The sequence below is a fragment of the Klebsiella sp. WP3-W18-ESBL-02 genome (assembly GCF_014168815.1).
Taxonomy (GTDB): domain Bacteria; phylum Pseudomonadota; class Gammaproteobacteria; order Enterobacterales; family Enterobacteriaceae; genus Kluyvera; species Kluyvera ascorbata_B.
Genome location: NZ_AP021972.1, coordinates 3503989 through 3561659, shown reverse-complemented (window position 1 = coordinate 3561659; position 57671 = coordinate 3503989). Strand labels below are relative to the sequence as shown.

At 55.1% G+C, this 57671-nt stretch carries 48 protein-coding genes, 7 tRNA genes and 2 other RNA genes (2 of these 57 only partly in view); 43 read left to right on the top strand and 14 right to left on the bottom strand.

From position 1 onward, the window contains the following. Window positions 1-1311, top strand: partial view of a phosphoglucomutase (alpha-D-glucose-1,6-bisphosphate-dependent) gene (gene pgm, locus H7R56_RS17005; RefSeq protein WP_106924662.1) — the 3' portion only. It extends 330 nt beyond the left edge of the window; 1311 of the gene's 1641 nt are visible here — the last part of the coding sequence; the start codon falls outside the window, past its left edge; it ends in the stop codon at window positions 1309-1311. Between the two features lie 72 nt (window positions 1312-1383). Here pgm and H7R56_RS17000 read toward each other — a convergent pair whose 3' ends face one another. From H7R56_RS17000 to kdpF, 10 genes are all read right to left on the bottom strand, one after another. Beyond that, window positions 1384-1857, bottom strand: a complete 474-nt coding sequence (locus H7R56_RS17000) for a pyridoxamine 5'-phosphate oxidase family protein (protein ID WP_106924661.1) — start codon at window positions 1855-1857, stop codon at window positions 1384-1386. Window positions 1858-1919: 62 nt separating this feature from the next. Next, entirely contained in the window at window positions 1920-3236 is a 1317-nt protein-coding gene (gene potE / locus H7R56_RS16995; protein WP_106924660.1) for a putrescine-ornithine antiporter, read from the bottom strand. Beyond that, complete coding sequence (gene speF / locus H7R56_RS16990; RefSeq protein ID WP_106924659.1) at window positions 3233-5428, bottom strand: ornithine decarboxylase SpeF; 2196 nt, start codon at window positions 5426-5428, stop codon at window positions 3233-3235. The genes potE and speF overlap by 4 nt, the downstream gene beginning before the upstream one ends. 243 nt (window positions 5429-5671) lie before the next feature. Continuing rightward, window positions 5672-5776 carry a leader peptide SpeFL gene (speFL, locus tag H7R56_RS16985; RefSeq protein ID WP_106924658.1) on the bottom strand — a complete coding sequence of 35 codons (105 nt, stop codon included), beginning with the start codon at window positions 5774-5776 and terminating at the stop codon, window positions 5672-5674. 278 nt (window positions 5777-6054) lie between these two features. Further along, window positions 6055-6732 carry a two-component system response regulator KdpE gene (gene kdpE, locus H7R56_RS16980; RefSeq protein WP_106924657.1) on the bottom strand — a complete coding sequence of 226 codons (678 nt, stop codon included), beginning with the start codon at window positions 6730-6732 and terminating at the stop codon, window positions 6055-6057. After that, a complete protein-coding gene (gene kdpD / locus H7R56_RS16975; protein WP_106924805.1) occupies window positions 6729-9416 on the bottom strand; it encodes a two-component system sensor histidine kinase KdpD in 2688 nt (895 codons plus the stop codon). The genes kdpE and kdpD overlap by 4 nt, the downstream gene beginning before the upstream one ends. 2 nt (window positions 9417-9418) lie before the next feature. After that, window positions 9419-9994 (bottom strand): potassium-transporting ATPase subunit KdpC, encoded by a 576-nt coding sequence (kdpC, locus tag H7R56_RS16970; protein WP_106924656.1) that lies wholly within the window; start codon window positions 9992-9994, stop codon window positions 9419-9421. Window positions 9995-10004: 10 nt separating this feature from the next. Beyond that, window positions 10005-12053, bottom strand: coding sequence for a potassium-transporting ATPase subunit KdpB (gene kdpB / locus H7R56_RS16965; protein WP_106924655.1), 2049 nt, complete (start codon window positions 12051-12053; stop codon window positions 10005-10007). Window positions 12054-12073: 20 nt separating this feature from the next. Next, window positions 12074-13753, bottom strand: coding sequence for a potassium-transporting ATPase subunit KdpA (gene kdpA, locus H7R56_RS16960; RefSeq protein ID WP_106924654.1), 1680 nt, complete (start codon window positions 13751-13753; stop codon window positions 12074-12076). Then, a complete protein-coding gene (gene kdpF, locus H7R56_RS16955) occupies window positions 13753-13842 on the bottom strand; it encodes a K(+)-transporting ATPase subunit F (RefSeq protein ID WP_077625464.1) in 90 nt (29 codons plus the stop codon). Before kdpF ends, kdpA begins: the two co-directional genes overlap by 1 nt. A gap of 304 nt (window positions 13843-14146) precedes the next feature. On the opposite strand from kdpF, the gene H7R56_RS16950 reads away from it, so the two are divergent. Beyond that, entirely contained in the window at window positions 14147-14353 is a 207-nt protein-coding gene (locus H7R56_RS16950) for a YbfA family protein (protein ID WP_106924653.1), read from the top strand. Between the two features lie 180 nt (window positions 14354-14533). Beyond that, entirely contained in the window at window positions 14534-15955 is a 1422-nt protein-coding gene (gene phrB, locus H7R56_RS16945; RefSeq protein ID WP_106924652.1) for a deoxyribodipyrimidine photo-lyase, read from the top strand. Between the two features lie 22 nt (window positions 15956-15977). Here the strand turns inward: phrB and dtpD are convergent, their stop codons facing one another. Continuing rightward, complete coding sequence (gene dtpD / locus H7R56_RS16940) at window positions 15978-17459, bottom strand: dipeptide permease DtpD (protein ID WP_106924651.1); 1482 nt, start codon at window positions 17457-17459, stop codon at window positions 15978-15980. Between the two features lie 281 nt (window positions 17460-17740). Here dtpD and H7R56_RS16935 point away from each other — a divergent pair, with 281 nt between their 5' ends. The 5 genes from H7R56_RS16935 to nei all read left to right on the top strand — a co-directional run bounded on the left by H7R56_RS16935 (window position 17741) and on the right by nei (window position 22032). Next, complete coding sequence (locus H7R56_RS16935; RefSeq protein WP_106924650.1) at window positions 17741-18484, top strand: type 2 GTP cyclohydrolase I; 744 nt, start codon at window positions 17741-17743, stop codon at window positions 18482-18484. A gap of 16 nt (window positions 18485-18500) precedes the next feature. Next, entirely contained in the window at window positions 18501-19157 is a 657-nt protein-coding gene (pxpB, locus tag H7R56_RS16930) for a 5-oxoprolinase subunit PxpB (protein WP_106924649.1), read from the top strand. Continuing rightward, on the top strand, window positions 19151-20083 hold the full coding sequence (gene pxpC / locus H7R56_RS16925; protein ID WP_106924648.1) for a 5-oxoprolinase subunit PxpC: 933 nt from the start codon (window positions 19151-19153) through the stop codon (window positions 20081-20083). The genes pxpB and pxpC overlap by 7 nt, the downstream gene beginning before the upstream one ends. A gap of 210 nt (window positions 20084-20293) precedes the next feature. Further along, window positions 20294-21160 carry a DUF1266 domain-containing protein gene (locus tag H7R56_RS16920; RefSeq protein WP_106924647.1) on the top strand — a complete coding sequence of 289 codons (867 nt, stop codon included), beginning with the start codon at window positions 20294-20296 and terminating at the stop codon, window positions 21158-21160. A gap of 80 nt (window positions 21161-21240) precedes the next feature. After that, window positions 21241-22032, top strand: coding sequence for an endonuclease VIII (gene nei / locus H7R56_RS16915; protein ID WP_106924646.1), 792 nt, complete (start codon window positions 21241-21243; stop codon window positions 22030-22032). 138 nt (window positions 22033-22170) lie between these two features. Here the strand turns inward: nei and H7R56_RS16910 are convergent, their stop codons facing one another. After that, entirely contained in the window at window positions 22171-23454 is a 1284-nt protein-coding gene (locus H7R56_RS16910) for a citrate synthase (protein ID WP_106924645.1), read from the bottom strand. A gap of 637 nt (window positions 23455-24091) precedes the next feature. Between H7R56_RS16910 and sdhC the strand changes: the two genes are divergently transcribed. The 8 genes from sdhC (at window position 24092) to sucD (ending at window position 33851) form a co-directional block, all read left to right on the top strand. Then, window positions 24092-24496: a succinate dehydrogenase cytochrome b556 subunit gene (sdhC, locus tag H7R56_RS16905; RefSeq protein ID WP_181357960.1), complete on the top strand. Its 405-nt coding sequence runs from the start codon at window positions 24092-24094 to the stop codon at window positions 24494-24496. Beyond that, window positions 24490-24837, top strand: coding sequence for a succinate dehydrogenase membrane anchor subunit (gene sdhD, locus H7R56_RS16900; RefSeq protein ID WP_035892719.1), 348 nt, complete (start codon window positions 24490-24492; stop codon window positions 24835-24837). The genes sdhC and sdhD overlap by 7 nt, the downstream gene beginning before the upstream one ends. Continuing rightward, the gene (gene sdhA / locus H7R56_RS16895; RefSeq protein ID WP_106924644.1) at window positions 24837-26603 is read left to right on the top strand and encodes a succinate dehydrogenase flavoprotein subunit; all 1767 of its coding nucleotides are present in this window, start codon (window positions 24837-24839) and stop codon (window positions 26601-26603) included. The genes sdhD and sdhA overlap by 1 nt, the downstream gene beginning before the upstream one ends. A 15-nt stretch (window positions 26604-26618) precedes the next feature. After that, the gene (gene sdhB, locus H7R56_RS16890; protein WP_064548333.1) at window positions 26619-27335 is read left to right on the top strand and encodes a succinate dehydrogenase iron-sulfur subunit SdhB; all 717 of its coding nucleotides are present in this window, start codon (window positions 26619-26621) and stop codon (window positions 27333-27335) included. A 298-nt stretch (window positions 27336-27633) separates the two neighbouring features. Further along, complete coding sequence (gene sucA, locus H7R56_RS16885; protein ID WP_106924643.1) at window positions 27634-30435, top strand: 2-oxoglutarate dehydrogenase E1 component; 2802 nt, start codon at window positions 27634-27636, stop codon at window positions 30433-30435. Window positions 30436-30448: 13 nt separating this feature from the next. Then, on the top strand, window positions 30449-31669 hold the full coding sequence (odhB, locus tag H7R56_RS16880; RefSeq protein ID WP_106924642.1) for a 2-oxoglutarate dehydrogenase complex dihydrolipoyllysine-residue succinyltransferase: 1221 nt from the start codon (window positions 30449-30451) through the stop codon (window positions 31667-31669). A 146-nt stretch (window positions 31670-31815) separates the two neighbouring features. Continuing rightward, the gene (gene sucC / locus H7R56_RS16875; protein ID WP_003022927.1) at window positions 31816-32982 is read left to right on the top strand and encodes an ADP-forming succinate--CoA ligase subunit beta; all 1167 of its coding nucleotides are present in this window, start codon (window positions 31816-31818) and stop codon (window positions 32980-32982) included. Beyond that, entirely contained in the window at window positions 32982-33851 is an 870-nt protein-coding gene (gene sucD, locus H7R56_RS16870) for a succinate--CoA ligase subunit alpha (protein ID WP_006809578.1), read from the top strand. The genes sucC and sucD overlap by 1 nt, the downstream gene beginning before the upstream one ends. Before the next feature lie 98 nt (window positions 33852-33949). Here sucD and H7R56_RS16865 read toward each other — a convergent pair whose 3' ends face one another. Then, a complete protein-coding gene (locus H7R56_RS16865; protein ID WP_106924641.1) occupies window positions 33950-34666 on the bottom strand; it encodes a GntR family transcriptional regulator in 717 nt (238 codons plus the stop codon). A 183-nt stretch (window positions 34667-34849) separates the two neighbouring features. Here H7R56_RS16865 and mngA point away from each other — a divergent pair, with 183 nt between their 5' ends. The 24 genes from mngA to pnuC all read left to right on the top strand — a co-directional run bounded on the left by mngA (window position 34850) and on the right by pnuC (window position 52622). Further along, on the top strand, window positions 34850-36766 hold the full coding sequence (mngA, locus tag H7R56_RS16860; RefSeq protein ID WP_106924640.1) for a PTS 2-O-a-mannosyl-D-glycerate transporter subunit IIABC: 1917 nt from the start codon (window positions 34850-34852) through the stop codon (window positions 36764-36766). 24 nt (window positions 36767-36790) lie between these two features. Beyond that, window positions 36791-39424 (top strand): mannosylglycerate hydrolase, encoded by a 2634-nt coding sequence (gene mngB, locus H7R56_RS16855; protein ID WP_106924639.1) that lies wholly within the window; start codon window positions 36791-36793, stop codon window positions 39422-39424. Window positions 39425-40159: 735 nt separating this feature from the next. After that, window positions 40160-41728, top strand: a complete 1569-nt coding sequence (cydA, locus tag H7R56_RS16850) for a cytochrome ubiquinol oxidase subunit I (RefSeq protein ID WP_106924638.1) — start codon at window positions 40160-40162, stop codon at window positions 41726-41728. 15 nt (window positions 41729-41743) lie between these two features. Further along, window positions 41744-42883, top strand: coding sequence for a cytochrome d ubiquinol oxidase subunit II (gene cydB / locus H7R56_RS16845; RefSeq protein WP_182928312.1), 1140 nt, complete (start codon window positions 41744-41746; stop codon window positions 42881-42883). 14 nt (window positions 42884-42897) lie between these two features. Beyond that, on the top strand, window positions 42898-43011 hold the full coding sequence (gene cydX / locus H7R56_RS16840) for a cytochrome bd-I oxidase subunit CydX (RefSeq protein ID WP_006177208.1): 114 nt from the start codon (window positions 42898-42900) through the stop codon (window positions 43009-43011). Continuing rightward, a complete protein-coding gene (gene ybgE / locus H7R56_RS16835; protein WP_106924636.1) occupies window positions 43011-43307 on the top strand; it encodes a cyd operon protein YbgE in 297 nt (98 codons plus the stop codon). The genes cydX and ybgE overlap by 1 nt, the downstream gene beginning before the upstream one ends. A 145-nt stretch (window positions 43308-43452) precedes the next feature. Next, on the top strand, window positions 43453-43857 hold the full coding sequence (gene ybgC / locus H7R56_RS16830) for a tol-pal system-associated acyl-CoA thioesterase (RefSeq protein WP_035892730.1): 405 nt from the start codon (window positions 43453-43455) through the stop codon (window positions 43855-43857). Beyond that, window positions 43854-44555 carry a Tol-Pal system protein TolQ gene (tolQ, locus tag H7R56_RS16825; RefSeq protein ID WP_074398837.1) on the top strand — a complete coding sequence of 234 codons (702 nt, stop codon included), beginning with the start codon at window positions 43854-43856 and terminating at the stop codon, window positions 44553-44555. Before ybgC ends, tolQ begins: the two co-directional genes overlap by 4 nt. A gap of 3 nt (window positions 44556-44558) precedes the next feature. Further along, a complete protein-coding gene (tolR, locus tag H7R56_RS16820; protein ID WP_064548352.1) occupies window positions 44559-44987 on the top strand; it encodes a colicin uptake protein TolR in 429 nt (142 codons plus the stop codon). Between the two features lie 88 nt (window positions 44988-45075). Next, on the top strand, window positions 45076-46368 hold the full coding sequence (tolA, locus tag H7R56_RS16815; protein WP_182928311.1) for a cell envelope integrity protein TolA: 1293 nt from the start codon (window positions 45076-45078) through the stop codon (window positions 46366-46368). A gap of 132 nt (window positions 46369-46500) precedes the next feature. Further along, window positions 46501-47793, top strand: a complete 1293-nt coding sequence (tolB, locus tag H7R56_RS16810) for a Tol-Pal system beta propeller repeat protein TolB (RefSeq protein ID WP_106924634.1) — start codon at window positions 46501-46503, stop codon at window positions 47791-47793. Window positions 47794-47827: 34 nt separating this feature from the next. Further along, complete coding sequence (gene pal / locus H7R56_RS16805; RefSeq protein WP_106924633.1) at window positions 47828-48349, top strand: peptidoglycan-associated lipoprotein Pal; 522 nt, start codon at window positions 47828-47830, stop codon at window positions 48347-48349. 9 nt (window positions 48350-48358) lie between these two features. Next, entirely contained in the window at window positions 48359-49156 is a 798-nt protein-coding gene (gene cpoB / locus H7R56_RS16800; RefSeq protein ID WP_106924632.1) for a cell division protein CpoB, read from the top strand. Between the two features lie 165 nt (window positions 49157-49321). Then, window positions 49322-49397 (top strand) — tRNA-Lys (locus tag H7R56_RS16795). A gap of 137 nt (window positions 49398-49534) precedes the next feature. After that, window positions 49535-49610: transfer RNA gene (locus H7R56_RS16790), tRNA-Val, on the top strand. 2 nt (window positions 49611-49612) lie between these two features. Continuing rightward, window positions 49613-49688 (top strand) — tRNA-Lys (locus tag H7R56_RS16785). A gap of 50 nt (window positions 49689-49738) precedes the next feature. Next, window positions 49739-49814: transfer RNA gene (locus H7R56_RS16780), tRNA-Val, on the top strand. A 3-nt stretch (window positions 49815-49817) separates the two neighbouring features. Further along, window positions 49818-49893: transfer RNA gene (locus H7R56_RS16775), tRNA-Lys, on the top strand. 143 nt (window positions 49894-50036) lie between these two features. Next, window positions 50037-50112: transfer RNA gene (locus H7R56_RS16770), tRNA-Lys, on the top strand. A gap of 30 nt (window positions 50113-50142) precedes the next feature. Continuing rightward, a tRNA-Lys gene (locus tag H7R56_RS16765) sits at window positions 50143-50218 on the top strand. A 31-nt stretch (window positions 50219-50249) separates the two neighbouring features. Further along, window positions 50250-50374, top strand: a non-coding RNA gene (locus H7R56_RS16760) — RtT sRNA. Between the two features lie 31 nt (window positions 50375-50405). Then, a non-coding RNA gene (locus tag H7R56_RS16755) (RtT sRNA) lies at window positions 50406-50530 on the top strand. A 304-nt stretch (window positions 50531-50834) separates the two neighbouring features. Beyond that, window positions 50835-51878, top strand: a complete 1044-nt coding sequence (nadA, locus tag H7R56_RS16750) for a quinolinate synthase NadA (RefSeq protein ID WP_106924631.1) — start codon at window positions 50835-50837, stop codon at window positions 51876-51878. Between the two features lie 24 nt (window positions 51879-51902). After that, window positions 51903-52622: a nicotinamide riboside transporter PnuC gene (pnuC, locus tag H7R56_RS16745; RefSeq protein WP_106924630.1), complete on the top strand. Its 720-nt coding sequence runs from the start codon at window positions 51903-51905 to the stop codon at window positions 52620-52622. On the opposite strand, the gene zitB is transcribed toward pnuC, so the two are convergent. Continuing rightward, complete coding sequence (zitB, locus tag H7R56_RS16740; RefSeq protein WP_106924629.1) at window positions 52619-53563, bottom strand: CDF family zinc transporter ZitB; 945 nt, start codon at window positions 53561-53563, stop codon at window positions 52619-52621. The two genes, pnuC and zitB, sit on opposite strands and share 4 nt — an antisense overlap. Before the next feature lie 332 nt (window positions 53564-53895). Between zitB and aroG the strand changes: the two genes are divergently transcribed. The 3 genes from aroG to H7R56_RS16725 form a co-directional block, all read left to right on the top strand. Continuing rightward, the gene (aroG, locus tag H7R56_RS16735) at window positions 53896-54948 is read left to right on the top strand and encodes a 3-deoxy-7-phosphoheptulonate synthase AroG (protein ID WP_106924628.1); all 1053 of its coding nucleotides are present in this window, start codon (window positions 53896-53898) and stop codon (window positions 54946-54948) included. Between the two features lie 131 nt (window positions 54949-55079). Then, a complete protein-coding gene (locus H7R56_RS16730) occupies window positions 55080-57317 on the top strand; it encodes a restriction endonuclease (protein ID WP_106924627.1) in 2238 nt (745 codons plus the stop codon). Window positions 57318-57395: 78 nt separating this feature from the next. Continuing rightward, window positions 57396-57671, top strand: partial view of a hypothetical protein gene (locus H7R56_RS16725; RefSeq protein WP_146145689.1) — the start only. 984 nt of this gene lie beyond the right edge of the window; 276 of the gene's 1260 nt are visible here — the first part of the coding sequence; it begins with the start codon at window positions 57396-57398; the stop codon falls past the right edge of the window.

Genomic DNA, 57671 nt, shown 5'->3' with positions numbered 1-57671 from the left:
GTGCAGGAAGACAATGGTTTCACGCCGACACCGGCGGTTTCCAACGCTATCCTGGTACACAATAAAAAAGGCGGCCCGCTGGCTGACGGCATTGTGATTACGCCGTCCCACAACCCGCCGGAAGACGGTGGCATCAAGTACAACCCGCCAAACGGTGGTCCGGCTGATACCAACGTCACTAAAGTGGTTGAAGACCGCGCCAATGCGCTGCTCGCCGCCGATCTGGCTGGCGTTAAGCGTATTTCTTATGATGCCGCGCTGGCCTCGGGTCACGTGAAAGAAGTGGATCTGGTGCAGCCGTTTGTTGAAGGGCTGGCGGATATCGTCGATATGGCGGCTATCCAGAAAGCCGGTCTGACGCTGGGCGTCGATCCTCTCGGCGGCTCCGGTATTGAATACTGGAAACGTATCGCGAAGCACTACAACCTGAACCTGACTATCGTCAACGATCACGTTGACCAGACGTTCCGCTTTATGCACCTCGACAAAGACGGCGCTATCCGTATGGACTGTTCCTCCGAGTGTGCGATGGCTGGCCTGCTGGCGCTGCGCGATAAGTTTGATCTGGCGTTCGCCAATGACCCGGACTACGACCGTCACGGTATCGTGACTCCGGCAGGGCTGATGAACCCGAACCACTACCTGGCGGTGGCCATCAACTACCTGTTCCAGCACCGTCCTCAGTGGGGCAAAGAGGTCGCGGTCGGTAAAACGCTGGTCTCTTCCGCTATGATTGACCGCGTGGTGAACGACCTGGGGCGTAAGCTGGTAGAAGTACCAGTGGGCTTCAAATGGTTTGTTGACGGTCTGTTTGACGGTAGCTTCGGCTTTGGCGGTGAAGAGAGCGCGGGCGCGTCTTTCCTGCGTTTCGACGGCACGCCGTGGTCAACCGATAAAGACGGCATCATCATGTGCCTGCTGGCGGCAGAAATTACCGCCGTTACCGGTAAGAATCCGCAGGAGCACTACAACGAGCTGGCCGCACGCTTCGGTGCGCCGAGCTACAACCGTTTGCAGGCTAGCGCAACGTCCGCACAGAAAGCGGCGCTGTCTAAGCTCTCTCCGGAAATGGTAAGCGCCAGCACGCTGGCGGGCGATCCGATCACCGCTCGTCTGACGGCTGCGCCGGGTAACGGTGCGTCAATCGGCGGTCTGAAAGTCATGACTGACAACGGCTGGTTCGCTGCGCGTCCGTCCGGTACGGAAGATGCCTACAAAATTTACTGCGAAAGCTTCCTTGGCGCTGAGCATCGTCAGCAGATCGAGAAAGAAGCGGTTGAAATTGTTAGCGAAGTACTGAAAAACGCCTGATGGCGCTTCGCTTATCTGGCCTACGTCTCCTGTAGGCCTGTACTCTGAGGAGCCGAAAGGCTCCTTTTTTGATCACGCGGTGTGCTGATGGCAGGTTAAGGTCTGGCAATCGAGACGCACGACGCAAACAGCCTTCATCATGTCCTCCCGATAGTCAAAGGATTGCCCCGGCGCCGACTGACGCATGATCGCGTCCAGCCCGCGTATCATCTCTTCACGGTCATGTAAGATAGTCGCCCGGCCGCTGGCGATGATACTGGAATACGCGAAGCTAAAATCACAGGCCTCTGGTGCCGGAATTAACCCGTGATCGCCATCGATTTCAAGGCTGATGTGCGGGTCTTTACGCAGTAAACGCATCTTTTTTCCGGTGCGGGCACCGTGGAAAAAGAACGTCCAGCGTTCGTCCTCATAGGTATAACCAAAGTTGACCGGCACAATATACGGGCTGCGCTCGTCGTTAAGCGCGATGCGGCAAATTTGCTGGCGTTGAATCAGGGGAATGATTTTTTCTGCGGTGCTGATGATGCGTTCGGGATTGCTCATGATGGCTGTCTTATCACAAAGAAGGGGCCGGGCTGCAGGGGGACTACAGCCCGGCCGGATGATTAACCGTGTTTGTTTTTCAATTCAAAGCGCGGTGATACCAGACCATACAGCGTCCAGCCGAGGAAGGTCACGATGGAACCGTACAGCATCGCTTCTTCGCCGGAAGAGAACAGGGCGTAGAAGCTGTACATCGCGCCGATAAACGCCACGATGTTAGCCATACGCGCTTTGCCCGCCGGTACGTTTGCCATCCGCTGGATAATCGCCAGCGCCGCCATCGACAGGATGTACGGAATGATGTTGGTCACCACCGCCAGGTTAACCAGTACGTTAAACTGGTTGTTCAGCGACGGGCTGATGGTCATCAGCGATAGGCCAGACTGAATAATCACAATCACCAGCATGCCTTTCACCGGTGCATCTGCATGGCTGACCTGTGAAAAGACTTTCGGGAAGTAGCCTTCGTCCGCAGAGGATTTGAAGACCTGGGCGATGGTGAACTGCCAGCCGAGCAGCGAACCGCAGCAGGACATCACCATCAGCGCCATGATCACTTTACCGACTTCCGGCGTGAACATCTGCGCAAAGGCCAGGCCAAACGGTGCGGTTGAGTTGGCCAGATCCATGTTTGGCACAATCCCGGCAATCACGTTGGTGGAAATGATGTAAATCACCGCAGCCCCCAGCGTCCCGCCGAGTACGGCGATCGGGACGTTACGTTCCGGGTTTTCAACCACGTCGGCGTTGGCGCAGGCCGATTCCAGACCGAGGAAGGCCCACAGCGTCATGGCGATAGACGAGCCAACGGCGCTAAAGAACGGTACATGATGCGGGTTCCAGGATTCGACATACATGGTCGGGCTGAACCAGAACCAGCCGATGACGCACAGGCCGACAACCGGGATAATCACCCCCCAGACGGTAATGCTGCTGATCTGCCCGGTAATACGTGCACCGCCAAAGTTGGCGACCGTACAGATCCACAGGACACCGATGGTGGCCAGCCCGATTTGCACCGGGCTCAGCGTGGCACCGAAGAGCTCGGTGCCGTAACCCACAGCGGAGATAGCAATCGCCACGTTGGCAATCAGCAGTGAAACCCCGTAGGTATAGTTGGCCATAAAGTTGCCAGACTTACCAAAGGCATACTCGGCGTAGCCGCCCATGCCCCCGGATTTCTTACTGAACATCCCGCACTTAGCGAAGGCCCAGGCCAGCGCCATCGAACCGACGGCGGTGACCAGCCAGGAGATAATGGAGATGGTGCCGACTTCAGCGAGTTTGGTGGGCAGCATAATGATACCGGAGCCCATCATGTTCACCATCGTCAGGATGGTGAGCTGAACAACACCCATCTTATTTTTGGCTGTGCTCATAATTTCTCCCCTTTCAGCAGCGCCGGTTGCGGCTGCTGAGTCTTAATCACGTTGCACCACACTTCTTTGCGGCCATCATGTTCCTGGATATATACCCCTTGCAGTTCTGGCGCGAAGCCCGGCAGCAGGTTGATCCCTTCTTCCAGCGCTTTGAAGTAGCGCAGTACGGAATCACCCCAGATTTCGCCCGGGACAACGCACAGCACGCCAGGAGGATACGGCAGAGCACCTTCTGCGGCGATTTTGCCTTCCGCCATGGACAGCGGCACCAAATCGACTTCGCCACGGATATAAGCGAAGTTGGCTTCCTGCGGGTTCATGCTGACGCGCGGGAAGTGTGATTTACGGAACATCTCTTTCTGCAGCTGTTTCACGTTATGGCGGGCGTACAGGTTATGCATTTCCTGGCACAGTTGGCGCAGGGTGTAGCCTTCGTAACGATCTTTATGCTGCCCGTACAGCGACGGCAGAACGTCTTTCAGCGGCGCATCGGCTTCCAGCAGCGTTTCAAAGCGCACCAACAGCGCAACCAGCTGCTGCAGTTTGGCCATATCTTCGGCCGGTGTCAGCAGGAACAGGATAGAGTTGAGGTCGCATTTTTCCGGCACTACGCCGTGCTCACGCAGGTAGTTCGCCAGAATGGTTGCCGGTACGCCGAAGGTGTCGTATTCGCCGTTGCCGTCAATCCCCGGCGTGGTCAGCAGGAGTTTGCAAGGGTCGACGAAATACTGATGTTCGGCGTAGCCTTCAAAACCATGCCAGCGTTCGCCCGGTACGAAGTGGAAGAAGCGCAGATCGTTAGCAATCTGCTCGGTCGGCCAGGACTGCCACGGTTTGCCGTCAACGTCGTTAGGCACAAACGGGCGAATATGGCGGCAGTTGTCGAGAATCAGCTTACGTGCTTCGATACCGTTCGCGACGCAGTCCATCCACATATTGCGGCCGGCCTGGCCTTCATGCATTTTGGCGTTCACGTCCAGTGCGGCAAACAGCGGGTAGAACGGGCTGGTGGACGCGTGCATCATAAAGGCGTTGTTCAGACGTTTGTGCGGAACATAACGCTGCTGGCCTTTAATATGGCTGTCTTTTTTATGGATCTGCGAGGTCTGGGAGAAACCAGCCTGCTGTTTATGCACCGACTGGGTGACCAGAATACCCGGATCGTTCTCGTTGAGTTCAAGCAGCAGCGGCGAGCAGTCGGCCATCATCGGAATAAACTGTTCGTAGCCTACCCACGCGGAGTCGAACAGGATGTAATCGCACAGGTGACCAATTTTATCAACGACCTGACGTGCGTTGTAAATGGTGCCGTCGTAGGTCCCTAACTGAATGACCGCCAGACGGAACGGGCGCTCGTTGCGCGCGCGGTTCGGTGCAACTTCGGCAACCAGCTCACGCAGGTAGCGTTCTTCGAAGCAGTGGGCATCAATACCGCCGATAAAGCCGTACGGGTTACGTGCGGTTTCCAGATACACCGGCGTTGCACCAGCCTGCAGCAGCGCGCCGTGGTGGTTTGATTTGTGGTTATTACGGTCAAACAGCACCAAATCGCCCGGGGTCAGCAGCGCATTCAGCACCACTTTGTTAGACGAAGAGGTCCCGTTCAGTACGAAGTAGGTTTTATCCGCGTTAAAGACTTTGGCTGCGTGCTGTTGGGCAATGCACGGTGCGCCTTCGTGGATCAGCAGGTCACCCATCGCGACGTCGGCGTTGCACAGGTCAGAGCGGAAAAGCGTTTCACCAAAGTATTCAACGAATTGGTTACCGGCAGGGTGACGGCGGAAGAATTCACCGCCCTGGTGCCCCGGGCAGTCAAATGCGCTGTTGCCCTGTGCTACGTAGTCGACCAGTGCGCTGAAGAACGGCGGGCGCAGATTCACTTCATATTTGTGCGCAGCGGCTTCCAGCTGGCGGCCGTAGAAGTCGTTACGGGTTTCATCGTGCTCAAATACCCCTTGAATACGTGAGAGATATTCAGAAGGAACGATTTGATCTTTATTAATAGCAATGAAGACGGGCAGGTTATAACCCGTGGCATCTATTTCATCGAGTTTACCGCACTCAACGTCTTCAATTGATAATACGGCGGCCGCGACATCAATAAAGTGGGTGTCACAGGTGTTGATAATACTGCGCTGGGTAGTAAAGCAGTCCGGGCATGAACGACTTACGGCAATTTTTAATTCAGACATTTTTCGACTCTTCATTTTAGGTAATAGCAGTCCGTCAATTACTCGAAAGAGAAATTGATATCGCCGGAAAAAAAGCAAGACGATCCCGCTGACAATAAAATCAGGGCGTTGCTTTTTTCAGAATATGGCAAACCCAACCGGTCCGGTGGCCGGAAGAAACAGGTTTGTCAGAGCGAGCGCTGGCAGCAGGCGGTATGCCTGTATTTACAAGGAAATACTGCGAGGCGCCCGAAGTCGGAAGACTTATCGGGCGTTAAAGAAGTGAAAGTCGAAGCTATTACGGTGGGCAAACATCATAATATGTGTTGTCCGCCGGATATGGGGCATTTGTCGGTTATTGTTTTCCATTTCGTATCCCTCCGATGAATATCTTAAGGCGGAGTCATTTTATCTCTGATAAGGCGTAAAACTGTGAGGTTGATCAACAATAGGAGATCATTCATAAAATAATCAATTATTGGTAGGTGGTGTGCCAGGATAAAATGCTGTTTTGTTGAGATGTTGTAAACAACTTGTATTTTATTTATTTAAAGTAGAATTAAGCCACGCCATTTAAATATGCGGGTGGCTTACGTTAATTCTTAATAAAATAAGTATGTGATAGTAGGGTTATTATGAATAATTATTCATAACATAAAACGATAGCCAATACCGGTTTCGGTTAATAAATGCTGAGGGCGCGCGGGATCGATTTCCAACTTCTGGCGAAGGTGCCCCATATAAATGCGCAAATAATGACTATGTTCCACCGCATTCGGCCCCCACACCTGGCTCAGTAGCTGCCGTTGAGTGAGCACTTTTCCAGCATTGTTGAGTAACACCGCCAGCAGGCGGAACTCAATAGGGGTGAGGTGAATTTCTTCACTGCCGCGGGTTATGCGTCGTGAAGCCAGGTCCACGGTGATATCAGAGAAGGTCACTTGTGGATCGTGCGGCTGCGTGCTGGCATGGCGGCGCAGGGCCACGCGCAGTCGTGCCTGAAGCTCGCCGATGCCAAATGGTTTACTCAGATAGTCGTCGGCGCCGGCGTCCAGTGCGGCAATTTTATCGTGTTCTTCGCTGCGTGCGGACAGCACAATAATCGGCACCGGGCTCCACTGGCGAATATCGCGGATAAAATCGAGACCGTCACCGTCGGGCAGGCCAAGGTCAAGGATCACTAAATCCGGCTTACGCGTCGCCGCTTCCAGCAGACCGCGTTGCAGGGTATCGGCATCGAACACGCGCAGGTCTTCTGCTTCCAGCGCGGTGCGCAGAAAACGGCGGATAGCCTGTTCATCTTCAACAATCAGAACGCTGGTCACAGCTCCTCGGGTCCCTCTTCAAGTTCAGGTGGTTTTTCTAGTGGAAGTGTAACACGAAAACAGGCTCCCCCTTCCGGGCGGTTGCTGGCCGACAGCGTGCCGCCGTGGATCTCAACGATTGCCTGGCAAATGGCCAGACCTAGCCCGACGCCGGGAATCGCCGACTCTTTGTTGCCGCGGGCAAATTTGGCGAAAATTAGCTGCTCCTGGCCGAGAGGAATACCCGGCCCGCTGTCCCAGACGTCGAGCAGCAGACGGTTATTCTCAGTGGTGGCGCGAATGCCGATTTGTGCCTCGCTGCCTGCGTACTTCACGGCGTTTTCCAGCAGATTGTTCAGCACCCGCTCGAATAACGGGCCATCGAGGTGGACCAGCATGAGCGGGTCGGGTAGGGCGAGCGCGATCCGGCGGCCGCCGAGCGTGGGCTCTAGCGTGCGCAGCGCGCTGCCGACGACCTCTTCCAGCGTCAGCCATTCCTTATGAAGATTAAACCCGCCGGACTGAATGCGCGCCATATCCAGCAGGTTATTGACCAGCCGCGTGGTGTTCAGCACGTGCTGGCGAATTTCGTTTGCCTGCGGCGCGTAGGGCGAGCCGCTGCTGGCCAGATCGAGCGTCAAAATTTCCGCCTGTCCGAACAGCACGGTTAGCGGCGTGCGCAGATCGTGCGACAGAGCGGCCAGTAGGGAGTTGCGCAGGCTTTCACGTTCGCTGATAAGCCTGGACTGCTCCTCGCTTGCCGTCAGCGCCAGCCGCTCCAGCGCGCTGGCGACCAGCAGGGTGAACGTTTCCAGCAGCCGCTGTTGTTCCGGCACCATTAACTGGCGCAGATTATTGGGTTCCACCACCACCAGCCCGTGGGTTTTATCGGCGCTGCGCAGCGGCAGAATCAGATAAGGTACGCCGGGGAGGGTATCGGTTCCGGCCCCGGCGGGCAGCCCTTTGTCAAAACTCCAGTGGGCAATGGCTTCATCCCACGGCGTCATGCCCTCCTGATGGTTAAGCGCCGCCAGCTTACCGTGCTCATCCGGCAGCAGTACCTGGCTGCGGGCGTGGAACGTCGAGCGGATATACTGCTCGCAGGTCACGGCGATATCGCGGGCATTACGCCCGACCGCCAGCGTTTTGGACATCTCGTAGAGGTGTCGCGTTCGCTGCTCGCGGTAGCGGGCAACGCGTGCCTGGTAACGTACCCCAGCGGTCAGATTACCGATCACCAGCCCCACCGTCAGCATGACCCCGAAGGTCAACAGATACTGTACGTCGGACACGGCCAGGGTGCCGCGCGGCGCCACGAACACTAAGTCAAAGCTCACGACGTTGATGACCGTGGCCAGCACCGAGGGCCAGCGGCCGTAGAACAGGGCCACGATCACCACGCCGAGCAGGTAGAGCATGACGAGGTTGGCGGCTTCAAAGGCCACCAGCCACTGCGCGGCAATAAAGGTAATGGCCGCGCACAGCGCGAGCGCCACCGCGCAGCCGCGAATCTGTACGCGCCATTTATCCCGCCATGGCCGCCGATCGTGCGGGCGATCCGGCAGAGGCAGCGGCGTTTCATCCACGCCGATAACCAGCAGATCCAACTCTGGAGCATGGCGTGAGAGGCGATCGCCGAAGCGTTCGCCGCGCCACCATTGACGCTTTTGTTGGCGACCAATCACAATTTTGCCGAGATTATGCTCGCGGGCGTAGCGAATCACCGCGGCTTCTTCGGAGGGATCGGAGAGCGTAGCGGTTTCAGCTCCCAGCTCCTGCGCCAGGCGCAGCGATTTAAGGATTGCCCGTCGCTGAGGTTCCGGCAAACGGTGCAGCGCAGGGGTCTCGACGTAAACCGCGTGCCAGGCGCTGCCCAGACGAGCAGCCAGGCGGGCAGCGGTACGCACCAGCTTCTCGCTACCGGCATGGTGGCCGATGCACAGCAGAATGGCATCGTGGGTATGCCAGACTTTTTCCTGTCCCTGCGCGTCACGCCAGGCGCGCATTTGATCGTCCACGCGTTCGGCGGTGCGGCGCAGCGCCAGTTCGCGCAGGGCAATCAGGTTCCCTTTACGGAAGAAATTTTCGATGGCCCGCTCGGCCTGGCCGGCAAGATAGACCTTGCCTTCATTCAGCCGCTGGCGCAGATCGTCGGGCGGTAGATCCACCAGCACCACTTCATCTGCGGCGTCAAAGAAGGGATCGGGTACCGTTTCCCGCACCTGAATCCCGGTTACCCCACTGACCACGTCGTTGAGGCTCTCAAGGTGCTGAACATTGACGGTGGTAAACACATCAATTCCGGCGTCCAGCAGTTCATCGATATCCTGCCAGCGTTTAGGGTGACGTGAACCGGGGGCATTGCTGTGGGCCAGCTCATCCATCAGCACCAGCGCCGGGCGACGGGCGAGGGCTGCGTCGAGGTCAAACTCGCTGACGTAGCGGCCGCGATAGGCGGTGCGCTTTGGTGGCAGCATGCTCAGGCCGTTGAGCATCGCGGCGGTTTCTTTACGTCCGTGGGTTTCGACCACGCCCGCCAGCACGTCCAGCCCCTGTGCGCGCAGCCGCTGCGCCTCAGCCAGCATGGCCCAGGTTTTACCGACCCCGGCGCAGGCGCCGAAGAAAATCTTCAGCTTGCCGCGGTGCGCATCGGCGGTTTGTTCCAGCAGGCGATCCGGGTCAGGACGCAGCGGCTCATCGGTCATCATTAATTATCCTTGTGGGCATCCAGCGCCATATTCAGCTCAACAATATTTACCACAGGTTGACCGAGAAAGCCGAGCAGCGGCTTATGGGTTGCGGCCTGAACCTGCTGCATGAGCCACTGCGGCGAAAGGTGGCGCGCTTTGGCAATGCGCGGTACCTGCCATAACGCAGCGGCGGGCGTCAGGTGTGGGTCTAGTCCGCTGGCGGATGCGGTCACCAGTTCAACCGGAACCCGGCTGCTGGCGTCCGGATTGGCAGCACGTAGCGCGGCAATTCGGTCGGTAAACAGCTTATCCAGCGCCGGGTTACTGCCCGCCAGGTTACTACCGCCGGAGGCCATCGGGTTATCCGGCGTATCGGCGGTGGCGGAAGGGCGGCCCTGGAAATAACCAGGATCGGTAAAGGACTGGCCGGTAAGCCGCGAGCCGCGAATATCGGTATGGTCAAAAATCAGCGAGCCGTTAGCCTGAGTATGGAACAACCACTGCCCCAGCGCGGTGGTCACGAGCGGATAAATACCGCCGGTGATAACCGCGAGGAACAGGAAGATAACAACGGCAGGACGCAATGCAGACATGGTTTTTTCCTCACACCAGACCCAGCAGGGTTAACAGTAAATCAATGAGTTTGATGCCGATAAACGGCACTACCAGCCCGCCGGCGCCGTAAATCCACAGGTTGCGGCGTAGCATTGCTGATGCCGACAGCGGGCGGTAGCTCACCCCTTTTAGCGCCAGCGGCAGCAGGAACACGATGATCAGCGCGTTAAAAATGACGGCGCTGAGAATCGCAGAGTCCGGCGAGTGCAGACGCATAATGTTCAGCACTCCCAGCTGCGGCCAACTGGCGGCAAAGGCGGCGGGAATAATGGCGAAGTATTTCGCCACGTCGTTGGCGATACTGAACGTGGTCAGCGAGCCGCGGGTCATCAGCATTTGCTTGCCAATGTGCACCACCTCAATCAATTTGGTCGGGTTAGAGTCCAGGTCGACCATATTGCCCGCCTCTTTGGCCGCCTGAGTCCCGGAATTCATTGCCACCGCAACGTCGGCCTGGGCTAACGCCGGGGCGTCGTTGGTGCCGTCGCCGGTCATTGCCACCATGCGGCCTTCGGACTGGTACTGGCGAATCAATGCCAGCTTGGCTTCCGGCGTGGCTTCAGCAAGGAAGTCGTCAACGCCCGCTTCGGCGGCGATGGCCGCGGCGGTCAGCCGGTTGTCGCCGGTGATCATCACCGTTTTAATGCCCATCTTACGCAGTTGAGCGAAGCGTTCTTTAATACCGCCTTTGACAATATCCTTCAGCGCTATGACCCCAAGCACGCGCGCGCCTTCGGCGACGACCAGCGGCGTGGCACCAAGGCTCGCGACGCTTTCCACTTTCTGTTCGACATCAAGCGGGAAGCGGCCGCCGTTGCTTTCAATATGACGGCGAATAGCATCAACGGAACCTTTGCGAATCATACGGTTGTCGATGTTTATCCCGCTCATCCGGCTCTGTGCGGTAAACGGGACGAAGGTCGCGTGCAGCGCCTGCACGTCGCGTTCGCGCAGGTTGAAGCGCTGTTTTGCCAGCACCACGATGCTGCGTCCTTCCGGGGTTTCATCCGCCAGCGATGACAGCTGAGCGGCATCGGCCAGCGTTTTTTCGTCTACGCCTTGTGCTGGAAGGAACTGCGATGCCTGGCGGTTGCCCAGCGTAATAGTGCCGGTTTTATCCAGCAGCAGCACGTCGACATCGCCCGCCGCTTCCACGGCGCGACCGCTGGTGGCGATAACGTTAGCGCCCAGCATGCGACTCATCCCGGCAACGCCGATAGCCGATAGCAGACCACCAATGGTGGTGGGGATCAGACATACCAACAGCGCGACCAGCACGGTGACGCTTATTGGCGTACCGCTCCAGGCGGAGAACGGCCAGATGGTGGCGGTCGCCAGCAGGAAGACGATAGTCAGCGCCACCAGCAAAATGGTCAGGGCAATTTCGTTCGGCGTCTTACGACGCTGCGCACCTTCCACCATCGCAATCATGCGATCGAGGAACGTCTCCCCCGGGTTGACGCTACAGCGCACCACCAGCCAGTCGGAGAGGATGCGCGTCCCGCCGGTGACCGAGGCGAAGTCGCCGCCGGATTCACGAATAACCGGTGCGGATTCGCCGGTAATGGCGCTTTCGTCTACCGATGCGCCACCCTCGATGACTTCGCCGTCGCAGGGAATAATGTCGCCTGCTTCAACCAGCACCACGTCGCCTTTGCGCAGATCGTCGGCCGGGATGTGATCCATTGCGGCACCGTAGCGAGCCTCACGCAATTTGCGGGCAAAAGCCGTTTTTTTGACCCCTTTCAGGCTGTTGGCCTGCGCCTTACTGCGGCCTTCGGCCATGGCTTCGGCAAAGTTGGCAAACAGTACGGTAAACCACAGCCACAGGGCGATGGCGCTACTAAAGCCCACGTTGCCAGGCAGGGCACCCAGCGCCATGGCGGCGGCCAGCGCGCTGGTCAGCACGCTGCCAATCCAGACGATAAACATGACCGGATTACGCCACTGCACGGTGGGGCTGAGTTTTTTCACGGCGTCGATCAACGCCTGGCGAACCAGAGACGGTTCAAACAGGCCCAGTTGTTTGCGACTCATAACCAATTGCTCCGCATGACTCAAAACAGGGAAAGATGTTCCGCTACCGGGCCAATCGCCAGGGCGGGAATAAAGGTCAGTGCGCCCACCAGCAGCACGGTGCCGATCAGCAGGCCAATAAACAGGGCATCGTGTGTCGCCAGCGTGCCTGGCGTAGCGGGCTGGATTTTTTTATTCACCAGCGAACCGGCAATTGCCAGCACCGGGAGAATCACGCCGAAGCGGCCGACAAACATGCACACCGCCAGCAGGCAGTTCCAGAATGGCGTGTTGGCGCTTAAGCCCGCGAAGGCGCTGCCGTTGTTATTCGCGGCCGACGAAACGGCATACAGCACCTCGCTAAAGCCGTGCGAACCGGGGTTGGCCATGGCGCTACGTCCGGCATCGGTCATCATCGCCAGCGCGGTGCCGAGCAGCACCAGCGTTGGGGTGACCAGAATCGCCAGCGCGGTCATTTTCATCTCCGGTACGTCGATTTTTTTGCCGAGGTATTCGGGGGTGCGACCAATCATCAGCCCGGCGATAAACACCGCCAGCAGGACGAACAGCAGCATGCCGTACAGACCGGAGCCCACGCCGCCGAAGACCACTTCACCAATCTGCATCAGCCACAGCGGGATCATGCCGCCCAGCGCGGTAAAGGAGTCATGCATCGCGTTTACCGCACCGCAGGAGGCTGCGGTTGTCACCACCGCGTACAGGCTGCTGGCAAGGATGCCGAAGCGGCTCTCTTTCCCTTCCATATTGATACTGCTGTCGGCACCGAACGCGAGCAGGTGTGGGTTACCGCGGGTTTCCGCCCACATCACCACCGCCACGCAGACCACGAAAATAATCGTCATCGCCCACAGAATCGCCCGGCCCTGGCGGTTGTCGCCTACCGACTCGCCGAAAGCAAAGCACAGCGCCGCCGGGATCAGGAAGATCGCCAGCATCTGCACGAAGTTGGTCAGCGCCGTCGGGTTTTCAAAGGGGTGTGAAGAGTTAGCGTTAAAGAACCCGCCGCCGTTGGTGCCCAGCATTTTAATGGCCTCCTGTGAGGCGACGGGGCCCATCGGCAGCAGCTGATGCGCACCTTCCAGCGTGGTAAACGGCTGGTAGGGCAGGAAGTTCTGTAACGTGCCTTGCTGAATAAAGAACAGCGCCAACAGCAGTGAAATGGGCAGCAGCAGCCACAGGGTAATACGGGTGATATCGACCCACGCGTTACCCAGCGTACTGACGCTATGGCGGGCAAAAGCGCGCACCAACGCAAACAGCACGGCGATGCCGGTGGCGGCAGAGAGGAAATTCTGTACCGTCAGACCAGCCATCTGGCTGAAATAGCTTAGCGTGGTTTCACCGCTGTACGACTGCCAGTTGGTGTTGCTGACGAAGCTCACGGCGGTGTTCAGCGCCAGGTGCCATGACAGGCCCGGCAGCTGCTGTGGGTTAAGCGGCAGATAGCCTTGCAGCATCAGCATGGCGAACAACGCCGCCAGACCGCAAAGGTTCAGCAGTACGATGGCCATGGCATAGCGTCGCCAGCTCATTTCATGGCCGGAAATGCCGAGGATGCGCCACAGAACGCTTTCCGTCCGGGCCAGACCCGGCAGCGGCGCATTGCCGATCATCGTCGCCAGCATCTTGCCGAGCGGACGAGCGAGAATAAACAGCACCAGCAGGAAGCTGGCAACGAGTAGAAATCCCTGAGCAGCCATCACAGCGCCTCCGCCTTCAAAAGGGCATAAACCAGATACGCCAGTAACAGGAACACCAGCACCACGCCGGCTATTACGCCTGTAGTCACAATCCACCTCCGGACGATTGAGTTATTGCGCTAAGCGTAGGTTTTCAGGTGCAAAGATTTCGCAAAAATTGCCGGGCGGGGTGTAAAAAAAGTATAAAAATAACAAATCCATAATTTAACTAATGGTTAGTATTAATTTAACAATCACGTAACTAAGTTACGCGGTGAATGTAAATAAACACAAAACAAACCGAAATTAGTGGTCGGATGAGTAGTAAAATTACACAAAAAGCGGTACGATTTTAAACAGATTACCAAGCATGATTTTCCGGCGAAGATTGCCGGCCAACTTAGGGGAGAGAATATGGAACTGTACAAAAAATATCCTGCACACGTCGTGTTAATGCGCCGTACTTTCGCCGTGGTGGCGGGGATTCTGGCGCTGCCGGTGATGCTGTTCTGGAAAGACCGCGCCCGTTTTTACAGCTATCTGCACCGCGTCTGGTCGAAAACCAGTGAGAAACCGGTATGGATGGAACAGGCTGAAGAGGCCGCCTGCGACTTTTATTAATCGTGTCGCAGCGAAAAAAAACACGCAAGCCGCTCCTGCAAAGGGGCGGCTTTTTGCATTTGCAGTGATGCAGGCCTGATAAGTGCAGCGCCATCAGGCAGGTGTGGTATCAACGTCGAAAGGTGTTGTGAAATAATTGGTGTAATATGAATGTATTAGTTAAATATATTCAGGATTTTTATGCCTACGCATCTGGTCTGGTTCCGCGCTGATTTGCGCCTGCATGACAACCTCGCCCTTGCCGCTGCCTGCCGCGATCCGCACGCGCAGGTGCTGGCATTGTATATTGCCACCCCGCAACAGTGGGCGGCGCACGCCATGGCCCCCCGCCAGGCCGCCTATCTTGCCGCGCAGCTGAACGCGCTTCGTCAGGCGCTGGCAGAGAAAAATATCCCGCTGATTTTCCACGAGGTGGCTGATTTTGCCGCCAGCATTGAGGTGGTGCGCAGCGTCTGCAAACGGCATGCGGTCACGCACCTTTTCTACAACTATCAGTATGAGTTCAACGAGCGTCAGCGCGATCGCCAGGTGGAACACTCGCTGGTGGATACCGTCTGTCAGGGGTTTGATGACAGCGTGATCCTGCCACCGGGGGCGGTGGTGACCGGCAATCACGAGATGTATAAAGTGTTTACGCCGTATAAAAACGCCTGGCTACGACGGCTGCGTGAGCACCTACCGGAGTGCGTTCGTGCGCCAGCGCCAAGAAATGCGCCTGCGGTAATAGCTGGGCCGGCGATAACATTGACCTATCCGCAGCAGCCGTTTGATCCGGCGCTGTTTCCTGCCGATGAAAACACGGCGATTCAACGGCTGCGTCAGTTCTGCCAGCAGGGCGCATCTGAGTATGAATCTCAGCGTGATTTCCCGGCGATTGAGGGGACCAGCCGTTTATCCGCGTGCCTGACCGTTGGCGTACTGTCACCGCGTCAGTGTCTGCATCGCCTGCTGGCCGAGCAGCCAGCGGCACTGGACGGCGGTGCGGGCAGCGTGTGGCTAAACGAACTGATCTGGCGTGAGTTTTATCGCCATCTGATGACTTATTATCCTCGGCTCTGTCAGCACCAACCGTTTATCAAGTGGACAGATAATGTCCGCTGGCACGACGCCCCGGCGGCGCTGACGGCCTGGCAGCGCGGGCAAACCGGCTATCCGATCGTCGACGCCGCGATGCGCCAGCTCAATGCTACTGGTTGGATGCATAACCGCCTGAGAATGATCGTCGCCAGCTTCCTGGTGAAAGACCTGCTGATCGACTGGCGGGAAGGGGAGCGCTACTTTATGTCGCAACTGGTGGATGGCTGCCTGGCGGCTAACAACGGCGGCTGGCAGTGGGCGGCCTCAACCGGTACCGATGCAGCGCCCTATTTTCGTATCTTTAACCCGACAACCCAGGGCGAACGTTTTGATAAAAGCGGGGCGTTTATCCGTCAGTGGCTGCCGGAACTGGCGGCGGTGCCGGACAGCGCGATTCATCAGCCGTGGACGTGGGCTGAGAAGCAGGGAAGGGGATTGGATTATCCGCGGCCCATCGTTAATCACAGTGAAGCGAGGGTTGCCACGCTTGCCGCCTATGAAGCTGCGAAGAAAAATGAGGCCTGATTTTCAGGCCTCATAGACAGGGTTACGCGTCAACCGCCAGGCGGCGTTGGCGAACTTTCACCGAGTGGTACAGCCAGATAACCATGACGACGCCGACGCAGGCCAGCGCGCCCCAGGTAATCTGGCTAAAGACGTCAATATAGGCATTGATGGAGTAGTCTGCCGCACCGGCGGAATCAAACGAGGCCTGCGAGGTCTGGTCGGCAATAATGCCCGCCACATAGTTGGCCACCGCGCCGGAGAGCAGCATGTAGATGCCGGTCAGTACACCGGTGACGCCCGGGATCTGAATACGGGTAATCTGCGACATGGCCACCGGGTCGATAAACAGCTCCGCAAAGCCCATCACCGACAGCCCCAGCAGCATCAGCGGCATGGAGGAGTGCCCGTAGCTGGCAGACCAGCGGGCGCTGAGGGTCAGAATACAGAACCCGGCGCTCATCAGCCCCAGGCCCAGCGCATACTTGCCCCAGATCCGCAGATCGCGGTTGCGGGTCACCTGCTCTTTAATCAGCCACGCCAGTACCACGCCGCAAAGCATGACCGCAAAGGCATTCACCGACTGGAACATGGCGGTCGGCACTTCGTAGCCCAGCACGTTACGGTTAACGAAACGGTCAATATACAGGCTGATTGAGCTGCCGCCCTGCTGGGCAAAGGCCCAGAACAACAGGCTGAAGAAGGTCAGCACCACAATCAGGCGCAGGTCTTTACGCTGTTCAGCCGTTTCGGCGCGACGGTAAATTTTCGCCAGTACCGCCAGGCCGATAATCGAAGCCGCGATCAGCGCATAGACCGACCATTCCTGCCAGAACAATACCGTAATAAACAGCGGTGCAACGACCAGCAGTACCAGCAGCCAGCCCCAGTTGGGCAGCAGGAAGCTGCGCGCGCACAGTACTTCTTTGTTGACCCCGCGGGTGTGAGCGAAGTGGCGACGGCCGCTGATAAAAATGACCAGCCCGGCCAGCATGCCGACGGCAGCCAGCGTAAAGCCCATCGCCCAGCTATACTGCTCTTGCGCGAAGCCACAGGCGATAGGCGCCACGATTGACCCGACGTTACCCGCCGCGTACATCAGCGAGAAACCGCCGTCACGGCGCGGATCGGTGGGTTCATACAGCTCGCCTAACAGGCAGCTGACGTTGGATTTAAACAGCCCGTAGCCGCAGACAATAATGGCCAGCGACAGATACAAGAACATGGGGGCCACTTCGCTGGCACCCAGCACCATATGCCCGATGACCATCAGCAGCGCGCCGAGCATCACCGCCATGCGGTTACCCAGCACTTTATCGGCCAGATAGCCGCCGAGAATCGGCGTGACGTAAACCAGTGAACAATAGGCGCTGAACAGCTCGTAGGCGTGAGTATCGTTGTACTTCAACTGGTTGGTGAGATACAGAATCAGCAGCGCGCGCATGCCGTAGAAGCTGAAGTATTCCCAGATTTGCAGGGCGACAACGTAGTAAATTGCCTTCGGCTGCGATTGTGATTTATTCATTGCACATTTAACCTCGAAACCCGGCAACGGCCTGCTGCGTAAGGCTTTGTTTCATTTATGTAATAATACGTATAAAAGCGTATTATCTTTGTAATATGCGGTATGGTTGCATAAATATACATGAAGTTGCTCACATTGAAACAGGCAAATCGTGTTATTCAGGCATTTATTGTGCGTAGTTAAGCGGCGTTCCGGCGGATGTCAGGCATTGTGTATCGACGTAGCGGCAAAGTGACGCTATTTTATTCTGCTTAACAGCATTGATGGCTAAGGGAGCGAAAATGAAAAATACCGAGCTAGAACAACTGATTAATGAAAAACTTGGCAGCGGTGCCTTTAGCGATTATGCACCTAATGGCCTGCAGGTCGAGGGGCGTGAAACGGTACAGAAAATTGTGACCGGCGTGACCGCCAGTCAGGCATTGATTGATGAAGCCGTACGCCAGCAGGCGGATGCGGTTATCGTCCATCACGGTTATTTCTGGAAGGGCGAGTCGCCGGTGATTCGCGGCATGAAACGCAACCGCCTGAAGGCGCTGCTGGCAAACGACATCAACCTCTATGGCTGGCATCTGCCATTGGACGCACATCCAGAGCTGGGGAATAACGCCCAGCTGGCGCACCTGCTCGGTATTAACGTGATGGGTGAAATTGAACCCCTGGTGCCGTGGGGGGAACTGTCGATGCCGGTTTCAGGGCTTGAGCTGGCGTCGTGGATAGAAGTGCGTCTGGGGCGTAAACCGCTGTGGAGCGGCGATACCGGGCCGGAAAAAGTCTCCCGCGTGGCCTGGTGTACCGGCGGCGGACAGGGGTTTATCGATAGCGCAGCGCGTTTCGGCGTGGATGCCTTCATTACCGGTGAAGTGTCAGAACAAACCATTCATTCTGCTCGCGAGCAGGGGCTGCATTTTTATGCTGCGGGCCACCATGCGACCGAACGCGGCGGCATTCGTGCGTTGAGCGAATGGCTCAATGAAACCACCGATCTGGATGTCACCTTTGTTGATATCCCTAATCCGGCCTGATTAACGGGGGCATAAAGTGCAGCGAGCGCGTTGTTATCTGTTAGGGGAAACCGCCGTCGTGCTGGAGCTGGAACCGCCGGTCACGCTGGCGGCGCAAAAGCGCGTATGGCGATTGGCCCAGCGTCTGGCGGCGATTCCGGACGTGGTGGATGTGATTCCCGGAATGAATAATATTACCGTGACTCTGCGCCATCCGCAGACCCAGGCGCTGGACGCCATTGAGCGCCTTCAGCGCTGGTGGGAAGAGAGTGAGGCGCTGGAGCCTGATTCGCGGCAAATCGATATCCCGGTGGTCTACGGCGGAGAAAGTGGCCCTGACCTACCCGAGGTGGCCCGTCGGAGCGGCCTGACGCCAAAGCAAGCCGTAGAACTTCATGCGTCGGTGGACTACGTCGTGTGGTTTCTCGGCTTCCAGCCCGGTTTTCCTTACCTTGGTGGCCTACCGGAGCGCCTGCATATGCCGCGTCGCGCGGAGCCCAGGCTGAAAGTGCCCGCCGGTTCGCTCGGCATTGGCGGCGCGCAAACCGGTATTTATCCGCTGTCGACGCCCGGTGGCTGGCAGCTGATTGGTCGCACGCCTCTGGCGCTGTTTTCGCCGAACCGTGAGGATCCTATTCTGCTGCGCCCCGGGGATACGGTGCGCTTTGTGCCGCAAAAGGAGGGAATATGCTAAAGGTGATACGTGCGGGCATGTATACCTCAGTGCAGGACGCCGGGCGTGATGGGTTGCGACAGTCCGGCGTGAGCCGCTGCGGCGCGATGGATAAGCCGGCGCTGATAACGGCCAATTTGCTGGTGGGCAACGATGCTAACGCTGCGGCGCTGGAGATTACGCTGGGGGCGGCAACCTTTCAGTTTGCCCGCGACGGTTGGTTTGCGTTAACCGGCGCGGGCTGCGAAGCCACCCTGGACGGTGCGGCGGTATGGAGCGGCTGGCGACACTGGGCAACGGCAGGGCAGACGCTGATGCTCGGGCGCCCTCAGCACGGCATCCGTAGCTACCTGGCGCTGGCGGGCGGTATTGACGTGCCGATGGTGCTGGGCTCACGCAGTACCGATCTGAATGCTGGCGTCGGCGGTCTTGAGGGGCGATGCCTGCGCGATGGTGACGTGCTGCCGCTGGCAACGCCGCAGCGTACTTTCCGCGCGCCACGCGGCGTAAAGCCGCTTCTCGCCAGCAATCGCATCCGTGCGCTGCCGGGGCCGGAGTATCATGAGTTCGATGACGTTTCGCAGGAGGCGTTCTGGCGCTCACCCTGGCAGCTCAGCCCGCAAAGCAACCGCATGGGCTATCGGCTTAAAGGGCAACCGCTGACGCGCGCTCATGCGCGCGAGCTGCTGTCGCACGGGCTGGTGCCAGGCGTCGTGCAGGTGCCGCATAACGGCCAGCCGATCGTGCTGATGAATGATGCGCAGACCACCGGCGGCTATCCGCGTATCGCCTGTATTATTGAGGCCGATATGTTCCAGCTAGCGCAAATTCCACTGGGTCAGCCGATACATTTTGTCCGCTGCTCGCTGGAAGAGGCACTGAAGGCTCGCGATGACCAGCAGCGTTATCTGGCGCAGCTTAGCTGGCGGCTGAATGAGGAAGCATGACGGCGGAGACGCGTCTCCCGTAATGAAACCGGCGCGAGGGGAATATGCGCCGGTTTATTATTTATGTCTTGAATATAATCTTTGAGAATAATATTTGAATATTATTTATTTATTCTGATTTCATCATGCGATAAAGACCTTTTGTAGCGTTGTTCTTAAGGTTGTGCTTATATCCACACTGTCTGAACAGTAATCCAGGGATGGAATGTGATGTTTAATATTGTCACACCGCTGGCGGTTTTTTTTGCCTGCGAAATAGCCGAGCGGCAGTTTAATTTATTTCCCAGTAAGTCGATCTATCATACGGTTTATGGGCTGGTTTTAGTATGGCTGCTGTTGGCTATTATTCTTCATTTTATGACCACGCGCAGGTCGGAACAAACGACGCCGTTTGCCATCGCCAAGCTCTATAATACTCGCCCGGTCTACCCGCTACGTACCGACAACGAACGTCTTGCCGCCTGCGCTGAGGCGCTGTATCTGATTAGCGAAACGGCGAACCCTCACCCATCTATTAGCTATATAAATTCACTGGAGCAGCTGGATTTAAATAATGTTGAAGATATTAAAGACGCGCGGCTATTAATGAGTTCGGCCTGGAATATTGATGGCGATCGGGCATTACGCAAAATGCTGAATAAACTCATCACCCGCGCCACCTCAGGTGCAAATATACCGATGGCGACGATCGCAGGTAAGGAGCGATATATCGCCTTTTTGCAACATCAGGGGCTGCCGTTCCAGGACATCGATGCGTGCCCGATTACCGGTTTCGATTTGGTCCGGGCTTCGTGTCTGGTCAGGATTGGCTTTTCCGTTGGCTATATTGATGAACAGGAAGCGCGATCGTTTCTGAATATCGTTGGTGAACTTATTGCGCGGCAATTCACGTCGTGGGAGCAGCTGACTGCCTCATATCTGGTCATGTATCTGGAGTGGAACGGCGGAGTGAAAGGGCCGCTCGGCGTTCTGCTTTCCTGGTTTGGCCCCCGCAACCGGATTTTGGGGGCCCGGCTGCTGCTGGAGGATGACGCGTCGCCATTTCGCCGCGCATCTTTTCAGCCTTACGCCTCCTGAACGGCCGAAATTGCCGCTTGCGCCAATAAGACAGGACGCTCAGGATAATAGGCGTGATGGTTTAGCAGAAGGAGAGAGGCATGCCTGAGGGCCCAGAGATCCGCCGTGCGGCGGATAGCCTTGAAGCGGCAATCAAAGATCAACCTTTGACCGAGGTGTGGTTTGCATTCCCTGAACTTGCGCCCTACGCGTCGGGCCTGGTGGGGCAGCGCGTAACGCGTGTAGAAACCCGCGGCAAGGCGCTGCTGACGCACTTTTCCAGCGGGCTGACGCTCTATAGCCATAATCAGCTCTATGGCGTGTGGCGCGTGGTTAACGCCGGTGAAATCCCACAAACGACGCGCGTGCTGCGCGTGAAGCTGCAAACGGCAGACAAAGCCATTCTGCTTTACAGTGCCTCAGATATCGAAATGCTGACGGCTGAGACGCTGAAAACGCACCCGTTTTTACTGCGCGTTGGCCCCGATGTGCTCGACATGAGCCTGACGCCACAGGCGGTTAAAGCACGCCTGTTGTCGGCAAAATTCCGTCATCGCCAGCTCTCCGGGCTGCTGCTTGATCAGGCGTTTCTTGCCGGGTTGGGTAACTATCTGCGGGTTGAGGTGCTGTGGCAGGTTGGCTTAACCGGCAATCACAAGGCTTCACAGCTTGATGAACAGCAGCTTGAGGCGCTGTCGCATGCGCTGCTCGATATTCCTCGCCTTTCCTACAACACGCGCGGCCTGGTGGATGATAATAAACACCACGGCGCGCTGTTTCGCTTTAAAGTGTTTCACCGCGACGGCGAGACCTGTGAGCGCTGCGGTGGGGTGATTGAGAAGACGATGCTGTCATCAAGACCGTTTTACTGGTGTCCTGGCTGCCAACACTAGGCGAGCGGGCGTGTGTTGTGTCGGTCGCCGTCATCCGCCAATCAGCCGCGCGTTGCCTGATGGCGCTTCGCTTATCAGGCCGACAGGATAGCCATAAAAAAAGCGCCCGCAGGCGCTTTTTTACGTTCAAACGCTCAATTATTTCTTGAGGTCTGATTTGAAGTCGCGCTGTTCGTAGCCGGTGTACAGCTGACGCGGACGCGCAATCTTCATGCCGTCGGTGTGCATTTCGTTCCAGTGGGCAATCCAGCCAATGGTGCGCGCCATCGCGAAGATAACGGTGAACATCGAAGACGGAATACCCATCGCTTTCAGGATGATGCCGGAGTAGAAATCGACGTTCGGGTACAGTTTCTTCTCGATGAAGTACGGATCGTTGAGCGCAATATGCTCCAGCTCCATGGCCACTTCCAGCAGATCGTCTTTGGTGCCCAGTTCTTTCAGTACTTCATGGCAGGTTTCACGCATCACGGTGGCACGCGGGTCGTAGTTTTTGTACACGCGGTGGCCAAAGCCCATCAGGCGGAAAGAGTCGTTCTTGTCTTTCGCGCGACGGACGAATTCCGGAATGTGCTCAACGGAGCTGATCTCTTCCAGCATCTTGAGCGCTGCTTCGTTGGCGCCGCCGTGCGCAGGCCCCCACAGAGACGCGATACCCGCAGCGATACAGGCGAACGGGTTCGCGCCGGATGAGCCTGCCGTACGGACGGTGGAGGTAGACGCGTTCTGTTCGTGGTCAGCGTGCAGGATCAGAATGCGGTCCATGGCGCGTTCCAGCACTGGGTTCACTTCGTAGTCTTCGCAAGGCGTCGCGAACATCATACGCAGGAAGTTACCGGCATAGGAGAGATCGTTGCGCGGATACACGAACGGCTGACCGATAGAATATTTGTAACACATCGCCGCCATGGTCGGCATTTTCGACAGCAGGCGGAAGGCTGCAATTTCACGATGACGCGGGTTATTGACGTCCAGAGAGTCGTGATAAAACGCAGCCAGTGCACCGGTGATCCCGCACATCACCGCCATCGGGTGAGAGTCGCGACGGAAGGCGTGGAACAGACGGGTAATCTGCTCGTGGATCATGGTGTGGCGAGTGACGGTGGTGGTGAACTCGTTGAATTCGGCCTGGTTCGGTTTTTCGCCGTACAGGAGGATGTAGCATACTTCGAGGTAGTTAGATTCGGTGGCTAACTGATCGATAGGGAAGCCGCGGTGCAGCAGGATGCCCTCGTCGCCATCAATAAAAGTAATCTTAGACTCGCAAGATGCGGTAGAGGTAAAACCAGGGTCAAAAGTAAAAATGCCTTTTGAACCGAGAGTACGGATATCAATAACATCCTGACCGAGCGTGCCTTTCAGCACATCAAGTTCAATAGCAGTATCACCCGATAGAGTGATTTTTGCCTTTGTATCAGCCATTTACGGTCTCCTTAGCGCCTTTTTGCTTAAGACTGCCGGATGCCGGATTTGCAATTCAAAAAATAGTTCGACGGTGCCAGTTTGTTATTTGGCTCACGGCTCTGCTGTAGAGATGCAACAAGGGTACAGAGCAAGGGCGCTTGACGGTGCACGTCTAATCTACAGTGAAACAACAGCAAATCAGGGTCTTAGCAATCCAATGATTCAAACCTGAACAAACACTAATAACTTTACTGATAGGTTGGGTCAACCCCATCACACTGTTACATAACTTATTATCAGGTGAAAGAGTGACCCCATAACTTTTGAGCATTATATGCTTTTACAGGTGATGGTTGTAACAATAATGTTTAATATTTGTCAAATCACGTGATTAATTTTTAAAAAATTGTTTTAATCGTGAGCGTGATCACTGTTCTGCATAAAACCAGACAAACTATATGTAGGTTAATTGTAATGATTTTGTGAACGGCCTATACTGCCGCCAGGTCTCCGGAACACCCTGCAATCCCGAGCCACCCAGCGTTTTAACGTGTCGATTTAGCATCTGTGAGCAGATTTAACCATGACGCGAAGTTATAGAAAGGACGCTGCTTGACCCGCCTGCAGACCGGAGGAAGGAAATAATAAGAACAGCATGTGGGCGTTATTCATGATAAGAAATGTGAAAAAACAAAGACCTGTCAATCTGGATTTGACAACGATCCGGTTCCCTATAACAGCGATAGCGTCCATTCTTCATCGCGTTTCCGGCGTGATTACGTTTGTGGCGGTGGGCATTCTGCTTTGGCTGCTGGGCACCAGTCTCTCTTCCCCGGAAGGCTTCCTGACCGCTTCCTCTATCATGAGCAGTTTCTTCGTTAAATTCATTATGTGGGGCATCCTCACTGCGCTGGCCTACCACGCGGTTGTGGGTATTCGTCACGTGTTAATGGATTTCGGTTATATCGAAGAAACCCTCGAGGCCGGTAAGCGCTCTGCCAAAATTTCTTTCGTTATTACTGTCGTGCTTTCAATTCTTGCAGGAGTCCTCGTATGGTAAGCAACGCCTCAGCATTAGGACGCAACGGCGTACATGACTTCATCCTCGTTCGCGCCACCGCTATTGTCCTGACTCTGTACATCATCTACATGGTGGGCTTTTTTGCGATTCACGGTGAAGTCACCTGGGAAATCTGGAGCGGTTTCTTTGCCTCTGCGTTCACTAAAGTGTTCACCCTGCTGGCTCTGTTCTCCATCTTGATTCATGCCTGGATCGGCATGTGGCAGGTGTTAACCGACTACGTTAAACCGCTGGCGCTGCGCCTGACGCTGCAACTGGTGATTGTTGTTGCGCTGCTGGTTTACGTTATCTATGGATTTGTTGTGGTGTGGGGTGTGTGATGAAACTGCCAGTCAGAGAATTTGATGCTGTAGTGATTGGTGCCGGTGGCGCAGGTATGCGCGCGGCGCTGCAAATTTCCCAAAGCGGCCAGACCTGTGCGCTGTTGTCTAAAGTGTTCCCGACCCGTTCCCATACCGTATCAGCGCAGGGTGGCATCACCGTGGCGCTCGGTAATACCCATGAAGATAACTGGGAATGGCATATGTACGACACCGTAAAAGGGTCGGACTATATCGGTGACCAGGACGCCATTGAATACATGTGTAAAACCGGTCCGGAAGCGATTCTGGAGCTGGACCATATGGGGCTGCCGTTCTCCCGTCTGGAGAATGGGACCATCTATCAACGTCCGTTTGGCGGCCAGTCGAAAAACTTCGGCGGCGAGCAGGCAGCACGTACCGCCGCAGCGGCTGACCGTACCGGTCACGCGCTGTTGCATACTCTTTATCAACAGAATTTGAAAAACCACACTACGATTTTCTCCGAGTGGTATGCGCTGGATCTGGTGAAAAATGCCGATGGCGCGATTGTGGGTTGTACTGCCCTGTGTATCGAAACCGGCGAAGTGGTTTACTTCAAAGCCCGTGCCACCGTGCTGGCGACCGGCGGTGCAGGGCGTATTTATCAGTCCACCACTAACGCCCACATCAATACCGGTGACGGCGTGGGTATGGCTATCCGTGCCGGTGTGCCGGTGCAGGATATGGAGATGTGGCAGTTCCACCCGACCGGTATTGCCGGCGCGGGCGTTCTGGTCACAGAAGGCTGCCGTGGTGAAGGTGGTTATCTGCTGAACAAACACGGCGAGCGCTTCATGGAGCGTTATGCGCCGAATGCGAAAGACCTGGCGGGTCGTGACGTGGTGGCGCGTTCCATCATGATCGAAATCCGTGAAGGTCGTGGCTGTGACGGCCCATGGGGTCCACACGCCAAGCTGAAGCTGGATCATCTGGGTAAAGAAGTGCTGGAATCCCGTCTGCCGGGCATTCTGGAGCTGTCTCGTACCTTCGCACACGTTGACCCGGTTAAAGAACCAATCCCGGTTATCCCAACCTGCCACTACATGATGGGCGGTATTCCGACCAAAGTAAGCGGTCAGGCGCTGACCGTGAACGAGCAGGGCGAAGATGTGGTGATTCCTGGTCTGTTCGCGGTAGGTGAAATTGCCTGCGTATCCGTTCACGGCGCCAACCGCCTGGGCGGTAACTCGCTGCTGGATCTGGTGGTATTTGGTCGTGCCGTTGGCCTGCATCTGCAGGAATCCATTGCCGAGCAGGGCGTACTGCGTGATGCAACCGAAGAAGAGATCGACGCTTCTCTGGAACGCCTGAACCGCTGGAACGGTAATCGTAACGGTGAAGACCCGGTTGAAATCCGCAAAGCGCTGCAGGAATGTATGCAACACAACTTCTCGGTGTTCCGTGAAGGTGATGCGATGGCAAAAGGTCTGGAGCAGCTGAAGGCTATCCGCGAGCGCCTGAAAAATGCGCGCCTGGACGATACTTCCAGCGAGTTCAACACCCAGCGCGTAGAGTGCCTGGAGCTGGATAACCTGATGGAAACCGCTTACGCCACCGCGGTGTCGGCAAACTTCCGTACCGAAAGCCGTGGCGCACATAGCCGCTTCGACTTCCCGGAACGTGATGATGAAAACTGGCTGTGCCATTCCCTGTATCTGCCAGAGTCGGAATCCATGACGCGTCGTAGCGTCAATATGGAACCGAAACTGCGCCCGGCATTCCCGCCGAAGATTCGTACTTATTAATGCGGAGACAGGACAATGAAACTCGAGTTTTCAGTTTATCGCTATAACCCGGATGTTGACGACGCTCCGCGCATGCAGGATTACACCCTAGAAGCGGAAGAAGGTCGCGACATGATGCTGCTGGATGCGTTAATCCAGCTGAAAGAAAAAGATCCGAGCCTGTCGTTCCGCCGCTCCTGCCGTGAAGGGGTTTGTGGTTCGGACGGTCTGAACATGAACGGGAAAAACGGTCTGGCATGCATTACGCCGATCTCCGCGCTGAATCAGCCGGGCAAGAAAATTGTTATCCGTCCGCTGCCTGGATTGCCGGTGATCCGCGATTTGGTGGTAGACATGGGGCAATTCTACGCACAGTATGAGAAGATTAAGCCTTACTTGTTGAATAATGGGCAAAATCCTCCGGCTCGTGAGCATCTGCAGATGCCGGAGCAGCGTGAGAAACTCGATGGTCTGTACGAGTGTATTCTCTGCGCATGCTGTTCGACCTCTTGCCCGTCGTTCTGGTGGAACCCGGACAAGTTTATCGGCCCGGCAGGCCTGCTGGCTGCGTATCGCTTCTTAATTGATAGCCGTGATACCGAAACCGATAGCCGCCTGGAAGGGTTAAGTGACGCTTTCAGCGTATTCCGCTGCCATAGCATCATGAACTGCGTCAGTGTATGTCCGAAAGGTCTGAACCCGACGCGCGCCATCGGCCACATTAAGTCGATGCTGCTGCAACGTAGTGCGTAAGTAGTCATTGTTGCCGGATGGCGACGTACCGTCTTATCCGGCCTACATCCCCCGTAGGCCTGATAAGCGAAGCGCCATCAGGCAACAAACATGCAGGAAACCTTTAAAAACTGCCAAATCTACTTTCTCTGAGCAGAAAGGGTGAGAGTCCAAAAAACTCTAAAGACAGTTTCTAAAGGTTCCTTCGCGGGCCAGTGCAAATACAAGAGCTCGCAAGTGAACCCTGGGACGTGTGCTTTACCGGCGTACGTCGTAGTTATCCACGGCGAAATAAGCATAAAATGCTTAAGGGATCACGATGCAGAACGGCGCAATGAAAGCCTGGCTGGACTCTTCTTACCTCTCTGGTGCGAACCAGAGCTGGATAGAACAGCTCTATGAAGACTTCTTAACCGATCCTGACTCTGTCGACGCTCACTGGCGTTCAATGTTCCAGCAGTTACCTGGTACCGGAGTCAAACCGGATCAATTTCATTCCAAAACGCGTGATTATTTCCGTCGTCTGGCGAAGGATGCCTCACGTTACTCTTCTTCGATTTCCGACCCTGACACGAATGCGAAGCAGGTTAAAGTCCTGCAGCTTATCAACGCTTACCGCTTCCGTGGTCACCAGCATGCGAATCTCGATCCGCTGGGACTGTGGCAGCAGGAGCGAGTGGCTGATTTAGATCCCGCTTTCCACGATCTGACCGAGGCCGACTTCCAGGAGAGCTTTAACGTAGGTTCTTTTGCCATCGGCAAAGAGACGATGAAGCTCGGCGATCTGATTGATGCCCTCAAACAGACCTACTGCGGCCACATTGGCGCGGAATACATGCACATTACCAGCACCGAAGAGAAACGTTGGATTCAACAGCGTTTTGAAGCGGGGCATGCCACCTTTAGCGCAGAAGAGAAAAAGCGCTTCCTGAGCGAACTGACCGCGGCGGAAGGCCTGGAACGCTACCTGGGCGCGAAATTCCCGGGCGCAAAACGCTTCTCGCTGGAAGGCGGCGACGCGCTGGTACCGATGCTCAAAGAGATGATCCGCCATGCGGGCAAGAGCGGTACCCGTGAAGTAGTGCTGGGTATGGCGCACCGCGGTCGTCTGAACGTGCTGATCAACGTACTGGGCAAACAGTCCCAGGAGCTGTTTGACGAGTTCTCCGGCAAACATAAAGAACACCTCGGCACCGGTGACGTGAAGTACCACATGGGCTTCTCTTCCGACATCGAAACCGAAGGCGGTCTGGTACACCTGGCGCTGGCGTTTAACCCGTCGCACCTCGAAATCGTGAGCCCGGTCGTCATGGGTTCCGTTCGCGCGCGTCTGGACCGACTGGACGAGCCGAGCAGCAATAAAGTGCTGCCTATCACCATTCACGGTGATGCGGCAGTGACCGGGCAGGGCGTGGTTCAGGAAACCCTGAACATGTCCAAAGCGCGGGGTTACGAAGTGGGCGGTACCGTTCGCATCGTTATCAACAACCAGGTGGGCTTCACCACCTCTAACCCGCTGGACGCGCGTTCTACGCCGTACTGCACCGACATCGGTAAGATGGTTCAGGCGCCGATTTTCCACGTTAACGCGGACGATCCGGAAGCCGTGGCCTTCGTGACCCGTCTGGCGCTGGACTTCCGTAATACCTTCAAGCGCGACGTGTTCATCGACCTGGTGTGCTACCGCCGTCATGGCCACAACGAAGCCGACGAGCCAAGCGCAACCCAGCCGCTGATGTACCAGAAAATCAAAAAGCATCCGACCCCGCGCAAACTCTACGCTGACAAGCTGGAAGCGGACAAAGTCGCGACGCTGGAAGATGCCACTGAAATGGTTAACCTGTATCGCGACGCGCTGGACGCGGGCGAATGCGTGGTGAAAGAGTGGCGTCCAATGAACCTGCACTCCTTTACCTGGTCGCCGTACCTCAATCATGAATGGGACGAAAGTTACCCGAACAAGGTTGACATGAAGCGCCTGCAGGAGTTGGCTAACCGTATCAGCACCGTGCCGGAAGGCGTGGAAATGCAGTCGCGCGTAGCGAAAATCTACGGTGACCGTCAGGCCATGGCGGCAGGCGAGAAGCTGTTCGACTGGGGCGGCGCGGAAAACCTGTCGTACGCCACGCTGGTTGATGAAGGCATCCCGGTGCGTCTGTCTGGTGAAGATGCCGGTCGTGGTACCTTCTTCCATCGTCACGCGGTGATTCATAACCAGACCAACGGTTCGACCTACACCCCGCTGCAGCACGTGCACAACGGCCAGGGCGATTTCAAAGTGTGGGACTCCGTGCTGTCTGAAGAAGCGGTACTGGCATTTGAATACGGCTATGCGACGGCTGAGCCGCGCACGCTGACCATCTGGGAAGCGCAGTTTGGCGACTTCGCCAACGGTGCGCAGGTGGTGATTGACCAGTTTATCTCCTCCGGTGAGCAGAAGTGGGGCCGTATGTGTGGCCTGGCGATGCTGCTGCCGCACGGCTACGAAGGGCAGGGCCCGGAGCACTCCTCCGCGCGTCTGGAACGTTATCTGCAGCTTTGCGCACAGCAGAACATGCAGGTTTGCGTACCGTCTACCCCGGCTCAGGTTTATCACATGCTGCGTCGTCAGGCGCTGCGCGGGATGCGCCGTCCGCTGGTGGTCATGTCGCCGAAGTCGCTGCTGCGCCACCCGCTGGCGGTTTCCAGCCTGGATGAGCTGGCGAACGGTACCTTCATGCCGGCGATTGGCGAAATTGACGATCTGGACCCGAAAGCGGTGAAACGCGTGGTGCTGTGTTCTGGTAAGGTTTACTACGACCTGCTGGAACAGCGCCGTAAGAACGATCAGAAAGATGTCGCTATCGTGCGTGTTGAACAGCTGTACCCGTTCCCGCACCAGGCGGTACAAGAAGCACTGAAACCTTATGCACACGTGCATGATTTTGTCTGGTGCCAGGAAGAGCCGCTCAACCAGGGCGCCTGGTACTGCAGCCAGCATCATTTCCGTGATGTGATTCCATTTGGGGCCGCTCTGCGCTATGCAGGTCGCCCGGCCTCCGCCTCACCGGCGGTAGGGTATATGTCCGTTCACCAGAAGCAGCAACAAGATCTGGTCAATGACGCGCTGAACGTCGATTAATTAAGGATACATAATGAGTAGCGTAGATATTCTGGTTCCCGACCTGCCTGAATCCGTAGCGGATGCCACCGTCGCCACCTGGCATAAAAAACCGGGCGATGTGGTTGTGCGTGATGAAGTGCTGGTAGAAATCGAAACTGACAAAGTGGTACTGGAAGTACCGGCGTCGGCAGATGGCATCCTTGATGCCGTTCTGGAAGATGAAGGTACCACCGTCACTTCCCGTCAGATCCTGGGCCGCCTGCGTGAAGGCAACAGCGCGGGTAAAGAAACCAGCGCCAAAGCTGACAGCAAAGAGTCAACGCCGGCTCAGCGCCAGCAGGCTTCTCTGGAAGAGCAGAACAACGAAGCGCTCAGCCCGGCGATCCGTCGCCTGCTGGCTGAGCACAACCTCGAAGCCAGCGCCATTAAAGGCACCGGCGTCGGCGGCCGTCTGACTCGTGAAGACATCGAGAAGCACCTGGCAAAAGCCCCGGCGAAAGCCGCTGCTGCGCCGGCACCGGCTGCTGCCGCTCCGGTTGCGCCGCTGGCTGGTCGCTCTGAGAAACGCGTACCGATGACCCGTCTGCGTAAACGCGTGGCCGAGCGTCTGCTGGAAGCGAAAAACTCTACCGCGATGCTGACGACCTTCAACGAAGTGAACATGAAGCCAATCATGGACCTGCGTAAGCAGTACGGTGACGCGTTTGAAAAACGTCACGGTATCCGTCTGGGCTTTATGTCCTTCTACGTGAAGGCCGTAGTGGAAGCGCTGAAACGCTATCCGGAAGTGAACGCGTCCATCGACGGCGATGACGTGGTTTATCACAACTACTTCGATGTGAGCATGGCGGTTTCTACGCCGCGCGGCCTGGTGACCCCGGTCCTGCGTGATGTTGATGCACTGGGTATGGCTGACATTGAAAAGAACATCAAAGAGCTGGCGGTTAAAGGCCGTGACGGCAAGCTGACCGTAGAAGATCTGACCGGCGGTAACTTCACTATTACCAACGGCGGCGTATTCGGCTCCCTGATGTCTACCCCGATCATCAACCCGCCTCAGAGCGCGATTCTGGGTATGCATGCCATTAAAGACCGCCCGATGGCGGTGGATGGTAAAGTGGAAATTCTGCCGATGATGTACCTGGCACTGTCCTATGACCACCGTCTGATCGATGGGCGCGAGTCTGTGGGCTTCCTGGTCGCCATTAAAGAGTTGCTGGAAGATCCAACCCGTCTGCTGCTGGACGTGTAGCCAATAAGAGTACCACCTGCCCTGTAGGCCGGATAAGGCGTTTACGCCGCCATCCGGCGTTGATGCGATGCCTGATGGCGACGCTCGCGCGTCTTATCAGGCCTACAGGTTTAAGATAATGATTACCTGAAGGATGGATAGAACACATGAACTTACATGAATATCAGGCAAAACAACTCTTTGCCCGCTATGGCTTACCGGCTCCGGTGGGTTATGCCTGTACTACTCCGCGCGAAGCAGAAGAAGCCGCTTCAAAAATCGGCGCTGGCCCGTGGGTAGTGAAATGTCAGGTTCACGCTGGTGGCCGCGGTAAAGCGGGCGGTGTGAAGGTTGTTAACTCGAAAGAAGACATCCGCGCTTTCGCTGAACATTGGCTGGGCAAACGTCTGGTGACTTACCAGACGGACGCACACGGCCAGCCGGTTAACCAGATCCTGGTTGAAGCGGCTACCGACATCGGTAAAGAGCTGTACCTGGGCGCGGTCGTCGATCGTAGCTCCCGTCGCGTGGTCTTTATGGCCTCTACCGAAGGCGGCGTGGAAATCGAAAAAGTGGCGGAAGAAACCCCGCACCTGATCCACAAAGTGGCGCTCGATCCGCTGGCTGGCCCGATGCCTTACCAGGGTCGCGAACTGGCGTTCAAACTGGGTCTGGAAGGTAAACAGGTTCAGCAGTTCACCAAGATCTTCATGGGTCTGGCGACTATCTTCCTGGAGCGCGACCTGGCGCTGATCGAAATCAACCCGCTGGTTGTCACCAAACAGGGTGACCTGATCTGCCTCGACGGCAAGCTGGGCGCTGATGGCAACGCGCTGTTCCGCCAGGCCGATCTGCGTGAAATGCGCGATCAGTCGCAGGAAGATCCGCGTGAAGCGCAGGCTGCACAGTGGGAACTGAACTACGTTGCGCTCGACGGCAACATCGGTTGCATGGTTAACGGTGCGGGCCTGGCAATGGGCACCATGGACATCGTTAAGCTGCACGGCGGCGAACCGGCTAACTTCCTCGACGTTGGCGGCGGCGCAACCAAAGAGCGCGTGACCGAAGCGTTCAAAATCATCCTCTCTGATGACAATGTTAAAGCCGTTCTGGTTAACATCTTCGGCGGTATCGTACGTTGCGACCTGATCGCTGACGGTATCATCGGCGCGGTAGCTGAAGTGGGCGTTAACGTCCCGGTTGTCGTCCGTCTGGAAGGCAACAACGCCGAACTCGGCGCGAAAAAACTGGCTGATAGCGGCCTGAATATTATTGCAGCGAAAAGTCTGACGGATGCAGCTCAGCAGGTTGTTGCCGCAGTGGAGGGGAAATAATGTCAGTTTTAATTAATAAAGATACCAAGGTTATCTGTCAGGGCTTTACCGGTAGCCAGGGGACTTTCCACTCCGAACAGGCGATTGCTTACGGTACGCAGATGGTTGGCGGCGTAACGCCAGGCAAAGGCGGCACCACGCACTTGGGCCTGCCGGTGTTCAACACCGTGCGTGAAGCGGTAGAAGCGACGGGCGCGACCGCTACCGTTATCTACGTTCCGGCACCGTTCTGCAAAGACTCCATTCTGGAAGCGATCGATGCAGGCATCAAACTGATCATCACCATCACCGAAGGCATCCCTACGCTGGATATGCTGACCGTGAAGGTGAAGCTGGATGAAGCGGGCGTGCGTATGATTGGCCCGAACTGCCCAGGCGTTATCACCCCGGGCGAATGTAAAATCGGTATCATGCCGGGCCACATTCACAAGCCGGGTAAAGTGGGCATCGTTTCCCGTTCCGGTACGCTGACTTATGAAGCGGTTAAGCAGACCACCGACTACGGTTTCGGCCAGTCCACCTGTGTGGGCATCGGTGGTGACCCGATCCCGGGTTCTAACTTTATCGATATCCTGAAACTGTTCCAGGAAGATCCGCAGACTGAAGCGATCGTTATGATCGGTGAGATCGGCGGTAGCGCAGAAGAAGAAGCCGCTGCGTACATTAAAGATCACGTGACCAAGCCGGTTGTCGGTTACATCGCGGGCGTCACCGCGCCGAAAGGCAAGCGTATGGGCCACGCTGGCGCCATCATCGCAGGCGGTAAAGGTACGGCAGACGAGAAATTCGCTGCGCTGGAAGCCGCGGGCGTGAAAACCGTTCGTAGCCTGGCCGATATCGGCGAAGCGCTGAAATCAATTATCAAGTAATCCTCTCTGCTCCCTACGCGAATTCCTGACGCATACAGGAAGTAGGGAGCCTTATATGTCTGGTTTCGACATGGTTGGCCGCCCCTGGGCGGCCTTTTTTAATGGCGCCGTCTGGCGACCAGCGTAAATTTATAGTCGTCGCTCTTAAAGGTATTGCGGCTATATTCAAAGATTCGCCCATCCTGCAAAAAGCCGCGCGATACTTTTTCCAGCACCGGTTTGCCCGGCATAATTCCCAGCATAGCCACCGTTTCTTCGTTGGGGATCACTGGGATAAGTTCCTGTTCGCTACGATCGATAACCATTTTTTTGATCGCTTCAATAAAGTGATATTTAGAATTCTCCATCACTTCCCAGGTCAGGTCGGGGAAAAGGGCGAGTGGCATCCACGTTTCTTCAAGGGTGACCGCCTTTTGCTTGATAAACCGCACGCGCTTAACGTGCCAGACCTTATCGTCGGCGGCCAGCTGCAGCTGCTCGGCCAATGCTTCACCGGCCGCGATGACTTCAAACACTTTCACTTCGCTGTGGGTTTCGATGTGTCGGTCGGCGAGCTTCTCGTAAAAGCTGGTGAGCTGGTAGATATCGTAGTTGACGCGCTCTTCTTTTACATAGGAGCCGCTTCCCTGAATGCTTTCAATAATTTCCTGCTCGGTAAGCAGCTTGAGCGCCTGTCTGACGGTCACACGGCTGACCTGAAAAGCTGCCTGTAACGCTGATTCGGTTGGCAACGCGTCGCCCGGTTTTAGCTCACCGCGCGTAATTTGCCCCCGCAGTGCGTCGGCAATCTGGCGATACATCGGTTTTTTACTCATCGCTTTTCGCTTTTGTATGAATTGGTTAAGACCTTTTTAGCTGATTATGCCGACATCTCAATAATAGTAAACAATACAAATTAAATACAAATTATTGGCTATTAGTGAAATTGATCACTTAAATGTATTATTTTGTCTGCCACAATCGCCGCACAACATAACGACAATCCTCTGAGGATCATCATGAACCTGACGACCCTGTCTCACCCTCGTGCTGTCTGTTTACAGGCATGTTTTACCGATCGCGATGACGCGATTCGCCAGCTGGCACAGCGGCTGGCTGAACTGGGCAACATTACCGATATCGATGCCTATCTGGCGGAAGTGTTTCACCGGGAATCGCAGGGGCCAACGGCACTTGGCGAAGGTCTGGCGGTGCCGCACGGCAAAACGGCGGCGGTAAAAGAGGCGGCATTTGCGGTCGCCACGCTGAGCAAACCGCTGGCATGGGACGGGGTAGATGGCCCTGAACCGGTCGAGCTGATTTTTCTGCTGGCCATCCCGCCAGCGCAAGCGGGATCCACCCATATTCAGATCCTGACGGAACTCACCACCCGGCTCGCCGATGACGACGTGCGGCGCCGCGTGATGGCTGCCGACAGCGCCGAAGCGCTGCTGGCAGCGCTGGCGGCTCAGCCAGAGAAGGCGGCGATTGAACTGGACGCCGAGGCGCCCACCATCGTCTGCGTGACCGCTTGCCCGGCGGGCATTGCGCACACCTATATGGCGGCAGAGTATCTGGAGAAAGCCGGGCGGCGCATGGGCGTCAATGTGGTGGTGGAAAAGCAGGGAGCCAACGGTATTGAAGGCCGCCTCACCGCGCAACAGCTCAACGATGCCCGGGCCTGTATTTTCGCGGCAGAAGTGGCCATTAAGGAGAGCGAGCGCTTTCGCGGTCTGCCGTCTCTTTCCGTTCCGGTTGCGGAACCGCTGCGCCACGCCGAGGCGCTGATTGAACGCGCGTTGGCGCTGGAGCCCCTGAAAGGGGAGAGGCACGCCCAGCCGCAGTTGGAGCAGAAAAAAAGCGTGAAAACCGAGCTCAAACAGGCATTGCTGAGCGGCATTTCATTTGCTGTTCCGCTGATTGTCGCCGGTGGGACCGTGCTGGCGGTGGCGGTACTGCTGGCGCAGATTTTTGGCCTGCAGCACCTTTTTGATTTGGAGAACTCCTGGCTGTGGATGTACCGCAAGCTGGGTGGTGGCATGTTGGGAACGCTGATGGTGCCCGTGCTGGCTGCCTATACGGCTTACTCGTTGGCCGATAAACCGGCGCTGGCACCCGGCTTTGCCGCCGGGCTGGCGGCCAATATGATTGGCGCCGGTTTTCTGGGCGCCGTCGCCGGGGGGCTGATCGCGGGTTACCTGATGCGCTGGGTCAAAAACCATATCCGCCTGAGCGCGCGTTTTAACGGTTTTCTGACGTTCTACCTTTATCCGGTTATCGGCACGCTGGCGGCGGGCAGCCTGATGCTGTTCGTGATTGGTGAACCCGTGGCATGGATTAACAATAGCCTCACCGCGTGGCTGAACGGGTTATCCGGTGCCAATGCTCTGCTGCTGGGCATGATCCTCGGTTTTATGTGCTCGTTCGATCTCGGTGGTCCAGTAAACAAAGCGGCTTATGCCTTCTGCCTGGGGGCTATGGCCAACGGCGTATATGGACCGTACGCCATTTTTGCTTCAGTCAAAATGGTTTCGGCCTTCAGCGTGACGGCGTCCACCCTGCTGGCACCGCATCTGTTTAAACAGTTTGAGATCGAAACCGGTAAATCGACCTGGCTGCTCGGTCTGGCCGGAATTACCGAAGGGGCGATTCCGATGGCTATTGAAGATCCGCTACGCGTGATTGGTTCTTTTGTCCTGGGGTCGATGGCGACCGGCGCGATTGTCGGCGCGATGGGGATCGGTCTTTCCACGCCGGGCGCGGGGATTTTCTCTCTCTTTTTACTTCAGCATGCCGGAATCGGCGCTTTTACTGCGGCGGCGGGCTGGTTTGGCGCCGCGCTGGTTGGGACGTTTATCTCGACCATGGTGCTGTTGCTCTGGCGTCGTCAGGCGGTAAAGCAGGGAAAATACACCACCGATAGCGTGATGCCGTAAGCACTTACTTAACAGGAAACGAAGATGAAAGCAGTATCTCGCGTTCACATTACGCCACATATGCACTGGGACCGTGAATGGTATTTCACTACCGAAGAGTCACGTATTTTACTCATCAACAATATGGAAGAGATCCTCTCCCGCCTTGAACAGGACGCTGATTACAAGTACTACGTGCTGGACGGGCAAACGGCCATACTTGAAGACTACTTCGCCGTGAAGCCGGAAAATCGCGAACGCGTGAAATCGCTGGTACAGGCCGGTAAATTGATCATTGGACCCTGGTATACGCAAACCGACACCACCCTTGTCTCTGGTGAATCTATCGTGCGTAATCTGATGTACGGCATTCGTGACTGTATGGCGTTTGGCGAACCGATGAAGATTGGCTACCTTCCGGATTCGTTCGGTATGTCCGGGCAGCTACCGCATATTTATAACGGCTTTGGTCTGACCCGCGCGCTCTTCTGGCGCGGCTGCTCTGAGCGCCATGGCACCGATAAAACGGAGTTTTTATGGCAAAGCCGGGACGGAAGTGAAGTGGTCACCCAGGTACTGCCGTTGGGCTACGCGATTGGTAAGTACTTACCGGAGGACGAAGCCGGGCTGCGTAAACGGCTTGATGGTTACTTTGATGTGCTGGAAAAAGCCTCGGTCACTCAAGAGATCCTGCTGCCTAACGGCCACGACCAGATGCCACTGCAACAAAATATCTTCGCCGTGATGGAGAAGCTGCGCGATATTTATCCGCAGCGGCAGTTTGTCATGAGTCGTTTTGAAGATGTCTTTGAGCGCATTGAAGCGCACCGCGACGTGTTGGCGACCCTACAGGGCGAGTTTATCGACGGCAAATACATGCGCGTTCACCGGACTATTGGCTCTACGCGTATGGATATCAAAATCGCCCATGCGCGCATTGAGAATAAAATCGTCAATATTCTGGAACCGCTAGCCACGCTGGCCTGGAGCCTGGGCTTTGAATATCACCATGGCCTGCTCGAGAAAATGTGGAAAGAAATTTTAAAAAACCACGCCCATGACAGCATTGGCTGCTGCTGTAGCGACAAAGTCCATCAGGAGATTGTCTCGCGTTTTGTACTGGCCGAAGACATGGCGGATAACCTGATTCGTTTTTATATGCGCAAGATTGCCGACAACATGGCGCACAGCGCAGAAGATAAACTGGTGATGTTTAACCTGATGCCGTGGCCGCGCGAAGAGACGATCAACACCACGATTCGCCTGCGGGCCAGCCAGTTCCGCCTGGTTGACGGCAAAGGTCATGACATTCCCTATTTTATTCGCCAGGCGAGGGAGATCGATCCCGGGCTTATTGACCGGCAAATTGTGCACTACGGGAATTACGAGCCCTTTATGGAGTTTGATATTCAGCTTCACCAAATCCTGCCGTCGATGGGCTACCGCACGCTGTACGTTGAGCCGCACGTCGCGGGAAGCCTGGTGAAGCCTTCACCCGCGGCGACATCGCTGCTGGAAAACGCCTTCTGGCAAATTGAGATGAATAGCGACGGAACGCTACGACTGCGTGATAAAGACAGCGGAATCGTTTATGACCGGGTGCTGGAAATCGAAGACGGCGGTGACGATGGTGATGAATATGACTATTCGCCTCCGCGAGAGGAGTGGGTGCTGACGAGCGTGCAAACGCCTTTTGACTACGAGGTCATCCACGAGGCCTGGCAAAGTCGGGTGATTATTCGTTATCAGATGGCGGTGCCAGCAAATCTTAACGCGCGTGCGGCGCGCCAGCGTAACGGTGAGCTTGGCATCGAAGTGGAGGTGACCCTCAGCCACAATAGTCGGCGTATTGACGTGGAGGTCAGGCTGGATAATCAGGCTGACGATCACCGCGTTCGGGTGCTGATTCCGACGCCTTTTCACACGCGGGAAGTGCTGGCCGATACGCAGTTTGGCTCAATAATGCGCCCGGTTCGCGATGAGGCAATGGCTTACTGGCAAGAAGAGGGGTGGAAGGAAGCGCCGATCCCGGTATGGAATTTACTCAACTATGCCGCTCTTCAGGAAGGGCGTAACGGGCTAGCCGTTTTTAGCGAGGGGCTACGCGAGTTTGAAGTACTCGGCGAGGAGAAAAAAACCTTCGCCCTGACGCTGCTTCGTGGCGTAGGGGTATTGGGTAAAGAAGATCTGCTTCTACGCCCTGGTCGTCCCTCGGGAATTAAACTGCCGGTGCCTGATTCGCAGATGCGTGGCCCGCTTCATGGGCGGTTTAGCCTGTTCAGCTATAGCGGGACGCCGCTGAATATCGGCCTGGCTCAGCAGGCAAGATCCTGGCTGACCCCCATTCAGTGCTATAACAAAATTCCGTGGGATGCGATGAAGCTGAATAAAAGCGGGGCGATTGTGCCCGAAAGCTACAGTCTGCTCAGCATGTCGCCGGTAGGCTGCCAGCTCAGTGCGCTAAAAAAGGCCGAGGATCGCGATGAGATTATTTTACGTTTGTTCAATCCGTCCGACAGCCAGTGTAGTGAGGCCGCTGTGTCATTCAGCCAAGGCGTGGCGGCGTGCCGGGAAACGGGAATGGATGAAATCCCGTACCCGGATCAGGATGCCACAAAGGTCATCGCCGGCATCTTCCATCCATGTCAGTCGCGTACTTTTAGCGTTAAGCCTGGCTGATGGTCTGGAGGGTAACGTCAGCGAGCCTGCTGGCGTTGCCCGCTTGCCTGTTTTTTGTTCGATTGATGAGTAAGGGCTCAGACGTTTATACCCGGCTGGCATCCGTTCAGAAGGGATGAATGTTGCATTAATAATTTATTTGGTTAAAAACTTGTTAATTGTCATTCGGACAGATGTCAGCAGTGGAAAAAAATGACGGAAGGTCTACTTTAATCTATACGGGCATTATTGGCCTGTTCCCGGCATGCCTCGTTAAATTTAATTACCACACCATTCAATCTCACTTCATTTGATAACTATCAATGCCAGAATAAAAACACATCATTAACATTCTGTTCATCATGACGTTCAATTAAAAACATAATTAACAATATTGCGTGAAGTTGATTTAAATCAATATGTAATCACTGGATATAAGGTGTCAAAACGGATAAATTGTCGTGGATCAAATTGGCCTAAAACAGTGTGATTCGCTATAAATTGATCACCGTCGAAAAACGTAAAACTTCTCCAATAAAAACCTGTTTATTGTAAGGGTTTTACAGCGTAATATATTTTAGGGATCAATTGAGTTTTTTATTAACAGGTTTGTAACTTTCACTTATTGCTGTTTCCTGTTGACGACAAGGGGCTGCTGTAGGGAAGGGGACAAATAAATTTGTATTGGGGCATGTGTTTGAATCCCGGGTAACGGGTTCAATCTCGGAGTCTTCATGCGATGAGCAAGGAGTCATGATGTTAGATATAGTCGAACTGTCGCGCTTACAGTTTGCCTTGACCGCGATGTACCACTTCCTGTTTGTTCCGCTGACGCTGGGTATGGCGTTCCTGCTGGCAATCATGGAAACGGTCTACGTCCTTTCCGGCAAACAGATTTATAAAGATATGACCAAGTTCTGGGGCAAGTTGTTTGGTATCAACTTTGCGCTGGGTGTGGCTACCGGTCTGACCATGGAGTTCCAGTTCGGGACTAACTGGTCCTACTACTCCCACTACGTGGGCGATATCTTCGGTGCGCCGCTGGCCATCGAGGGTCTGATGGCCTTCTTCCTCGAATCTACCTTTGTAGGTCTGTTCTTCTTCGGTTGGGATCGTCTGGGTAAAGTCCAGCATATGGCGGTCACCTGGCTGGTGGCGCTTGGCTCCAACCTCTCCGCGCTGTGGATTCTGGTGGCGAACGGTTGGATGCAGAACCCGATTGCTTCCGATTTCAACTTTGAAACCATGCGTATGGAAATGGTCAGCTTCTCTGAGCTGGTCCTGAACCCGGTTGCGCAGGTGAAATTCGTTCACACCGTCGCTTCCGGCTACGTGACCGGCGCGATGTTCATTCTGGCCATCAGCTCCTGGTATATGCTCAAAGGTCGCGACTTCGCGTTTGCCAAGCGCTCCTTTGCGATTGCCGCTAGCTTCGGTATGGCGGCAATTCTTTCCGTTATCGTACTGGGCGATGAATCCGGTTACGAAATGGGTGACGTGCAGAAAACCAAACTGGCCGCTATTGAGGCCGAATGGGAAACGCAGCCGGCGCCGGCCGCCTTTACTCTGTTTGGTATTCCGGATCAGGATGCTCAGGAAAACCGCTTCTCGATTCAAATTCCTTACGCGCTGGGCATCATCGCCACCCGTTCCGTTGATAAACAGGTGACGGGCCTGAAAGATCTGATGGTGCAGCACGAAGAGCGTATCCGTAACGGTATGAAAGCCTACTCTCTGCTGGAGCAGCTGCGCGCGGGCGCGACCGATCCGGCGGTACGTGCGCAGTTCAATGACGTGAAGAAAGATCTGGGCTATGGCCTGCTGCTGAAACGCTATACGCCGAACGTGGCTGATGCGACTGAAGAGCAGATCCAGAAAGCGACCAAAGACTCTATTCCGCGCGTTGCGCCGCTGTACTTCGCCTTCCGTATCATGGTGGCGTGCGGTGTGCTGATGCTGCTGATTATCGGCGCCTCCTTCTGGACTGTTATTCGTAACCGTATCGGTGAGAAAAAATGGCTGCTGCGCGCTGCGTTCTATGGCCTGCCGCTGCCGTGGATTGCCGTTGAGGCGGGCTGGTTTGTCGCTGAGTATGGCCGCCAACCGTGGGCTATCGGTGAGGTGCTGCCAACGGCGGTCGCCAACTCGTCGCTGACGGCGGGTGACCTGATCTTCTCCATGGTGCTGATCTGCGGTCTGTACACGCTGTTCCTGGTGGCTGAACTGTTCCTGATGTTCAAATTTGCCCGCAAAGGACCAAGCAGCCTGAAAACCGGTCGCTATCACTTTGAACAGTCCTCCGCGACTATTCAGCCGGCACGCTAAGACAGGAGTCGTCAAATGATCGATTATGAAGTATTGCGTTTTATCTGGTGGCTGCTGATCGGCATTCTGCTGATCGGTTTTGCGGTCGCCGACGGCTTCGACATGGGGGTGGGCATGCTCACCCGCTTCCTCGGTCGCAATGACACCGAGCGTCGAATTATGATTAACGCCATCGCCCCGCACTGGGACGGTAACCAGGTATGGCTCATCACCGCCGGCGGCGCGCTGTTTGCTGCCTGGCCGACGGTCTACGCGGCAGCCTTCTCTGGCTTCTACGTGGCGATGATTCTGGTTCTGGCATCATTATTCTTCCGCCCGGTGGGTTTCGACTACCGTTCGAAGATTGAAGATAGCCGCTGGCGTAACATGTGGGACTGGGGCATCTTCGTGGGCAGCTTTGTGCCGCCGCTGGTGATCGGCGTGGCGTTTGGTAACCTGCTGCAGGGCGTCCCGTTCCATATCGATGAGTACCTGCGTCTTTACTACGCCGGCAATTTCTTCCAGCTGCTGAATCCGTTTGGCCTGCTGGCGGGCGTGGTGAGCGTGGCGATGATCCTGACCCAAGGGGCAACCTACCTGCAGATGCGTACCGTGGGCGAGCTGCACCTGCGCACGCGCTCCGTTTCGATGGTGGCTGCGCTGGTGACGCTGGTTTGCTTCGCACTGGCAGGCGTTTGGGTCTACTACGGTATCGACGGCTACGTGGTGAAATCCGTTCTGGATCACACCGGTCCGTCCAACCCGCTGACCAAAGAAGTGGCGCGTGAAGCCGGTGCGTGGATGGTGAACTTCAACAACATGCCGGCGCTGTGGGCGATTCCTGCTCTGGGCGTGGTGCTGCCGCTGCTGACTATCCTGTGCACGAAAGCGGATAAAGGCGCGTGGGCGTTCCTGTTCTCCTCACTGACGCTGGCCTGCATCATTCTGACCGCTGGTATCGCCATGTTCCCGTTCATTATGCCGTCCAGCACGATGATGAATGCGAGCCTGACCATGTGGGATGCAACGTCCAGCCAGCTGACGCTGAACCTGATGACCTATGTCGCGATTGTCTTCGTACCGATTATTCTGGCCTACACCACCTGGTGTTACTGGAAAATGTTCGGTCGCATCACCAAAGAAGACATCGAACGTAACACCCACTCTCTGTACTAAGTAAGGAGCTGAATATGTGGTATTTCGCATGGATTTTGGGAACGCTTCTTGCCTGTGCATTCGGCGTGATCACCGCGCTGGCGCTTGAGCACGTTGAAGCGTCCAAAGCGGGTGAAGAAAAACATTGATGAAAAATGTTATCGCAATGTTGTATGCGATAATGGACAAGCGCCCCCTGCGGGCGCTTTCCCTTGTGATGGCCCTGCTGCTGGCAGGCTGCATCTTCTGGGACCCGTCGCGCTTTGCGGCGAAGACCAGCGAACTGGAAATCTGGCACGGTTTTCTGCTGATGTGGTCGGTGTGCGCGGGCGTGATTCACGGCGTGGGCTTCCGCCTGCGGTCGATTCACTGGCAGGGGATTTTTTGTCCGCTTATCGCCGAACTGGTGCTGTTTGCCGGGCTGATTTTCTTCTTTTCCCGCTGAAAATTTTCATCTGAAAACGATGGGCTTGCTTAAGCCCATAAAAATTTACTCTCCGTTTACTTCCCCCCATTCCAAAGCATCATTCCCGCGCGTATAGTAGCGAAGTTCAAAAACCCAAAATTTTTTTGCATTACTGGGACGTAAAGTGAATACAACGCTGTTTCGATGGCCGGTTCGTGTCTACTATGAAGATACCGATGCCGGTGGTGTGGTTTATCACGCCAGCTATGTCGCTTTCTATGAAAGAGCGCGCACAGAGATGCTGCGTCACCATCACTTCAGCCAGCAGGTACTGTTGGCTGAGCGCGTGGCCTTTGTCGTGCGTAAAATGACGCTGGAGTATTTTGCGGCTGCCCGACTCGACGATATGCTCGAAGTCCAGACAGAAATTACATCAATGCGCGGTACCTCAATGGTGTTCACGCAGCGAATAGTCAACGCTGAGAATAAGGTTCTGAACGAAGCAGAAGTCCTGATTGTCTGTGTTGATCCACTCATCATGAAGCCTCGTGCGCTTCCCAAGTCTATTGTCGCGGAGTTTAAGCAGTGACTGACATGAACATCCTTGATTTGTTCCTGAAGGCTAGCCTTCTGGTTAAACTTATCATGTTGATTTTGATTGGTTTTTCAATCGCCTCCTGGGCCATCATCATCCAGAGAACGCGCATCCTTAACGCGGCAAGCCGTGAGGCCGAAGCGTTTGAAGATAAATTCTGGTCCGGCATCGAACTGTCTCGTCTGTATCAGGAGAGCCAGGGGCGTCGTGAAAACCTCGCGGGATCGGAACAGATCTTCTACAGCGGCTTTAAAGAGTTTGCGCGTCTGCATCGTGCCAACAGCCATGCGCCGGAAGCCATCGTGGAAGGGGCATCGCGTGCGATGCGTATTTCGATGAACCGCGAGCTGGAAACGCTGGAAACGCACATTCCGTTCCTGGGCACCGTGGGGTCCATCAGTCCGTATATCGGTCTGTTCGGTACCGTATGGGGGATCATGCACGCCTTTATCGCGCTGGGCGCGGTAAAACAGGCTACGCTGCAGATGGTTGCGCCGGGGATCGCCGAAGCGCTGATCGCTACCGCTATCGGTCTGTTCGCCGCGATTCCTGCGGTTATGGCGTATAACCGTCTGAACCAGCGTGTGAATAAACTGGAGCTGAACTACGACAACTTTATGGAAGAGTTCACCGCGATTCTGCACCGTCAGGCTTTTACCGCCAGCACCGCCAGCGAGAGCAACAAGGGGTAAGCCATGGCCAGAGCACGTGGACGCGGACGTCGCGAACTGAAGTCCGAAATTAACATCGTTCCGCTGCTGGATGTGTTGTTGGTGCTGCTGCTGATCTTTATGGCGACAGCGCCGATCATTACGCAGAGCGTGGAAGTGGATCTTCCTGATGCCACCGAATCACAGGCTGTCAGCAGTAATGATGAACCCCCGGTCATTGTTGAAGTGTCCGGCGTGGGGCAATACAGCGTGAACGTTGGCCCGGAAAAGATGCCGCAGCTGCCGCCTGAACAGGTGGTCGCAGAAGCGCAGCGCCGTTTGCAGGCGAATCCGAAGACGGTCTTCTTAATTGGGGGCGCGAAAGACGTGCCTTACGATGAAATAATTAAAGCGCTTAACCTGTTACACAGCGCCGGGGTGAAATCGGTCGGGTTGATGACCCAGCCAATTTAACCGCCGACATACCGTATTTGCCGCAGGCCGGGAACGGCCTGCACCGTGTACGGTAGGGTAACGGGGGAACAGTTTTTGGGAACCGAGAGTGTCAAAGGCAACCGAACAAAACGATAAGCTTAAACGAGCGATAATTATTTCAGCAGTGCTGCACGTCATTCTGTTTGCGGCGCTGATCTGGAGTTCGTTCGATGAGCATTTAGACGCCGCGGCCGGCGGGGGCGGTGGGTCATCCATCGACGCGGTCATGGTCGATCCGGGTGCGGTCGTCGACAACTATAATCGCCAACAGCAGCAGCAGGCCAGTTCGAAACGTGCGCAAGAACAGCGTGAAAAACAGGCTCAGCAGCAGGCCGAAGAGCTGCGTGAAAAGCAGGCTGCGGAACAGGAACGTTTAAAAGCGCTGGAAAAAGAGCGTTTAGAAGCCCAGGAAGCGGCTAAGCAGGCGCAGGAACAGCAGAAGCAGGCTGAGGAAGCGGCGAAGAAAGCCGCCGCCGACGCCAAAGCGAAGGCCGACGCACAGGCTAAAGAAGCCGCAGAAGCTGCCGCGAAAGCCGCGGCCGATGCCAAGGCGAAGGCCGATGCTCAGGCAAAAGCCGCCGCTGAAGCGGCGAAGAAAGCCGCTGCTGACGCGCGGAAAAAAGCGGAAGCTGAAGCGGCAAAAGCCGCCGCCGATGCGAAAAAGGTTGCCGAAGCTGCCGCCGCGAAAGCTGCCGCAGATGCAGAGAAGAAAGCGGCTGCGGAAGCGGCGAAGAAGGCTGCCGCTGAAAAGGCCGCTGCTGAGAAAGCCGCTGCCGCTGAAAAAGCGGCCGCCGAGAAAGCGGCCGCAGCTGCGGAAAAAGCCGCTGCTGATAAAGCTGCTGCTGCCGCGAAAGCTGCTGCAGATAAGAAGGCTGCTGCGGAAAAAGCCGCTGCGGACAAGAAAGCGGCTGGCGAGAAAGCTGCTGCCGCGAAAAAAGCCGCCGCTGAAAAAGCGGCTGCCGCTTCGGGGGTTGATGATCTGCTGGGCGATCTGAGTTCTGGTAAGAATGCGCCGAAAGGCAACACCAGCGGTAGCGCCGGTGGCTCTTCTCCTGCTAAAGGTAACAAGCCGGGGCAGGGTGGGGCGTCGCAGGCTGAAATTGCGTCCTATATTGCGCAGGTTCAGGCCGCGATTAAAGGTCACCTGTACGACTGGGATACCTATAAAGGGAAGACCTGTACGTTACGCGTGAACCTGGCTGAAGATGGTACCGTGCTGAGCGTGAAACAGGAAGGTGGCGATGAGGCGTTCTGTCAGCAAATGCTGGCGGCGACCAACCGCATGACCAAATTCCCGAAACCGCCGTCACAAGCGGTCTGGCAGACCTTTAAAAATGCGCCGCTGGACTTTAAGCCTTAAGCATTATTTTTCGTCGCAGTACGTGAAAAATAAAGGCGGAATCGTCGCAGGGTTTTGGTAGTTTTGTGTATTTTAGTTTGTTAACATTCTGCTAAATTATCGTGGGCTTTCCGCCTGGATAAGGGAGAAATGATGAAGCAGGCATTACGAGTAGCATTTGGTTTTCTGATGCTGTGGGCAGCGGTGCTGCACGCAGAAGTACGTATCGAGATCACCCAAGGGGTGGACTCGGCGCGTCCGATTGGCGTCGTTCCGTTCCAGTGGGCCGGGCCGGGTGCTGCGCCTGAAGATATCGGCGGCATCGTGGGCGCTGACCTACGTAACAGCGGGAAATTCAACCCGTTAGATCGTTCTCGTCTGCCGCAGCAGCCGGGCAGCGCTCAGGAAGTTCAGCCGGCAGCCTGGTCTGCGCTGGGCATTGATGCTGTGGTTGTGGGCCAGGTAAGCCCGAACGCCGACGGCAGCTATAATGTTTCTTACCAGTTAGTCGATACCGGCGGTGCGCCGGGTACCGTACTGGCGCAAAACACTTACAAAGTGAACAAGCAGTGGCTGCGCTACGCGGGCCACACTGCCAGTGATGAAGTGTTCGAGAAGCTGACCAGCATCAAGGGAGCATTCCGTACCCGTATTGCCTACGTCGTGCAGACCAACGGCGGTCAGTTCCCGTACGAACTGCGCGTTTCTGACTACGATGGTTACAACCAGTTTGTCGTTCACCGTTCTCCGCAGCCGCTGATGTCTCCGGCGTGGTCTCCGGACGGCTCGAAACTGGCTTACGTCACCTTCGAAAGCGGCCGTTCGGCGCTGGTTATCCAGACGCTGGCAAACGGTGCGGTTCGCCAAGTGGCTTCCTTCCCGCGTCACAACGGTGCGCCGGCGTTCTCTCCGGACGGCAGCAAACTGGCGTTCGCGCTGTCTAAAACCGGCAGCCTGAACCTGTACGTGATGGATATCGGCTCCGGTCAGATCCGTCAGGTAACCGATGGTCGCAGCAACAACACGGAACCGACATGGTTCCCGGACAGCCAGAACCTGGCCTTTACTTCCGACCAGGCCGGTCGTCCGCAGGTGTATAAAGTTAACGTCAACGGCGGTGCTCCGCAGCGTATTACCTGGGAAGGTTCGCAGAACCAGGATGCTGATGTCAGCAGCGACGGTAAGTTTATGGTAATGGTCAGCTCGGCTAACGGCCAGCAGCACATTGCTAAGCAGGATCTGGTAGCGGGTGGCGTACAAGTACTGTCGTCAACGTTCCTGGACGAAACGCCAAGTCTGGCACCTAACGGCACTATGGTAATCTACAGCTCTTCTCAGGGGATGGGATCCGTGCTGAATTTGGTTTCTACAGATGGGCGTTTCAAAGCGCGTCTTCCGGCAACTGATGGACAGGTCAAATTCCCTGCCTGGTCGCCGTATCTGTGATAATAATTAATTGATTAGTAAAGGAATCATTGAAATGCAACTGAACAAAGTGCTGAAGGGGCTGTTGATTGCTCTGCCTGTTATGGCAATCGCGGCATGTTCTTCCAACAAGAACGCCAGCAATGACGGCAGCGAAGGCATGCTGAACGGCGCCGGCACTGGTATGGATGCGAACGGTAACGGCAACATGTCTTCTGAAGAGCAAGCGCGTCTTCAGATGCAACAGCTGCAGCAGAACAACATCGTTTACTTCGATCTGGACAAGTACGATATCCGTTCTGACTTCGCTGCAATGCTGGATGCGCACGCAAACTTCCTGCGTAGCAACCCGTCTTACAAAGTCACCGTAGAAGGTCATGCGGACGAACGTGGTACTCCGGAATACAACATCTCCCTGGGCGAACGTCGTGCTAACGCTGTTAAAATGTACCTGCAGGGTAAAGGCGTTTCTGCTGACCAGATCTCCATCGTTTCTTACGGTAAAGAAAAACCTGCAGTACTGGGTCATGACGAAGCGGCTTACGCCAAAAACCGTCGTGCCGTACTGGTTTACTAAGAGAATTGCATGAGCAGTAACTTCAGACATCATTTATTGAGTCTGTCGTTACTGGTTGGCATAGCGGCCCCCTGGGCCGCTTTTGCTCAGGCGCCAATCAGTAGTGTCGGCTCAGGCTCGGTCGAAGACCGCGTCACCCAACTCGAGCGTATTTCTAATGCTCACAGTCAACTTTTGACCCAACTCCAGCAACAACTCTCTGATAACCAGTCTGATATTGATGCCCTCCGTGGACAGATCCAGGAAAGTCAGTACCAGTTGAATCAGGTGATGGATCGTCAAAAGCAGATCATGCTGCAAATTGATAGCCTGAACAGCGGTGGCGGTGCATCAGCGGCGCCGCAGACTTCTGGCGATCAAAGTAACGCAGCGGCGGCTACGGCTGCGCCAGCGAGCGGAGGGACCGCCTCTGCTGGCGTTCCGGCGCAAACGGGCGATGCGAATACCGATTACAATGCGGCGATCGCGCTGGTGAAGGACAGTTCCCGCCAGGACGATGCGATTGCGGCGTTTCAGAATTTCGTCAAAAAGTACCCTGATTCAACCTATCAGCCCAATGCCAACTACTGGCTGGGGCAGTTGAATTACAATAAGGGTAAAAAAGATGATGCGGCGTACTACTTTGCGTCGGTGGTGAAAAACTATCCGAAGTCGCCAAAGGCGGCAGACGCAATGTTTAAGGTTGGGGTCATCATGCAGGACAAAGGGGATACCGCGAAAGCAAAAGCGGTTTACCAGCAGGTTGTCAGCAAATACCCAGGTACCGACGGTGCCAAGCAGGCGCAAAAACGTCTTAGCGGGCTGTGATGCGTGAAGTAAGACCAGAAATCGTTTTATTTCTGGTCTTGCCGCATGAAACATAAGCACTTAAACGATCTTTGTCGAAATACTTGTTGCGCTGAATTCTGAATTCAGTAATATATGCCGCCGTTGCCAAGGGATATCAAACATCCTGAAAGCGACAAAAAAAGTGGGTCGTTAGCTCAGTTGGTAGAGCAGTTGACTTTTAATCAATTGGTCGCAGGTTCGAATCCTGCACGACCCACCAATCGCTAAGGTGGAACGCGATTGTAAAACGTGAAGGATAACGTTGCGTAAGCAACGGCCCGTAGGGCGAGGCGAAGCCGAGTCATCCTGCACGACCCACCACTAACTTAGTTAGTAAGCAGTATCCAGCGTAGTATCGGGTGATTAGCTCAGCTGGGAGAGCACCTCCCTTACAAGGAGGGGGTCGGCGGTTCGATCCCGTCATCACCCACCACCGGGTCGTTAGCTCAGTTGGTAGAGCAGTTGACTTTTAATCAATTGGTCGCAGGTTCGAATCCTGCACGACCCACCATTTCTATGATGGGTCTGGTGGAAGTAGTCAGTAGTATCCAGCGCAGTTTCGGGTGATTAGCTCAGCTGGGAGAGCACCTCCCTTACAAGGAGGGGGTCGGCGGTTCGATCCCGTCATCACCCACCACTCGGGTCGTTAGCTCAGTTGGTAGAGCAGTTGACTTTTAATCAATTGGTCGCAGGTTCGAATCCTGCACGACCCACCAATTTAACATCAAACTCAGATGTTAAGCGTGAAGGATAACGTTGCTTCAGTAACGACCCGAAGGGCGAGGCGAAGCCGAGTCATCCTGCACGACCCACCATCTTTAGATGGTCCGAGTAAAAATCTTTCAGGCTGCACCCGTATGGGTCGTTAGCTCAGTTGGTAGAGCAGTTGACTTTTAATCAATTGGTCGCAGGTTCGAATCCTGCACGACCCACCATCCTGAAATGATTAAGTTGTTCCCCATAAGGGGTCGTTAGCTCAGTTGGTAGAGCAGTTGACTTTTAATCAATTGGTCGCAGGTTCGAATCCTGCACGACCCACCAGTGTAAAAAGGCGCCCTAAAGGCGCCTTTTTGCTATGCACAAAATCTGACGATTCGAACCTGCAGCAGGTTCGGGCCGAACGTAGTGAGACAACGGAGCCGCTTGCGGCGACGGCCCGAAGGGCGAGCGAAGCGAGTCATCCTGCACGACCCACCAGTGTAAAAAGGCGCCCTAAAGGCGCCTTTTTGCTATGCACAAAATCTGACGATTCGAACCTGCAGCAGGTTCGGGCCGAACGCAGTGAGACAACGGAGGCGCTTGCGGCGACGGCCCGAAGGGCGAGCGAAGCGAGTCATCCTGCACGACCCACCAGTGTAAAAAGGCGCCCTAAAGGCGCCTTTTTGCTATCCAGCGTTTACGGGTAAGTTAAGGTGCAGGCGAGCGGTAGGCCGGATAAGGCGTTTACGCCGCCATCCGGTAATCTGTCGCTGGCCGCCGGATGGCACTTCGCCTATCCAGCCTACAGCGAAATTTCCCGAAGAGTGACCCAAAATTCACCACGACTTTTCCACCGCAATCGGCTATCTTGTTTAGCATATAAAACATATTTCCGTGGTAATGGTGAATCCACATCTTAAACCACGTATTTCGTTAAGCCAGTAAAACGAGAAGCATAATGAGCGTGATGTTCGATCCTGAAGCAGCGATTTACCCGTTTCCGCCAAAACCAACGGCGTTGAGCAGCGATGAAAAACAATTTTATCGTGAAAAAATTAAGCACTTGCTCAAAGCGCGCAACGCGGTGATGGTGGCGCACTACTATACCGATCCAGAGATCCAGCAACTGGCGGAAGAAACCGGCGGCTGCATTTCCGATTCGCTGGAGATGGCGCGCTTTGGTGCAAAGCATGCTGCTTCCACGCTGCTGGTTGCTGGCGTGCGGTTTATGGGAGAGACGGCCAAAATCCTCAGCCCGGAAAAAACCATCCTGATGCCAACGCTCAACGCAGAGTGTTCGCTGGATCTTGGCTGCCCGATTGAAGAGTTCAACGCCTTCTGTGATGCACATCCGGATCGCACCGTGGTGGTCTATGCCAATACCTCCGCTGCGGTAAAAGCGCGCGCTGACTGGGTCGTTACTTCAAGTATTGCCGTTGAACTCATTGAACACCTCGATAGCCTGGGCGAGAAAATTATCTGGGCTCCGGACCGTCACCTTGGTCGCTACGTGCAAAAACAGACCGGTGCCGACGTGTTGTGCTGGCAGGGGGCCTGTATTGTTCACGATGAGTTTAAAACCCAGGCGCTGAGCCGTATGAAAGCGCTGTATCCGCAGGCTGCGGTACTGGTTCACCCGGAATCGCCGCAGGCGATTGTCGACATGGCCGACGCCGTTGGGTCGACCAGCCAACTGATCAACGCAGCCAAAACGCTGCCGAACCAGCAGCTTATCGTGGCGACCGACCGAGGTATCTTCTACAAAATGCAGCAGGCGGTACCAGATAAAGAGTTGTTTGAAGCACCGACCGCCGGGGAAGGCGCGACCTGCCGCACCTGCGCGCACTGCCCATGGATGGCGATGAACGGCCTGAAAGCTATTGCGGAGAGCCTTGAAAACGGCGGTGTGGCGCATGAAATTCACGTCGATGAGTCTCTCCGCCAGGGGGCGCTGATTCCGTTGAACCGCATGCTTGATTTTGCGGCTACACTACGAGGGTAAACTGTCTAACACGCTGGAGTTGAAATGGATTTTTTTAGCACGCAGAACATCCTGGTCCATATCCCACTGGGGGCAGGGGGTTACGACCTGTCGTGGATTGAAGCCGTAGGTACCGTCGCTGGCCTGCTGTGCATCTGGCTGGCAAGCCTCGAGAAGATCGTGAACTATCTGTTTGGTCTTATCAACGTCACGCTGTTTGCGATTATCTTTTTCCAGATCCAGCTGTACGCCAGCCTGCTGCTGCAGCTTTTCTTCTTTGCCGCCAACCTCTACGGCTGGTATGCGTGGTCGCGGCAAACCAGTCAGCATGAAGCCGAGCTGCAGATTCGCTGGCTGCCGCTGCCTAAAGCGCTCGGCTGGCTGGCGGCGTGCGTGATTGCTATTGCATTGATGACGCTCTATATCGATCCCGTCTTTGCCGTATTGACGCAGGTGGCCGTTAACGTGATGCAGGGGCTGGGTATGAACGTGGTGATGCCCACGCTGCAGCCGGATGCGTTTCCGTTCTGGGATTCGTGCATGATGGTGCTCTCAATTGCCGCGATGGTGCTGATGACCCGCAAATATGTTGAGAACTGGTTGCTTTGGGTGGTGATCAACGTTATCAGCGTGGCTATTTTCGCGCTCCAGGGTGTGTATGCGATGGCGCTGGAGTATCTGCTGCTGACCTTCATTGCCCTTAACGGCAGTCGGATGTGGATGAATAGCGCGCGTGAGCGTGGCTCTCGCGCGCTATCTCATTAATGGTGGTGATGATGCCCGTGTGCGGATTGCGCCTCGTTAAGGTGGCATTCCGGGCCGCTGCAGGGCTGATACTCCATCTGTACCGTCGCATGATCGACCTGATAGTGCTCCTCAAGGAAGTGATGAATCCTGTCGAGCAGCGCATCGTGGTCGTGCGGCGGTACGACCTGAACGTGCAGGGTCATGAGCGGTTTTTCACCGACTAGCCAGACGTGGACGTGGTGAACGTCGCGTACCTCCGGCAGCGAACGGCGCATGTTGCGCTTGAGGGCGGCGACGTCAATTGACTGCGGTGCGCCTTCCAGCAGCTCATTCATGCTCTCTTTCAACAGCGTCCACGCGCTGCGTAGCACCAGGCAGGAAACCAGGACGGACAGAATCGGATCGATAGGCGTCCAGCCGGTGGTCATGATCACCAGGGCAGCAATAATCGCGCCGACCGATCCCAGCAGGTCGCCCATGACGTGCAGCGCTGCGGCACGTACGTTGAGGTTTTTCTCTTCACTGCCGCGATGCAGGATCCAGAACGCCAGCACATTTGCCAGCAGCCCGGCGACGGCAATGACCATCATGGTTACGCCGGCAACCGGCTGCGGATGCGTGAAGCGCTGCACCGCTTCCCAGACGATCAGAATAATAATAAACAGCAGTGCGATGGCGTTAACGAAGGCGGCGAGGGTGGTCAGACGCAGCCAGCCAAAAGTGTGGCGCATACTTGGCGGCCGGCTGGCAAAGTGCACGGCCAGCAGTGCAAACAGCAGGGCGGCCGAGTCGGTGAGCATGTGCCCGGCATCGGCTAACAGGGCCAGTGACCCCGAAATCATCCCACCGATAGCTTCTACGATCATAAATCCGGCGGTGACGCCGAAGGCCAGCAGTAAACGCCGGGCGTTGCCCCGATCCTGCGTGGCGTGAGAATGTGAATCATGCCGGTGCGCCATGACGCTTTTCCTTCCGTATTGTGAATGTGACTCTCTGACATCATTGCAGATCTTTGCTTTTTACGCACAAAAATACGTGCGTCGTCGCGATGGGGGAAAATAGTGCAACGGGGCGGAAGTGATACTGAATTATATTGTTTTTATGGTATTTGTTAGTTCATATATCCGATATTTATAATTTATTAAGTTATTTCACTATTAAATTCTAAATAACGTGGTTTTTTTAGCTATTATCCGGTTGAAGTGTAAAATTCAGTTTACACTTTTTGACTGAGGATATAGATTGAAGGGATTGCACTCAATTATATAAGTATGGCAACACTGGAACAGTCATGAATTATCAGAACGACGATTTACGTATTAAAGAGATCAACGAGTTACTTCCGCCAGTCGCACTCCTTGAAAAATTCCCCGCTACCGAAAACGCCGCGAACACCGTGTCTCATGCGCGTAAAGCGATCCATCAGATCCTGAAAGGGGAAGACGATCGTCTGCTGGTTGTTGTGGGTCCGTGCTCCATTCACGATACCGTCGCGGCAAAAGAGTACGCCCAGCGTCTGCTGAAACTTCGTGAAGAGCTTAACGGTGAGCTGGAAATCGTCATGCGCGTGTATTTTGAAAAACCGCGCACTACCGTGGGCTGGAAAGGGCTGATTAACGATCCGCATATGGACAACAGCTTCCAGATTAACGATGGCCTGCGCATTGCCCGTAAGCTGCTGCTGGACATCAACGATACCGGCCTGCCGGCGGCGGGCGAGTTCCTGGACATGATCACCCCGCAGTACCTGGCCGACCTGATGAGCTGGGGCGCTATCGGCGCACGCACCACGGAATCTCAGGTACACCGTGAACTGGCCTCTGGCCTGTCTTGCCCGGTCGGTTTTAAAAACGGCACCGATGGCACCATTAAAGTCGCCATCGATGCGATTAACGCAGCGGGCGCGGCCCACTGTTTCCTGTCAGTCACCAAATGGGGCCACTCCGCTATCGTTAACACCAGCGGCAATGGCGATTGCCATATCATTCTGCGCGGCGGTAAAGCGCCGAACTACAGTGCTTCCCACGTGGCGGCGGTGAAAGATGGGCTCGAGAAAGCGGGCCTGCCGGCGCAAATAATGATCGACTTCAGCCATGCCAACTCCTGCAAGCAGTTCAAAAAGCAGATGGAAGTGGGCGCGGACGTCTGCCAGCAGATTGCCAGCGGCGAGAAAGCAATTATGGGCGTGATGATCGAAAGTCATCTGGTGGAAGGCAACCAAAACCCGGATAGCGGCGAGCCGCTGGTGTACGGGAAAAGCATCACCGATGCCTGCATTAACTGGGAAGATACCGACACCCTTCTGCGTCAGCTGGCGAATGCGGTAAAAGCGCGTCGCGGGTAATGTCTGCGTTATTCTCCGAAACCGGCCGTGTGCCGGTTTTTTTATTTTTGCCGGGCGGCTATGTATCTTTGACTATCCTACTAATAGTAGAATCAATAAGTTACTCTAACTGATATGCTGAGTGTTACCCCATGCAAAAACCGCATTTATATCAAGGTCATCCTCTGCCTTTGTCCCAGATGACTCCCGATAAATTCGAGGATTTTGTCTATGTTGCAATGAGCGAAATTGGCAAGGAAATGGGTTTCGCGCTTGAGGCGGGTAGACAAAAATCCACCGATGGAGGCTTTGATTGTACGGCCCGAGATAGTCAGACTCAGGGAATTATTTGCATTCAGTGTAAACGTTATGCAGCGGCGCTCGGTACGGACACGCTGGCTGATGAAGTCGTAAAAATCGCACTCAATGGTATTTTACAGAATGATACCCCTGAACAGCATTTTATCATTACGACGGGAGATGTCGCTAAAACGACAAGGGCAATGATGCGCCAAAATAGTTTTAGCGATCTGAAAAAAAAATGTGAGGAAGTACTTTCAAAAGGCTATATTACACAGATAAATGCATTAAAAATGTTGGGGTTAAATCCCGTAAAAGTTGTTTGTGATTATATTGACGCTGCACGAATTATTGTCTGGTCGGCGGTCGATTTCGATAATGAGTTGACCAGAGTCTGGCAAGCGATTATTCCGTTGTTGGATCGCTTTTTTGCCGTTGATGTTGTAGTGCGTGAATATCCGCGCGCTAACTTTGACATTCATCAGTATCGAGCCCATATCAGCAATGCTCCTTCTGGGTATACCGAGTTATCGTTGAGTCAAAGTCAGACGCCTGAAAATATCCGCACGGATAATCAGGCTCATTGCGATAATGCGGCCACTAGATATTCTTACTCAGATTTTATTCATCGCTCCTCAATGTTCTTTTCCGCTCCGGGGAAGATACTAATTTCCTGCCCTGGTGGCAGTGGTAAGACCATTTTTCAGCAGTATATTCGTTTCCATCTTCTAGAGGAGAGGAGCGACTATCTTCCTGTTATCGTTGCGCTCAATACCTATAGTCGCGGTGGGCTGGATAAATCTATTGAGTCCAGCCTAGGTATAAGCTGGGGAAGTTGGCGATCTTTGCCGTCACGCTTTGTCTTTTTATTCGATGGTCTGGATGAAATGCAGGAGTCAGATGTCAGTGCTTTTGTCAATGAATTGCAAGTAATTTCAGCAGAGTATCCCTGTATTATTACTGTAAGAGATACGGGGTTGCGCATTCCCGCTACAATTAATGGCATCAATCTTATCCTGCGTATCGAACCTCTGACTTACCGGCAAATTATTAATATCGCGCGTGCGGTTCTCCCGCAGGAGTTATTGTATATCTTTTATGGTGAAATGAGATTAATCATACAGCAGCCGCAAACCACTTTTTTACGCTCTCCCTTCGGCCTAACTAATGCGCTGGATTTCTTCCAGAAAAATTCTGCATTACCGAAAGTTTTTTCAGTAATGTTAGACGCGATATTGAAGGAAAAAATTATCCAAAGTCGTAGCCGAATTACATCTGCCGATACTGTTCTCAATAAGTTGGATAACTTCACTATCGTATCGGTGATGGCTGTGATTGTCTACGAGATACGGATTGGGTTTGGGGCTTACGTACTTGAAGAGGACAAACTTAGTGAGTTGGCCAGTAAAGTTAACTTGGCGCTCAATGTCGATGGCATTTTATTTACCTTCCCGTCCCTGGTGATGTTTACCGATTTTATTACTAAGTTTGAAGTGCTTAAAAAAGTAGACAGTATTTATATCTTCACAGAACACAATATCCTGCTTGATCATTTACTGGCAAAGAGGCTTAAGAAGAACTGGCGTGAGCTGGACCGTCGGATCGTTAAATGTATAGGAAGAGATGCATGGCATTTTGTGGGCGAGCTAATTTCACCACCCGAAGCCATGGAGTTTCTGAATTTTATTCTGGAGCAGGATTTGATCTGTGGGGCTACGATTGCCAAAGCTTTTGGTGCCCCAATGCTTGCAGCGGCGGAAACCTTGCTACTGGAACAAGAGCAAAGCCCGGAAATAATGGTACGTAGTGCGGCAATGGTTGCATTAGGCGTGCTCGGCACGGAAGGGGCAGTGGCTCGTTTACATTCGAAGCTGGGGTTGCGTGATTATCAGCATAAAGGCCAGCGGTTGGTGGCACTGGCCCGTTCGGGGGACATTGCTGTACTTCAGTATTCGCTTGATGACTCATCGGGAAGAATGCAATTTGCATCCAAAATCTCAGGAGGGGAGTATCAGATTTGGTGGAGTGGACCTGTGGCCGTCATTACGGCCCTTGCGAGACAGACGCTACGGAGCTGGCAAGTTGACTAGCGAGTGTTAACCTGCCTCGCTTCAGATACCTTGAGGTTTTACGGTGATGACTCTGACCTGCCACTACTAGAGGCGATCGTGGCCGGAACGCAATCGGCTAAGGATTTATACTCTGCCTTATATGCTATTAGGGACATTGCTCCTACCAGCTTGATAACTGTTTTATATAACTCAATGATTACGCAGAATAATTTCAGATTTATTTTGAAGAAGACGCTGTTTGAGCTGGGAGAAGCGATCGATTTCGAAGAGGAACTGAACGTTTTGATTGCATGTCTGGATGATGACAAGCTTTTCTATAGTCTTGGCCATAGTTATCTTGAAAGCCGGGTGGATGTTTTAAAGCACTGGCCT

Bases quoted from the DNA above. Each gene is read 5' to 3' on its own strand.
- kdpC (WP_106924656.1), bottom strand. From the start codon at position 9,994: ATGTCTGCATTGCGTCCTGCCGTTGTTATCTTCCTGTTCCTCGCGGTT.
- pal (WP_106924633.1), top strand. From the start codon at position 47,828: ATGCAACTGAACAAAGTGCTGAAGGGGCTGTTGATTGCTCTGCCTGTT.
- pxpC (WP_106924648.1), top strand. From the start codon at position 19,151: ATGCTAAAGGTGATACGTGCGGGCATGTATACCTCAGTGCAGGACGCC.
- mngB (WP_106924639.1), top strand. From the start codon at position 36,791: ATGAAAGCAGTATCTCGCGTTCACATTACGCCACATATGCACTGGGAC.
- phrB (WP_106924652.1), top strand. From the start codon at position 14,534: ATGCCTACGCATCTGGTCTGGTTCCGCGCTGATTTGCGCCTGCATGAC.
- zitB (WP_106924629.1), bottom strand. From the start codon at position 53,563: ATGGCGCACCGGCATGATTCACATTCTCACGCCACGCAGGATCGGGGC.
- odhB (WP_106924642.1), top strand. From the start codon at position 30,449: ATGAGTAGCGTAGATATTCTGGTTCCCGACCTGCCTGAATCCGTAGCG.
- kdpA (WP_106924654.1), bottom strand. From the start codon at position 13,753: ATGGCTGCTCAGGGATTTCTACTCGTTGCCAGCTTCCTGCTGGTGCTG.
- tolB (WP_106924634.1), top strand. From the start codon at position 46,501: ATGAAGCAGGCATTACGAGTAGCATTTGGTTTTCTGATGCTGTGGGCA.
- ybgE (WP_106924636.1), top strand. From the start codon at position 43,011: ATGAAAAATGTTATCGCAATGTTGTATGCGATAATGGACAAGCGCCCC.
- H7R56_RS16910 (WP_106924645.1), bottom strand. From the start codon at position 23,454: ATGGCTGATACAAAGGCAAAAATCACTCTATCGGGTGATACTGCTATT.
- nadA (WP_106924631.1), top strand. From the start codon at position 50,835: ATGAGCGTGATGTTCGATCCTGAAGCAGCGATTTACCCGTTTCCGCCA.
- kdpB (WP_106924655.1), bottom strand. From the start codon at position 12,053: ATGAGTCGCAAACAACTGGGCCTGTTTGAACCGTCTCTGGTTCGCCAG.
- potE (WP_106924660.1), bottom strand. From the start codon at position 3,236: ATGAGCACAGCCAAAAATAAGATGGGTGTTGTTCAGCTCACCATCCTG.
- speF (WP_106924659.1), bottom strand. From the start codon at position 5,428: ATGTCTGAATTAAAAATTGCCGTAAGTCGTTCATGCCCGGACTGCTTT.
- aroG (WP_106924628.1), top strand. From the start codon at position 53,896: ATGAATTATCAGAACGACGATTTACGTATTAAAGAGATCAACGAGTTA.
- cydA (WP_106924638.1), top strand. From the start codon at position 40,160: ATGTTAGATATAGTCGAACTGTCGCGCTTACAGTTTGCCTTGACCGCG.
- H7R56_RS16865 (WP_106924641.1), bottom strand. From the start codon at position 34,666: ATGAGTAAAAAACCGATGTATCGCCAGATTGCCGACGCACTGCGGGGG.
- speFL (WP_106924658.1), bottom strand. From the start codon at position 5,776: ATGGAAAACAATAACCGACAAATGCCCCATATCCGGCGGACAACACAT.
- mngA (WP_106924640.1), top strand. From the start codon at position 34,850: ATGAACCTGACGACCCTGTCTCACCCTCGTGCTGTCTGTTTACAGGCA.
- H7R56_RS16935 (WP_106924650.1), top strand. From the start codon at position 17,741: ATGAAAAATACCGAGCTAGAACAACTGATTAATGAAAAACTTGGCAGC.
- sdhB (WP_064548333.1), top strand. From the start codon at position 26,619: ATGAAACTCGAGTTTTCAGTTTATCGCTATAACCCGGATGTTGACGAC.
- dtpD (WP_106924651.1), bottom strand. From the start codon at position 17,459: ATGAATAAATCACAATCGCAGCCGAAGGCAATTTACTACGTTGTCGCC.
- H7R56_RS16950 (WP_106924653.1), top strand. From the start codon at position 14,147: ATGGAACTGTACAAAAAATATCCTGCACACGTCGTGTTAATGCGCCGT.
- H7R56_RS16920 (WP_106924647.1), top strand. From the start codon at position 20,294: ATGTTTAATATTGTCACACCGCTGGCGGTTTTTTTTGCCTGCGAAATA.
- cydX (WP_006177208.1), top strand. From the start codon at position 42,898: ATGTGGTATTTCGCATGGATTTTGGGAACGCTTCTTGCCTGTGCATTC.
- nei (WP_106924646.1), top strand. From the start codon at position 21,241: ATGCCTGAGGGCCCAGAGATCCGCCGTGCGGCGGATAGCCTTGAAGCG.
- cpoB (WP_106924632.1), top strand. From the start codon at position 48,359: ATGAGCAGTAACTTCAGACATCATTTATTGAGTCTGTCGTTACTGGTT.
- sdhA (WP_106924644.1), top strand. From the start codon at position 24,837: ATGAAACTGCCAGTCAGAGAATTTGATGCTGTAGTGATTGGTGCCGGT.
- kdpD (WP_106924805.1), bottom strand. From the start codon at position 9,416: ATGACCGATGAGCCGCTGCGTCCTGACCCGGATCGCCTGCTGGAACAA.
- H7R56_RS17000 (WP_106924661.1), bottom strand. From the start codon at position 1,857: ATGAGCAATCCCGAACGCATCATCAGCACCGCAGAAAAAATCATTCCC.
- tolR (WP_064548352.1), top strand. From the start codon at position 44,559: ATGGCCAGAGCACGTGGACGCGGACGTCGCGAACTGAAGTCCGAAATT.
- sucA (WP_106924643.1), top strand. From the start codon at position 27,634: ATGCAGAACGGCGCAATGAAAGCCTGGCTGGACTCTTCTTACCTCTCT.
- cydB (WP_182928312.1), top strand. From the start codon at position 41,744: ATGATCGATTATGAAGTATTGCGTTTTATCTGGTGGCTGCTGATCGGC.
- H7R56_RS16730 (WP_106924627.1), top strand. From the start codon at position 55,080: ATGCAAAAACCGCATTTATATCAAGGTCATCCTCTGCCTTTGTCCCAG.
- sucC (WP_003022927.1), top strand. From the start codon at position 31,816: ATGAACTTACATGAATATCAGGCAAAACAACTCTTTGCCCGCTATGGC.
- sucD (WP_006809578.1), top strand. From the start codon at position 32,982: ATGTCAGTTTTAATTAATAAAGATACCAAGGTTATCTGTCAGGGCTTT.
- pnuC (WP_106924630.1), top strand. From the start codon at position 51,903: ATGGATTTTTTTAGCACGCAGAACATCCTGGTCCATATCCCACTGGGG.
- sdhC (WP_181357960.1), top strand. From the start codon at position 24,092: ATGTGGGCGTTATTCATGATAAGAAATGTGAAAAAACAAAGACCTGTC.
- sdhD (WP_035892719.1), top strand. From the start codon at position 24,490: ATGGTAAGCAACGCCTCAGCATTAGGACGCAACGGCGTACATGACTTC.